The organism is Pedomonas sp. V897 (assembly GCF_051304405.1).
GTDB lineage: Bacteria > Pseudomonadota > Alphaproteobacteria > Sphingomonadales > Sphingomonadaceae > Pedomonas.
Map to the genome: position 1 here is coordinate 113,096 of NZ_JBPPGG010000002.1, position 56,453 is coordinate 169,548.

The following is a 56,453-nucleotide window of genomic DNA, read 5'->3' on the forward strand; positions in this document are numbered from 1 at the left end:
TGACCGAGCGGCGGGCAATGGAGGCGGAGCGGGACACGGTGGACCGCTACATCGCGGCCTACCTTTCGGAGCGCATCGGCGAGACCTTCCCCGGCCGGGTGACGGGCGTGGCCAAGTTCGGCCTGTTCGTCACCATCGAGGGGCTGGGCGGCGACGGGCTCATTCCCATCTCGACGCTGGGCGACGAGCGCTTCCACTTCGACGAGGCCAGCCGGCGGCTGGAGGGCGGCTGGACCGGCGCCAGCTTCTTCCTCGGCCAGAAGCTGACGATCCGGCTGGTGGAGGCCAATCCGGTGACGGGCGGCATGCGCTTCGAGCTGGTGGAAAAGCCGGAGGGCGAGGGCCCAACCGGCGCGAGGGCGCGGCCACGGCCCCGTCCGGCCGACCGCGGGCGGCGGCGCACAGGCGGCGGCCGCAACCGTCGGCCGGTATAAAAGTAACGTTTCGCCGATCGCCAGGATTGAGAACGATGCGGCCTCGTGCCAATGAAGGCGCCCCAAGGAGGCGTGTGTGAAACAGGACAAGCTGCTGACAGCGACGGAGGTTCCGGGCGGTGCGGTGGGTGCCGTGACCTACTCCGTGCTCATCCCCTGCTACAACGAACAGGGCGCGATCCGCAGCACCATCGAGACGGTGGTGGCGGCGTGCGAGGCCACCTTGCCCGCAGGCAGTTTCGAGGTGCTGGTCATTGACGACGGCTCGTCTGACGCCTCGGCGGCGGTCATCGAGGCGGTCAAGGAGACGGACCCGCGGGTGCATCTGATCCGCCACCGCAAGAACATCGGCTACGGCGCCGCGCTCAAGACCGGCCTGCGCGCCGCGCGGGGCGAATGGGTAGCCATCACGGACGCGGACGGCACCTATCCCAACCAGCGCATGGGCGAGCTGTTCTCTCTCCCGGACGCGGACATGGTGGTGGGCGCGCGCATTGGCGACGGCGTGGTCTATTCCAAGCTCCGCGCCATTCCGAAGATCTTCCTGCGCCGCTACGCCCAGTGGATCACGGGCACGCACATCCCCGACATCAATTCGGGGTTCCGCGCCTTCCGGGCGGACATCGCGCGGCGCTACATCCACCTCTATCCCGACGGCTTCAGCTTCACCACCACCATCACCATCGCCATGCTGATGGAAGGGCGGGAGGTGATCTACGAGCCGATTTCCTATACGCCGCGCATCGGCAAGTCGAAGATCAAGCCGATCCGTGACACCCTGCGATTCGTCGCCACCATTGCCCGCACCGGCATGTTCTTCGCGCCCCTCAAGGTGCTGAAGCCGTTCATGCTGTTCTTCTGGGCCGCCTTCTTCGTCAGCGCCGTCTACGACACCTTCTGGCTGAGCGACCTGACGGAGAAGACCACCTCAAGCCTGCTGCTGGCGCTGAATATCACCGTCCTCGGCCTGCTGGCGGATCTGATCGACCGGCGCACCCGGCCATGAGGGTTCCGTCCGCACTCGCGCCGCACCTGCGCCCGTTCGCCAAATACGCGGCAACGGGGATGTTCTCGGGCGGCCTCGGCATCGTGCTCACCTTCCTCTTCACGGAAGTGGCCGGGTTCGATCCGCGCATCAGCTACGGCTGCACCCTGGCCGTGCTGGTGCTGGTGAACTTCCTCATCGGGCGGCACATCATCTTCGATGCCGCCGGGCACCGGGCCGGCGGCCAGTTCCTGCGCTTCATCGCCACCTCCGGCACCGCCCGGCTGCTGGAGTGGAGCCTGTTCAACCTGCTCGTCAGCCAGACCGGCGTGCATTACCTGCTTGCGGTCGTTGGCGTTCTGGGCACATCGTTTTGCGTGAAATACTTTGTCTACCGGCGGCTCGTCTTTGGAAAAACCGCATCCTGATCTCACCGACACCCTGAGCGCACGGCACTGGGGCTGGCTGCCGCTGGCCGCCGCCGTCGTGATCGGCCTCGTGTGGCTGATCCTGGCGTTCGGCCAGGCCGATGCGGTGCAGGACGACGTGCGTCAGCACGTGGCCTGGCTGGAGGCGATGCGCGACCCGGAGCTGTTCCGGGGGGACTTCATCGCCAGCTTCTTCGTCTCCAGCAACACGCCATTGTTCAAGAGCTTCTACTGGCTGCCCGCGCAGGCGGGCATCTCGCCGCTGGTCATGGCCAAGCTCTATCCCGTGGCCCTGACCCTGCTCACCGCCTGGCTGGCCTGGCGCTTCTTCCTGACGACGGGCATCGGCGGGCTGGCGGCGGCGCTGGGCGCGGTGCTGTTCGTGCAGGGCATCTGGGCGAGCGACGACATCGCCAGCGCGACGGCGCGGGCCTTCTCCTGGCCCATGCTCCTGGCGGTGCTGGTGTGCTGGCGGGAGCGGCGCTTCCTTCCCGGGGCGGGACTGGGCGTCGTGCTGGCGCTCACCTATCCCTCGGCGGCGGTGTTCGCGGGGGCGATGATCGGCCTGGCCCACCTGCCGGACCTGCGGGGACGCCCCGCGTGGCCCGAGCTGCGGCAGCGCTGGGCGGGCCCGGCCCTCATCATCGCCGGCATGGCGGCGGGCGCGGTGTTCCTGCTGGCCACGGGCACGGCCAAGGGCATGGTGAGCCTGGCCGAGGCCCGGGCCATGGTGGAGTTCGGCCCCAAGGGGCGCACCAGCTTCTTCGGCAAGGGCCCGCTTTCCTACTGGCTGTTCTCCAAACGCTCCGGCGCGATGCCGGAGACGGCGCTGCGCCATGCGGTCCTCGTGGTCGCGGCGGTGGCGGCCCTGGTGACCTGGCGGCGGCTGCCGGGGACGCTGAAACACATGGTGCTGGCGGCGGCGCTCGCCGGGTTCCTGCTGTGGGCGGCGGCGCACCTGCTGCTGTTCCGGCTCTACCTGCCGGCACGCTTTCCGCTCATGGGCCTGCGCCTTGCCCTGGCCCTGCTGGCGGGGGCGGGGCTGGCGGCGTGGCTGCTGCACCTGGGCGAGCGGACGCGCCGGGCGGCGGTCGCGGCGCTGCTCGCGGTGCCGCTGCTGGCGCTGGCGGTGCCGCTCAAGGCGCTCAACCTCATCAACCTGCCGGATGCGCCCACCCTCATGCAGGCGCTGCGGAGCGCGCCGAAGGACGCGCTGGTGGCCGGGTTCAGCCCCGACCTCGACAACATCCCCTCCGACGTGCAGCGCCGGGTGCTGACGGCCCGCGAGTTCCATCTGCCCTACAACCGGGCCTATGTGCGGGAGATGCGGGCCCGGCTGGGCGACACGGCGCAGGCGGTATTCGCCGACGGGCCGGAGGGCGTGCGCGTGCTGGCGGCGCGCTACGGCGTCACCCACCTGCTCATCGACCGCGTGGAGGTGACGCCCGAGGGCGTCGCGCACAGCTGGTGGCGGCCCATCCTGGCGCAGGAAGGCCGCCTGCCGGCGTGCTCGGCCGAGGCGTGCCGGGTGTGGGCGCTGGAGCCGGAGCAGCGCCGGTGCGTGGTGGCGGAGGACAGGCAGCAGACGCTGCTCTCGGTCGCCTGCCTCGTCATCGACGATTCCCGGCCGCAGGGGGAGTGACGGCCGCCCCGGCGTTCCGGCGCCCCGGCGTTCGGGGGGCGCGCCTGAATGACAGGTTCCGGCCGCCCCTGTCGGGCCAGGGTGCCGTTTCGGTGAACAAAGGACGACTGGCAGCCTTGACTTGAGGTTCCGCATGGGGCATAGGCGGCCACCTGATTTGCAGGGCGGCGCATGGCGTGCGCGAGTGCCCCTGAGTCCTGAGGAACGAAGCCATGGCGAAGCCGACGACGATCAAGATCAAGCTGGTGAGCACCGCCGACACCGGTTATTTCTACGTGACCAAGAAGAATCCGCGCACGCAGACCGAGAAGCTTACCTTCCGTAAGTACGATCCGGTCGTGCGGAAGCACGTGGAATTCAAGGAAGCCAAGATCAAGTAGTCTTGCCTGTCCTGGTGGATTGCAAGCGCGGCGGGGCAACCTGCCGCGCTTTGCGTTTCGGGGCTGCCGGAACCGGTTGCGGGCGAAGCGGCGCGTGTCTATAGCGCCTCCACCGGGCCCGCGCCCGGCCTGACCCCGGGTTGAAGGATCTCCATTGGAACTCGCTCCGGATATCGTGGGCCTGCTGTGCCTTGCGGCGCTGGTGGCCGGGTTCATCGACGCCATTGCCGGGGGCGGCGGCCTCATCACCATTCCGGCGCTGATGGCGGCGGGGCTCGACCCCGTCACCGCCATTGCCACCAACAAGGCGCAGGCGTGCGTCGGCACCACCTCCGCCACCTGGAGCTACTGGCGCGCCGGCAGGATCGACTTCCGCAGCATCAGGCTGTCCCTGTTCACCACGCTGATCGGCTCGGTGCTGGGCGGCATTGCGGTCATGCACGCGGACACCCGCTGGCTGATGGTGGTGCTGCCGGTGCTGATGGTGGGCATCGCCTTCTACTTCCTGTTCGGCCCCAAGGCCTCGGACGAGGACTCGCAGGCCCGGCTCTCGCCCCCGGCCTATGCGCTGGTCGCGGGCGGGCTCGGCTTCTATGACGGCTTCTTCGGCCCCGGCACCGGCTCGTTCTTCGCGCTCAGCCTCGTCACCCTCGTCGGCATGGGGCTGATCCGCGCCACGGCCCACACCAAGGCGCTGAACCTCACCAGCAACATCGCCTCCGTCGTGGTGCTGGGGGCGAGCGGGCACATCCTCTGGGGGCTGGCGGCGTGCATGGCGGTCGGCCAGTTCTTCGGCGGCCGGCTCGGCGCGCGCTCGGCCATGCGCTTCGGCCCGCAACTGGTGCGCTGGCTGCTGGTGATCATCTCCCTCGCCATGGTGGCCAAGCTGCTCTCCGACCCTGCCAACCCGCTGCGGGAACTGGTGGCGGGCTGGCTCGGCTGACCGCCGGGACGTTGCAGGCGCAAGAGTATTTACTCCCGTAACGGGAAATCGACGCTATGGCGGTTTAAACCTCCGTACAGAGGTTTTTGGCCTATCCATGCGGTAAGGTAGCAGGCGCGTCCGTTTTCGCGCTGTATGGGCTTCTACGGGCGATTACGGGCCATGTCAGGGTGCAGTCTCGCCCCGCTTGGGAGTCTGGCGGAAACGGGGATGACGGGCGCGGCCTAAAAAAGAAGGGGAGCGCGAGGGTCCGCGACCCTCGCATCCTCCCCTTTTGATCCTGAAATGGTTTTGTGTTCAGCCCGCGCGCCTCAGCGGGCGGCACCGACCGCCGCGCCGCCGGTCATCCGCGGAGCGGCAACGGGCGGGTCCGTCCGCAGCTGGCTGTTCATGTAGACCAGCATGAGGGCGGCGCGGTAGGCCGTCTCCTTGAGGTTGGCGACGCCCGCGTGGCCGCCGTCCATGTTCTCGTAGTAGAAGTAGGGGTAGCCCAGTTCTTCCAGCTTCGCCGCCATCTTGCGGGCGTGGCCGGGGTGCACCCGGTCGTCCTTGGTGGAGGTGTAGTAGAAGATCTGCGGGTACTTCTGCCCCGGCTTCAGGTTCTGGTAGGGCGAGTACTTGCTGATGAACGCCCACTGCGCCGGATCGTCCGGGTTGCCGTATTCGGCCATCCACGAGGCGCCCGCCAGCAGCAGGTGGTAGCGCTTCATGTCGGCGAGCGGCACGCCGGAGATGATGGCGCCGAACAGCTCGGGGCGCTGGGTGAGCGCCACGCTGGTGAGCAGGCCGCCGTTGGAGCGGCCATAGAGGCCGAACTGGCGCGGGGTGGTGATGCCGCGCTTCACCAGATCCTCGGAGACGGCGAACAGGTCCTCGTAGGCGCGCTGGCGGTTCTCCAGAAGGGCGGCCTGGTGCCAGGTGGGGCCGTATTCGCCGCCGCCGCGCAGGTTGGCGACCACGTAGGCGCCGCCTTCCTCCAGCCAGAACTGGTATTCGGGCGCCACATAGGAGGGCACCAGCGGCACCTCGAACCCGCCGTAGGCGAACATCCAGGTGGGCAGCGGGCCCTTGGCGTCCCTGGGCTTCACCACGGTGTAGGGCACGCGGGTGCCGTCCTTCGAGGTGGCGAAGAGCTGCTCGACGGTGAAGCGGCTGGCGTCGAAGCGGGCGGGGAGGGAATAGGCCACCCGCATCGGGCCGTCGCCTGCCGCGACCAGTTCGGACGGGGTGGTGTAGCCCTCGCGCTTGAACAGGATCAGGTCGGATTTCGAGCCGGCGCTGACCAGCTCCAGCGCCATGTCCTTGCCGGCGTTGAGGTCGGTTGCCTGCCACGAGCCGTTGCTGCCGGGCTTCAGGGCCAGCAGGCGGCCGCGCACGTTGTCGAGGATGTTCAGGTAGAGCGTGTCCTTCGCCCCGGCGATCTCGCTGATCGCCTGGCCTTCGCCCGGCGCGAACACCTGTTCGATGACGGCGGGCTGGCCCGCCAGCACCGGGTCGATGGCGTAGGCGACGAGCGAGCCCTGCCGGTAGGTGACGCCGTTGTAGGCCCAGTCCGTGCGCAGGAGGGCGATGGCCTTGCCGGCGAACACGGTCTTGAAGTCGGCGTCGATCGGCAGCGGCGAGGGCACCAGCGTGCCGTCCGGCCGCATGTGGTGCAGCTCGGCGGTGAAGAAGGTGACGCCCCGCATGATGACCGGGTAGGTGCCGGTCTCGCTGATGTAGACATCCGGCGCGGCCCACACGTCCTCCACCGTGCCCTCGAAGATGGTGCGGGCCTCGGCCAGCGGCGTGCCGCGCTTCCACAGCTTGAGGATGCGCGGGTAGCCCGAGTTGGTGAGGGTGCCGGGGCCGTAGTCCGTGCCGACGATGAGGGTGTCCTTGTCCAGCCAGTCGAGGCGCACCTTGGCCTCGGGCAGGCGGAAGCCGTCCTCGACGAACCGGCCGGTCGCGGTGTCGAACTCGCGGATCTCGACCGCGTCCTTGCCGCCGTTGGAGATGGCGACGAGGCAGCGTGCGTAGTCCGGCTTGAGGCAGGTCGCGCCCTTCCACACCCAGTTCCTGCCTTCGGATTTGGCGAGCTGGTCCATGTCGAGGAGGATCTGCCACTCCGGCTGGCCGGAGAGGTAGGATGCGAGCGTCGCCTTGCGCCAGATGCCGCGCACGTGGGTGTCGTCCTGCCAGAAGTTGACCACGTGGTCGCCCTGGATGGCGGGCGTCGGGATGCGGCGCTTGTCGCTGAGGATGGCCTCGGCGCGGGCGCGGTAGTCGGCGAACCGGGGCTGGCTCTCCAGCACCCGGAGCGACACGTCATTGCGCGCCTTCACCCAGTCCAGCGGCTTCCGGCCTTCGACTTCCTCCAGCCAGAGGTAGGGGTCGTCCGCCGCCTGCGGCGCGGCGGCGGGCGCGGCAGGAGCCGCCGGTGCGGCGGGCGCCTGCGCCTGAGCCGAGAGAGGCGCGGCCAGCAGCATCATCGCAATCGTGCTGAGGTGCATTTTCATGCCTTGTCCTTCGCAATCAGGGCGCCTGCCGGGATTCACTCCCCCTCCGGCCGGGCGCCGTCGTGGGCTTCATCAAAGGGTGCTGAACTTGTTGTTCTTGCGGTGTCAGCGTTCTGCCAGGCGTGGCAGGAGTTCCACAAAGTTGCAGGGTTTGTGGCGGCTGTCCAACTGATCCTTGAGGATGCGGTCCCAGCCGTCCTTCACCGCGCCGGTGGAGCCGGGCAGGGCAAACAGATAGGTGCCCCGCGCCACCCCGGCCGTCGCGCGCGACTGGATGGTGGAGGTGCCGATGCTCTGGAAGCTGATCCAGCGGAACAGCTCGCCAAAGCCGGGGATCTCCTTCTCCCACACGCGGGCGAAGGCCTCGGGGGTCACGTCCCGCCCCGTCACGCCCGTGCCGCCGGTGGAGATGACCACGTCCACCTCCGGGTCGTTGATCCACGCCTCCAGCTGGGCGGCGATGGCGTCCGCGTCGTCGCGCACGATCTTGCGGTCGGCGAGCCTGTGTCCCGCCGCCTCGATGCGCTCGGCCAGCGTCTGGCCCGAGCGGTCGTCCGCCAGGGTGCGGGTGTCGGAGACGGTGAGAACGGCGATGTTGACGGGCCGGAAGGGCAGGGATTCATCGATCGGCATGGCAATCTCCCTCAGTGAGGCGAGGCGGGATCAGACGGCGCGGAGAGAGCTGCCATTTCCGGCGCGGCGGGCGCCGCCTCGGCGGCGGCCACCACCGGCGCGGCGGCCTCCTCGTCCGCCCCGGCCGGCGGCGGGACCAGCGAGCGGGGGAAGCGGGGCCAGCGGCCCTGGGCCAGGTCGTCCAGGCTGTCGGTCGGCATGTTGAAGCGCAGCTGGTAGAGCCAGTAGTACTGGAGCACCCGCTCCACATAGCCCCGCGTCTGGGCGTAGGGGATGGACTCGATGTAGAGCAGCGGGTCGATCGCGTAGCGGGCGTGGGACTTCCACCGGCTCACCGCCGTGGGGCCCGCGTTGTAGCTGGCGAGAATCCGGGGCAGCAGCCCCTCGTTCGCGGGCCAGTCGCGCAGGTGCTCGAGGTAGGTCTGGCCCGCCTCCAGATTGAACACCGGATCGTTCAGCGAGCCGTGCACCCCGTTCAGCATGCCCTGGCGGCGCATCGCCTGCACGGTGCCGGGCATCAGCTGCATCACGCCGCGCGCCCCGGCGCGGGAGACGGCGTCGGTCTGGAACCGGGATTCCTGAAGGGCGAGGGCAAAGACCAGCGCCTTGTCCACGCGCCAGCCGCCGTGGGGCTCCCAGTCCGGCGCGGGGAAGCGGATCGCCATGGGCGGGGTCTGGCCCTCGGGCGGCCGCAGGCTCAGCCATTTCTGGGTGGAGGGCAGGCCCAGCGCCGAGGCGAGGCGCACCAGCGCGTCGTAGTTGCCGGGGTCGGTCTGGCCCCACAGGTGCTTCAGCTCCCGGTCGGCCCGGCCCAGCTCGCCGATGCGCACCAGCGCCACCGCGCGCTGCACGGCGGGAATGTCGCGAATCTGGTTCCAGTCCGCCTGAATGAAGCCGGGCGGCCCCCAGTTGAACGGCAGGTCCACCCCGAGGAGCCGCAGGGCAAGGAGGCCATAGAAGCTCTCCGGCACCTGCGCCGCCTGCCGCAGCAGCGGGCTGACCCGCTCCGGCCGCTGGCAGGCCAGGTGGGCCCGCGCCTCCCAGAAGCGGGCGGCGGCCATTTCCTCCGCCGACAGGCCGGGCTTTGCGCCCATGGCCGCGAAATGCTGCCCGGCGCGGTCGAATTCGCCCTGCCGCCAGGCGGCCAGCCCCGCCGCCCACAGGGCGCGGCCGGCCTCGGGCGTGTCGGGCGCGCCGGCGGCCTCGCCCACGCGCAGCGCCCCGGCGTCATCGCCCTCGATGTAGTACCGCCAGGCGATCTGATGGCCCCAGCGGGCGTGGGTGTGGGGCGCAAGGCTGCCGCGCGCGCGCTCGGCGTCCAGCATCCGCTCCGCCTCGGCAAGGCGCATGGCGTTGACCAGCGGCTGCAACCGCCGCGCCAGACGGTTGGCGGCAAGGGTTTGCAGCGGCGTGAGGCCCGGCCCGTCCCAGGCGCGGGTGACCGGCTCGGCCGGTTCGGCCACCGACTGGGCGGGCAGGGCCGGAAGGCGGGCATCGGCGGGCTTGACCGCCTCGATGCGCTCGAGGATGCGCGCGGCCAGCGGATGGCTGAGGTTCTCCTCCAGCCACTGGCGCATCTCCTCGAAGGAGGGGTTGCGCTCGGCCAGCATGGCCTCGGCGAGGATGTGGCTGCGCAGGAGCGGCGAGCGGGCTTCCCTCGCCAGCGCGCGGGCCCGGCTCACCTGCCCGGCGTCGATGGCGTCGAACGCCTGCCGGTAGAGCTGGCGGTCCCGGCTGCTCAGGATCTGGGGGATGCTGTCGGGAATGCGGGGGGTGGCCCGGGGCGCCGGGGTGCGGGTCGCGGCCCGGGCCGTGCTCTTGGCAGTCCGGGCTGTGCTCTGGGCCGCCTGTGCGGGCGCGGGGGCGCCGGCCGCGGCCGCCAGCGCGGCGGTGGCGGCCAGGAGGCAGACAGCCGTCCGCAGCTTCGCCCGCCGGGCGGCGGCGCGATGTCCGGGGCGCCGCATCACTGCGCGGACCCGATACGGTCCTTGAACGCCAGCAGATCCTCCCAGGAGAGGCGCTTCTGGGCCGGCTGGCGCAGGAGATAGGCCGGGTGGAAGGAGGCGAGGGTGGGGACGGTCAGGCTGCCGTAGACCACGTCCTTCCACTGGCCGCGCAGGCGGGTGATGCCGGTTTCCGTGTCGAACAGCGACTTGGCCGAGGTGCCGCCCAGCGCCAGCACCACCCGCGGCTTCACCAGCTCCACGTGGCGCTGCACGAACGGCCGGCACAGGGCGATTTCCTGCGGCGTCGGCGTGCGGTTGCCGGGCGGCCGCCAGAAGAACATGTTGGTGATGTAGATGCTGTCCCGGTCGAGGCCGATGGCGGCCAGCATCCGGTCGAGCAGCTGTCCCGCCGCGCCGACGAAGGGCTTGCCCTGCCGGTCCTCCTCCGCGCCGGGTGCCTCGCCGATGATCATCAGCCGCGAGTCGGGGTTGCCGTCGAAAATGACCGTGCGGTTGGCCGTGGCCTTGACCGGCACGCCCTCGAATCCCTCGATGGCGGCGTAGAGCGCCTCCAGCGTGTCGGCCTCTGCCGCCAGGCGCGCGGCCTCGGCGGCCGCTTCGGAGACGCTGACAGATGCCGGGGCCATGGACGTGCGCGCCTCCGCCCACCGGGAAGGGACGGGCTGCCCGGGGAGAGTCGGCGTCTGCCACTCCTCCCGGGGGGGATTTTCGAACCGATTCGCCTGGTGGAGGTCTTGATTCTCCCGGACAGGAGGCTGTCTTGCGAAGGAATCGCGCGCAGACGAAAACCCGGCCGGGTCCGCCAGGACTCCTGCCGTTACGCGCGGCGCATCTGTCGGTTCCGACAGTTGCGGGCGAACCAGCCACGAGGCAGGCATGTCGTCGACCAGCGACGTGCAACCCGCATCCAGGAGCCAGCTCAGGGCTGCGGCGGCCAGCCGCCCCTCCTCCTTCGCACCTTCCATCATGGCGACATGTGAGAGAGCATTCGTCCTCTGGTCAACCGCTTTTGTGCCTCGTATGTGTGCGTATTGAGTAGGCTGATAACGAATCGAAACCCGACAGGAGGGGAGAGGACAGGAAATGACTGAACGCGAAGCCATGCCTTATGATGTGGTAATCGTCGGCGGGGGGCCGGCGGGGCTGGCGGCAGCGATTCGTCTGAAGCAGCTCTCGCAGGAGCAGGGTCACGACGTTTCGGTTTGCGTGCTGGAGAAGGGGTCCGAGATCGGCGCACATATCCTCTCGGGGGCTGTCGTCGACCCGATCGCGCTCAATGAGCTGATCCCCGACTGGAAGGAGCGGGGCGCCCCGCTCAACACGCCGGTGACCGACAACCGGCACTGGGTGCTCACCAAGAACGGCAAGATCGACATTCCCCACTTCCTGCTGCCGCCCCTCATGTCCAACGAGGGCTGCTACACGCTGAGCCTGGGCAACCTGTGCCGCTGGCTGGCCTCGCAGGCCGAGGAGCTGGGCGTCGAGATCTTCCCCGGCTTCGCGGGCGCGGAGATCCTCTACAACGAGGACGGCTCGGTGAAGGGCGTGGCCACCGGCGACATGGGCGTTGCCCGCGACGGCAGCCACAAGGACATGTACCAGCCGGGCCTGGAGCTGCACGCCAAGTACACCTTCTTCGCCGAGGGCGTGCGCGGCCACCTCTCCAAGCAGCTGATGGACCGCTTCGCCCTGCGCGAGGGCGTGGAGCCGCAGACCTACGCCATCGGCATCAAGGAGCTGTGGGACGTGGACCCGGAGAAGCACAAGCCGGGCACGGTCATCCACACCCAGGGCTGGCCGCTCGATGACGTGGCGGGCGGCGGCTTCATCTACCACCAGGAGAACAACCAGGTCGCCATCGGCTTCGTCGTGGCGCTGGACTACAAGAACCCCTACCTCTCGCCGTTCGACGAGATGCAGCGCTTCAAGACCCACCCGGCCATCCGCCCGCTGCTGGAAGGCGGCCGCCGCGTGGCCTATGGCGCCCGCGCCATCAACGAGGGCGGCTGGCAGTCCATCCCGAAGCTGGTGTTCCCGGGCGGCGCGCTCATCGGCTGCTCGGCCGGTTTCGTCAACGTGCCGCGCATCAAGGGCAGCCACAACGCGATGAAGTCCGGCATGCTGGCGGCCGAGGCGGCGTTCGAGCGGCTGAAGGCCGGCTCGGAGGGCCATGACGAGCTGACCGCCTACCCGGAGGCGCTGAACAACTCCTGGGTGCGCGAGGATCTCTACAAGGTCCGCAACGCCCGCCCGGCGCTGGCCAAGTTCGGCGTGACGCTCGGCACGATCTACACCGGGATCGACCTGTGGCTCCACGATCTGGGCCTCGGCAAGCTGATCCCGTGGACCTTCGGCCACCACCCGGATCACACCCAGCTGCGCCGCAAGGAGCACTGCTACCCGATCGCCTACCCGAAGCCGGACGGCAAGATCACCTTCGACAAGCTGTCGTCGGTGTTCCTGTCCAACACCAACCACGAAGAAGACCAGCCCGTCCATCTGACCTTGAAGGACAAGGACGTTCCGGTCAAAATCAACCTTGAACTCTATGACGCGCCGGAGCAGCGTTACTGCCCGGCAGGCGTCTACGAGATCGTCGGGTTGGACACGGGCGAGCCGCGGTTGCAGATCAACGCGCAGAACTGCGTGCACTGCAAGACCTGCGACATCAAGGATCCAACCCAGAACATCAACTGGGTTGCACCCGAAGGCGGGGGCGGGCCGAACTACCCCAACATGTGAGGCTGTGTGAGAAGAAAGAACCAAGCCGTCGTCGCCGCCCTCATCACGGGACTTCTTGCCTCGGGAAGCCTCGGGGCGACGGCGCCGGCCGCAGCCACCCTCTCCCCCGGAGAGGAGATGGAAGGCTATCGGGACTATGTCCTGGGGCGGTACGCCTGGTCCAATGACGAGCTGGGGGCGGCCGCCCACTACTTCTCCCGCGCCTTGCAGCATCAGGACAGCGACCCGGTGCTGCGCCAGCGCACCTTCGAGCTGGCGCTCGCCTCCGGCGACCGGCGCCTCGCGCTGGAGACCGCCCGGGAGGTGCTGGCGGCCGACCCGGAGAACTCGACGGCGGCGCTGGTGCTGATTGCCGAGGCCTTCCGCAAGGGCGAGTTCAAGAAAACCGAAGCGCTCATCTCCAAGCTGGCCGTGGGCGGCATCGAGGCGGTGATCGCCCCGGTCCTGAACGCCTGGGCCCAGCAGGGGCAGGGCGACAGGAAGGGGGCGCTGGCCACCATCCAGCCGCCCGAGACCGAGGGGGTGCAGCGGCTCTACCAGCTGGAGCATGCCGGCCACATCGCCCTCGCACAGGGCAAGGCGGAGGAGGCGCTCGCCTGCTACCGGCAGGCCCTGCAGATGGACGGCAACGGCCTGTGGCGTCTGCGCCTCTCGGCCGCGGCCGCCGCGCAGCGGGTGGGGAACACGGCGCAGGCCTCGGCCCTGCTGGAGATGGAGACCGACCCGGACCGCCGCGCCTACTTCGAGGACGCGCGCCGCCGCCTGGCGGAGGGCAAGAAGATCGAGGCGCCGGTCGCGACCCCCGCGCAGGGGCTGGCGGAGCTGATGCTGCACGCCGCCGCCGACCTGATGCAGGGCGAGCCGATCCCGCTCGCGCTGGTCTTCTCCCGGGTGGCGGAAATCGCCCGGCCGGACATGGTGGAGGCCCGGCTGCTCTCCGCCCGCATCCTCCGGCTCAACAAGGAAGCCCGCGGCGCGCTGGCGACCATCGAGACGCTCGGGATCGACGGGCCGTTCGGCGTCGACGTGATGCTGGAGAAGGCGCGCATCCTTCAGGACATGGACAAGGCCGACGAGGCGCTGGCGCTCCTGGAATCGGCGAGCGTGCGTTTCCCCTCCAGCCGCCGCGCCCGCGTGGAGCTGGGCGAGGCGCTGCGCCAGGCGGAGCGCTACACGGAAGCCGTCGCCGCCTATTCCGCCGCCATCGACCTGCTGCCGGCGACGCGCAAGCAGGACTGGTATCTCTATTTCCTGCGCGGGGTCGGCTACGAGCGCATGGGCCGCTGGTCCGAGGCGGAGGCCGATCTGCGCAAGGCGCTGGAGCTCAACCCGGACGAGCCGAACGCCCTCAATTACCTCGGCTATTCGTACCTGGAGCAGGGGCGCAACATCGAGGAGGCCAAGCGGCTGATTGCCCGGGCCGTCGAGCTGCGGCCCGGCGACGGCTTCATCATCGATTCCCTCGGCTGGGCCTACTTCATGGCCGGCGAGTACGATCAGGCGGTGAAGCATCTGGAAGAGGCGGTCGCCGCCGAGCCGGGTGATCCCACCATCAACGAACATCTGGGCGATGCCTACTGGCGGGTGGGGCGCACCATCGAGGCCCGCTTCCGCTGGCGCGCCGCCATGGACAGCGAACCGGCGGACGACCAGTCGCGCCGTCTGCTCGCCAAGCTGGAACTCGGCCTCGACGGGGCCGCCGCATCGACCCTCCAGGCGACACGCACGCGCTGACCGCCCATGCAGCTTCAAACGATTACCGAGCCCGCTCCGGCCAAGCTCAACCTGTTCCTGCACGTCGTCGGACGGCGGGAGGACGGCTACCATCTGCTGGAGACCGTGTTTGCCTTCACCGAGGCGGGCGACACGCTGGAGGCGAGCCCGGCCGGGACGCTTTCGCTTGCGATCGAGGGGCCATACGCCGGGGCGCTGGCGGCCGAGAGCGACAATCTGGTGCTGCGGGCGGCAAGGGCGCTGGCCGGGGCCGCCGGGCTGGGCGCGGCGGGGGCGCGGCTCGTGCTGCGCAAGGCCCTGCCGGTGGCGGCGGGGCTGGGCGGCGGCTCGGCGGATGCGGCGGCAACGCTGCGGGCGCTGAACCGCCTGTGGGATCTGAACTGGCCGCTGGACCGCCTCGCCGCCATCGGCGGGGCGCTTGGCGCGGACATTCCCGCCTGCGTCTACAGCCGCCCCATGCTGGGGCAGGGCATCGGCACCGACCTCAGCCCCCTGCCGCTGAGCGAGTCGTTGCCGGTCGTGCTGGTCAATCCGGGCGTGCCGCTGGTGACGGCCCATGTGTTCCGCGCCTTTGCCGAGCGGAGGCAGGGGTTCTCGCCAAGGCTCGCGGCAGGCAGCCTGCCCGCCCACGCCTCGCTCGACTGGGTGTCCGGCCTCGCCAATGATCTGGAAGCGGCGGCCCGCGCCTGCTGCCCGCTGCTCGACGCGGTGGAGAGCGCCCTGCGCCGGCAGGAGGGGGTGCGGCTGGTGCGCATGGCGGGCTCGGGCCCGACCTGGTTCGCTGTCTTCGGCGACGGGGCGCAGACGCAGAAGGCCGCCGACAGGTTGCAGGAGGAGCATCCGGCATGGTGGGTGGCGCGATCGACAGTCCTGTGCGGTTAAAGCGAAACGGGCCGCCGAGCTTTGCTTGACGGTTTGCGGGTCCGTCTCTATCAGCCGTTTCGCTGGCAGTTAGTCTATCAGGGGGAATATCCATGCATGTGAGGGTCTGCGGTGGTCGCGCATCGAACGATCGGCAGCGCGACGGTGCCGCGTCAGGACTCTCTGGCCATGCCATCAAGCGCATGTGTGCAGGGATTGCAGTGATCAGCGCCATGCTGGGGTTTGGCCTGCCCGCCCAGGCGCAGATGTTCGACCCCAACATGCTGAAGCAGCTCCAGGGGCAGCTCTCCGGCCGCACCGGGCAGTCCATGATGACGACATCGCCCGTGGACGAGTCCCGGAATGCCAGCGATACGTCCGGGTTCCCTGGTCTGAGCGACCCGCTCTCCGGCATGACGGAGAGCGAGCGCCTGCTGCGCGAGTTGCAGGCCCAGGAGATTCTGACCCAGAATTACAAGCCCTCCGCGCTCGAGGAATCGTATCGCGAGCGCACCGGCAACGAAGAGCTGCGCCAGTTCGGCTACGAACTGTTCGAGAAGTTCCTTGACCGGCAGGCACAGCAGAGCGCGTTCACCGGCCGGGTCAGCGGCAACTATATCGTCGGCGTCGGCGACGAGTTCGTCGTCCTGTTCCAGGGGCCGGAGCCGCGCAACATCACCACCCGCGTTGACCGGGAAGGGCGGATCATCATCGACCAGCTGCCGCCGATCGCGGCGGCCGGCCGCCGCTTCGACGCGGTGGTGCAGGACATTCAGGCGGCCACCCGCCAGACCCTGCTCGGCACCGAAGCCCATGTGTCGCTCGGCGCCGTGCGCTCGATTTCCGTCGTCGTCGGCGGTGAGGTGGAGCGTCCCGGCCAGTACACGCTCACCTCCCTCAGCGACATCACCCAGGCGCTGGCGCAGGCGCGGGGCATCCGCCGCACGGGCTCGCTGCGCCAGGTGCGGGTCGAGCGCGCCGGCCGCAGCTTTGTCGTTGATCTCTATGGCTTGCTGGGCATCGGCTCGCCGCCGGTCATCCACCTGCAGGATGGCGACCGGATCATCGTGCCGACCGTCGGGCGCACCATCGCCGTCACCGGCTCGGTTGTGCGTCCGGGCATCTTCGAGCTGGCGCCGGGCAGCAGCACGCTGACGCTGGCTCAGGCGGTGGCCATGGCGGGCGGCGCCCTGCGCCCGAGCGGCAATGACTTCTCGGTCCTGCGGATTCAGCCCAACGGGCAGGAAGAAGTGGTCTCGCTCACCGCCGAGAGCGAAAAGCTGCAAGCCGGCGACGTGGTGCAGGTGGTGAGCCGGGAGCGGAGCACCACCGGCAAGGTGCTGCTGACCGGGTTCGTCAACAGCCCGGGCGTGCGCTCGCTGTCGATGGCGCCCACGGTGAAGTCGCTGCTGGGCTCGGCCGAGAACCTGCGCATGGGCAGCTACCTGCCCTTCGCCGTGCTGCTGCGCCGCGACCCGATCACCAGCTCGGTGTCCTACTCGGGCGTCAATCTCTATGAAGTCTTCTACGAAAACCAGGATGTGAGCCTGCGCAGCGAAGACCAGCTCATCATTCTGGGCAACAAGGATATCGCCTTCCTCCAGAGCACCCCGGTGCGCAGCATCGTGCTCGGCCTGCCCAATCCGCTGCCGGATTGCCGTTCGCTGACCTATCTGGAAGTGCTCGTCGGCGACAGCCAGTCGGACCGCTTCGCCGCCGTGACCCGCGGCTCCTACATCGTCGACCAGGGCGAGACCCTCAAGATCGGGTCCGCAGGCGGCGTGCAGAGCAACCTGGGCGTGGTGAACAACGACCAGGCATTCGGTGACGACCCGAACGCCTCCATGGGCATGGCGGGCGGCTCGCGCATGCTGGCGGGCCGGGACGTCCGGGATCAGAACGCCCAGACGCAGGACCCGAAGGCCAAGGACGCCCTGGGCCGGGACATCCTGACCAAGGAGGACAAGGCCAAGAAGGAGGAAGTGTGCCCCGCGGTCTTTGAGGAGAACCCGTCGGTTCTGCCCTTCCTTCTCGAGAACGTGGTGGTGCTGAGCGGCAACCTGCGCCGCCCGGGCATCTACCCGGTGTGGGGCGCGCTGCCGGTCTCGGTGCTGGCGTCGATCGCGGAAGGGATCTCGTCCCGCGCGGAGACGTTCTCGATCGACCTGTCGCGGGCCGATCCGTACCGCGGTACGGCGACCAGCTTCGCCATGGATGGCACGATGGAGATGTTCGCCGCGATCAAGGTCGCGGCAGGCGATGACGTGCGCTTCAACACGGTCCAGCCCAAGTACGAGGCGGGCGCGGTGCTGCTGACGGGCGAGTTCCTCCGCCCGGGCCTCTACACCATCCGCAAGGGCGAGAAGCTCTCCGAGCTGATCGCGCGGGCGGGCGGCCTGACGGAGCACGCCTATCCCTATGGCGCCGTCTTTACCCGCCGCAGCGTCAAGAAGGCGCAGCAGGAAGGGTTCCGCCGGACGGCGCGTGAAATGAACACGGCGCTGCTGTCCATGTCCGCCCGCAAGGGTGTCAGTGCCGATGCCATGTCCTCGGCGATGATGCTCTCGCGGGACCTGGCGACGGTGGACGCGCCCGGCCGCATGGTGGTGGAGGCCGACCCGGCCGTGCTGGAGGCCTATCCCGAGGCGGATACGGTGCTCGAGGCGGGCGACGCCATCTACATGCCCAAGCGGCCCAACTTCGTGCTGGCCATGGGCGACGTGCTCAATCCGGGCGCATTGCAGTTCGCCAAGGGCAAGACCGCGCAGGACTACATCAAGGAGGCGGGCGGCATTCAGCGCTCGGCCGACGATGACCGCATCTTCATCGTCTACCCGAACGGCGTGGCCCAGCCGCTGAAGACCTCGGGCTGGTTCCGCTCGGGGGCTCCGGTTGTGCCGCCGGGCAGCACGATCGTTGTGCCGAAGAACATCGATCCGCTTTATACCCTTGATATTGTGAAGGACGTTGCGACCATTATTGGTCAGTTCGCAACGGCTCTGGCATCGATTGCTGTGATCTCGAGGTAAGACAGAGGTGCGTTGCGTTCTTGATCGGATCGTCCGCCGAAGTATCTGACGGGCAGGCAAAACTGGGGGGAGCTCTATGACCGCACTGCTGGGGCCAAAAACACGTGTGGCCGTCATCGGCCTTGGATATGTTGGATTGCCCTTGGCGGTTGTGTTGGCTCGCCACTTCGACACGATCGGTTTCGACATCAACGAAACCCGCATCGAGGAGTTGAAGCGGGGACACGACCGGACGGGAGAAGTGGATGAGCCGGCCCTCCGGGCCTCGACGCTGCACCTGACCTCCAATCTGGAGGAGTGCCGGGGGGCGGAGATCTTCATCGTCACCGTGCCGACGCCGGTCGACGAGACCAACAAGCCGGACCTGCGGCCGGTCATGTCCGCCACCCGGAGCGTCGCCAGCGTGCTGACGCCCGGCGCCGGCGCGATCGTGGTCTACGAAAGCACGGTCTACCCGGGCGTGACGGAAGACATCTGCGGCCCCGAGCTGGAGCGGGTCTCGGGCCTCAAGCGGGGCGTGGACTTCTTCCTCGGCTACTCGCCGGAGCGGATCAACCCGGGCGACCGCGAGCATACGGTTGACCGCATCACCAAGGTGATCTCCGGCGAGACGCCCGAAGTCGTCGAGAAGCTGGCGGCCCTCTACGGGGCGGTCACCAGCGGCGGCGTGTTCCGGGCCAAGAGCATCAAGGCGGCCGAGGCTGCCAAGGTGATCGAGAACGCCCAGCGCGACATCAACATCGCCTTCATCAATGAAGTGGCGATGATCTTCCAGAAGATCGGCCTGTCCGCCTACGACGTGCTGGAAGCGGCGGGGACCAAGTGGAACTTCCTCAAGTTCTCGCCCGGTCTGGTGGGCGGCCACTGCATCGGCGTCGATCCCTATTACCTGTCGTTCCGGGCCCAGGAACTGGGCCATGACCCCGAGGTCATTTTGGCCGGGCGGCGGATCAATGACGGCATGGGCCGCTATATCGCCGACTGCGTCCATGAGCGGCTCGCCCCGAACTCGCGGATTCTGGTGCTCGGCCTGACCTTCAAGGAAAACGTGCCCGATCTGCGGAACTCCAAGGTCATCGATGTGATCCGGGGCCTCGAAAGCCATGGCCATACGGTGCGGGTCCACGACCCGCTCGCCGATGGCGAGGAGGCTCACGAGGAATACGGTGTCCGGCTGCTGCGCCGCATGGCCGACATCCGCATGGATGATCCGCGCCGGTCGGCCGAGATGGAGCCGTTCGACGCGGTGGTGGCCGCCGTGCCGCACACCGTCTATGCCCAGATGAGCGCGGACCACATCGCCCGCATCGTCAAGCCGGGCGGTCTGGTCGCGGACATCAAGGGTATGTGGCGGAATCTGGCCCTGCCGGAGACGATCCGGCGCTGGCAGCTCTGATCCACAGGGTCAGGAGTAAGGCTTCTTATGTGGCGCCCTTCCGGTCTCACCTGACCGGGAGGGCGCTCTCTTATGAGGGCCAGACGCGGAGGGTCCGCCCGGTCAGGCGATAGTAGATGAGGCCCGCCCACTCGTGCAGCGCCAGATCGGCAAGGGCGAGATTGCTGAGGGGATCGAGCCGGAACCCGGTGCCGCCGCTGTCGATCGGCCAGGTCTGATAGTCCACCGGGACGGGCGTCACCTCCATGTTGATGGCCTCGAAGCACAGCATGGCGCGCGGCAGATGGTAGGCCGAGGTGACGAGGAGCGACTGGCGGAGGGCTTCCCGGCCGAGCAGCGCCGCTGCGCCCCGCGCATTCTCGCAGGTGTTGAGCGTGCCGTTGACGATCCTGAGGCGCGCCTCCGGGAACCCCAGATCGAGCGCCGTCCGCCGGAGCATGTCCGTATCGGTGACGCCATTGGCCAGGGCCATGCCCCCGACCAGATACAGCTCCGCCTCCGGGAATCGCCGCGCCAGGGTGATGCCGGTCAGCATGCGGTCGGCGGCGTCCTTGTACTCCGGGGCGCCGCGGATGGTGCTGGCATAGAGGTTCTCGCCGCCCGCAAGGACAATGATCGCGCGCGGGCGCATCGCGAAGAGGTCCGGCGCCTCGTAGCGGTTTTCCAGCATGCGCATCAGCCAGAATCCCGTGGGCAGTATGGCGAGAACGAACAGCAGAAACGCGCCGGCGCCGGCCAGGCGCAAGCCAACCCGGGGGCGCCACAGCGCCAGGATCAGCCCGGCAAGGCAGAGCCAGAGGGGCAGGGACCCGGGCCCAAATGCCGCCCACAGGGAATAGTTCAACGTCATCGGGCTGAACTATCCCTGACCGGGCACGGCATCAATTCTAATTTATCTTGTGGTAGTGCTTGAACCATTCGACGAAGCGCGGCACGCCCACATCGATCGGCGTTGTGGGCTGGAAGCCCAGATCGTTCTGAATGGCCGAGATGTCCGCGTAGGTCTCCCGCACGTCGCCGGGCTGCATGGGCAGAAGCTCCTTCCGGGCTTCCCGCCCGAGGGCCTTCTCCAGAATCTCGATCATCCGCAGCAGGGGCTCGGACCGGTTGTTGCCGATGTTGTAGACCCGGTGCGGCGAGACCGACCCGCCCGCCTTGGGCTGGCCGTCATCCGGCGGCGGATTGTCGAGGCAGGCGACAACGCCGGTGACGATGTCGTCGATGTAGGTGAAGTCCCGCCGCATATCGCCGTGGTTGAACACCTTGATGGGTTCGCCCTTGAGGATGGCGTCGGTGAACAGCCACATCGCCATGTCGGGGCGGCCCCACGGACCATAGACCGTGAAGAAGCGCAGGCCGGTCTGGGGCAGGCGATAGAGATGGGCGTAGACCTCGCTCATCAGTTCGTCCGCCTTCTTGGTGGCGGCGTACAGGGAAATGGGCAGGTCGACCCGGTCCTCCACCGCGAAGGGCAGCTTCTTGTTGCTGCCATAAACCGAGGAGGAGGACGCATAGACCAGATGCTTCATGCCCTCGGTGTGGCGGCAGTACTCGAGGATGTTGAGATGGCCGACCAGGTTGGCGGTCACATAGGCGTGGGGGTGCGTGATGGAGTAGCGCACGCCCGCCTGCGCGCCCAGATGAACCACCCGGTCGATAGCATAGGGCTTCAGGGCTTCAAGCAGCGCGGCGTTGTCCGCAAAATCCACCTGCAAGAAACTAAAGCTGTTATGGGTGCGTTCAAGTTCCGCGAGACGAGCCCGTTTAAGATCAACGCTGTAATAATCATTCAGGTTATCGAGCCCAATAACCTGTTCGCCGCGGTCGAGGAGTCTTTTGGCGACATGATGGCCGATGAACCCTGCTGCGCCGGTAACAAGTATTGGCATGGTTTGTCTCGATTTGTGATTTAACGGCTTGAGGTGGTGCAATAATGGCGCTAGTCACCCCGGTAACGAAGTCTTAGCCGACGTAGGCTAGTGCTGCAATCCCGCGTGGCGTTGTGTGGCGTTGCGAAGCGGAGGGCACAAGCCGGTCGTTTCGTAAAGCATGCGTGCTTTTCCTGACACCTGTTCTTTCCGAAGGTTGCAGCTTTATGACTGAGGAGATTCTCTGCGCCGCACTGGGGTCGGGCCTGTTCGCGACTCTTGTCGGGTTGAACGCGCAATATCTCGGTCGGCTGCTTGGCTTGCTGGATTTCCCGGATCCCGTGGGCGGGCGCAAGCGCCATTCCCATGTGACGCCGCTGATGGGCGGCACGGCCGTGCTGATTCCGATCGTCCTGATGCTGTTCGCCATGTTCTTCGGCTTTGCCGATGCGCCGGCGGCGGCCCGGGGCGAGCTTGGCATCATCGGCTGCCTGGTGGCGGTGTTCTATGTGGTCGGCGCGTCGGATGACCGGTGGGAGCTCTCGCCGCGCTTCCGTCTCGTCGTGGCCGTGGCGGCGTTCAGCCTGGGCATGATTCTGGTGCCGGCGCTGGATATCCAGTCGCTGCGCTTCGAGCTGGTCGGCAGCCGGCCCGGCGAGGTGCAGACGATTGCGCTGGGAAGCCTCAGCGGCATCTTCACCCTGTTCTGCATGGTGGGCCTGCTCAACGCCGTGAACATGGCAGACGGCAAGAATGGCCTGGTCATCGGCCTGTCCCTGATGTGGACGGGCTTCCTGTCGCTCTATGCGCCGGAGCATGTCGAGGGCGTGCTTCTGGTCGTGGCGGCGGCGCTGGCGGTGGCGCTCTATTTCAACCTGCGCGGCCGGTTCTTCCTCGGGGACGGGGGGAGCTACGGCCTGTCGGCGCTGTTCGGCGCGCTGGCCATCTATGTCTACAACCAGCCCGAGAGCGCCCTCAGCGCAGGGCCGGTGGCTGTCTGGTTCATCATCCCCGTGCTGGACTGCCTGCGCCTGCTCACGACCCGTCTGCTGAAGGGGCGCTCCCCGTTCAGCGGCGACCGGGACCACCTGCATCACCACCTCGGCTACCTGATCGGCTGGCCGAACGGGCTTCTGGTCTACTGGTCCATGGTCGGTATCCCGTCCATCGCCAGCTATGTCCTGCCGGAGTTCAACCTCCAGATTCTCGTGGCCGTGGCGCTGGTTTACACCATGGTCATCACCATCGCCTACCGCCGCCAGACGGTGAACGCCAGCTAGGGCGCGCGCGCAAGCAAACGCGCGAAAGAAAATATGTGGACAGCGCGCATTTGCCTCTTTTCTCCCGGAGAGACGACGGTATAGTGCGCGCCGCCTGCTGGGGCGTAGCCAAGCGGTAAGGCAGCGGTTTTTGGTACCGCCATTCCCAGGTTCGAATCCTGGCGCCCCAGCCAAGCCTGCCCAGGCTCAAGTGCAACTGTTTCCCTGAACGATTTTCTCAAAAATTCCCGAGGCTTGCGGGCCGGATTTCGCATGGCGCCGCAGCAGCGCCCGCGCGGGTGCCGGGGCCTCCGGCCGCGCGCAAGCGCCAGTGCTGGCGATCCCTGTGCTGGCGATCCCGGTGCGGGCGATCGCGGGGAAGGTGTCTGCCTAGCCGTTGATCCAGGAGGCAGGCGTGCGCCGGGCGACGGCGCGGCTCTCCGCCCCGTCATCGGTGCCGGACTTCGCCTTGGGGGCGGAATCAGGCAGAACCGGGTTGCCCAGCTCGTTGCGGGGAACGAAGCCAGGCGCGTAGGATCCCTTCTTGGAGACCATGAACGGGGAGCTTGCGCACCCTGAAAGCCCGAGAGCCAGTGCGATGATGAGGCCGGTTTTCAGCTGCATCCTGTCTACAGTTCAATCTAGGTTCAACGGCGTGTCAGTTGTTCCCTGCACTAAATGAGACCGAAGACGATGTCCATGTATCATCCCTTGCTGACCGCAGATCAGATGCGCCGGCTGGAGCGCGGCCGGTTCGCGGCTGGCCAGTCCAGTCTCGACGCCATGGAGGCGGCGGGTCAGGCGGTCGCCGCGGAAGTGCTGCGCCGCTGGCCGGACGCCAGACAGGCGGTGGTTCTGGCGGGGCCCGGGAACAACGGGGGAGACGGCTATGTGGTGGCGCGTCATCTCCTCGCGGCGGGATGGACGGTGACGGTTGGCGCGTGGGGCGATCCCGACGCCCTTCGGGGCGACGCCCAGATGATGCGCCAGCGCTGGTCGGGGGCGGTCGCGCCGCTCGCCGAGGCGCTTGCCGCGATCGACGGGGCGACAATCGTGGTGGATGCCCTGTTCGGAATCGGGTTCTCGCGTCCGGTGGAGGGGGCGCTGGCGGGGCGCATCCGGGAGGCCTGCGACCGGGCCGGGGGCGTGATCGCCGTCGATGTGCCGAGCGGTGTGGACGCGGATACGGGAAGCGTCGTCTCGGACATGATCCAGGCGGACGCGACGGTGACGTTCGGCGCGCGCAAGCCCTGCCACCTGCTGGAGCCCGGGCGCACCCGCTGCGGGGCGGTGGTGCTGGTGCCCATCGACCTGGCGCCGGAGGCGGCGGAACTGGCACAGCTTGGCGTTGCCACCTGGGCGGTCGGCACGCCGCGCCTGCCGCGCCCCGGCCCCGACGACCACAAGTACAGCCGCGGCCATGTCTGGGTGGCCTCGGGCGGCCCGTCGGCAACCGGGGCGGCGCGGCTGGCGGCGCGGGCGGCGCTGCGCGTCGGGGCCGGGCTGGTCAGCATCGCCAGCCCGCCGAGCGCGGTCGCGATCAACGCCGCGCACCTGACCGCGATCATGGTCCGCCGGGCGGCGACGCCGGAGGCGTTCGCCGCCTGCCTCGCCGACCCCCGCGCCAGCGGCATGGTGATCGGGCCGGGCTTCGGCATCGGCGAACGCTGCCGGGAGACGGTGCTGGCACTGCTGGCGACGGGCAAGCCGCTGGTGCTGGACGCGGACGCCCTGACCAGTTTCGAGGACGACCCCGCCGTCCTGTTCCGGGCCATCCGGGGCGCGGTGGTGATGACGCCGCACGAGGGCGAGTTCCGCCACCTGTTCCCCGGCATCGACGCCAGTGCGCCCAGGCTGGAGCGGGCGCGGGAGGCGGCGCGGATCTCGGGCGCGGTGGTGCTGCTGAAGGGGCCGGACACGGTGGTCGCGACGCCCGAGGGCGAGGCGTTCATCAACGGCCACGCGTCGCCCGAGCTGGCGACGGCAGGGGCAGGGGACGTTCTGGCGGGCACCATCCTCGGGCTCATTGCCCAGGAACGGCAGCTCGGCCTGTCGGTTGCCCAGGCGGCGGCTGTTGCGGCCTGGATACACGGAGAGGCGGGGCTGCGGCTCGGCCCGGGACTGATCGCAGAGGATCTTCCCGAGGCCTATCCGGGTATTCTAAAAGCCATAGCGGTTCCCGCTCTCCGGGGCGGGAGACAATAAGGGATTGTTGCGTCCATCTACCCCTGTGCTATAGACGCCGCTTCGAATTCAGGCCTTGGCGGATGTGGCGGAATTGGTAGACGCGCTGGATTTAGGTTCCAGTGTCGAAAGACGTGGGGGTTCGAGTCCCTTCATCCGCACCAAGGATTCACGGCCGCCCGGCGGCACATGACGAGTTGAGAGAACGCCATGCAGATCAGCGAGACGTTGAACGAAGGTTTGAAGCGGGCCTACACCGTGGTGGTGCCGGCCGCCGACCTGTCCCGGAAACTGGACGAGCAGATTGGCAATGTTGCCAAGACCATTCGCATGCCGGGCTTCCGCCCGGGCAAGGTTCCGGCCTCGCTGGTGCGCAAGGTTCACGGCGCGGCCCTGACCGGCCAGGTGCTGGAAGAAGCGGTGCAGGAAGGCACCCAGAAGGTGCTGGAGGAGAACAAGCTCCGCCCGGCCATGCAGCCGCAGATCGAGGTGACCAAGTACGAGCCGGATTCGGACCTCGAGTTCACCATGAACCTGGAGATCCTGCCGGACGTGGCGGTTCCCGATCTCTCCGGCCTGAAGCTGGAAAAGTGGGTCATTCCGGTGGAGGACAAGGAGGTCGACGAGGCCGTCGAGCGCCTGGCCTCCCAGCAGAAGGCCTTCGAGGACGCGCCGGAAGGCCATGCGGCCCAGAATGGCGATGCGGTCATCATCGACTTCGTCGGCAAGCTGGACGGCGAGCCGTTCGAGGGCGGCAAGGGCGAGGACACCCAGCTGGAGCTGGGCTCGGGCATGTTCATCCCCGGCTTCGAGGAGCAGCTGGTCGGCGTGAAGGCCGGTGAGCAGAAGACCATCACCGTGACCTTCCCGGAACAGTATCCGGCCGCCAACCTGGCGGGCAAGGAGACCACCTTCGACATCACCGTCAAGAAGGTGCAGACCGCCAAGCCGGTCGAGATCAACGACGAGATGGCCAAGAACTTCGGCCTCGAGAGCCTCGACTCGCTGAAGGAAATCCTGAAGTCGCAGATCGAGCGCGAGCACAACAGCCTGACCCGCACCTACCTGAAGCGCAAGCTGCTGGACGCCCTGGCGGCCAGCCACGACTTCCCGGTGCCGGAGGGCATGGTGGACGCCGAGTTCCAGCAGATCTGGGCGCAGCTGGAGCGTGAGGCCGGCGACGACGAGGAAGAGAAGGCCAAGCTGGAAGCCGAGAAGGAAGAGTACCGCAACATCGCCGTGCGCCGCGTGCGCCTCGGCCTGCTGCTCTCCGAGATCGGCCAGGCCAACAACATCCAGATCACCCAGGCCGAGATGAACCGCCTGATCGCCCAGGAAGCCCAGCGCTACCCGGGCCAGCAGGAGCAGGTGGTGAAGTTCTTCCAGCAGAACCAGATGGCGGCCGCCCAGCTGCGCGCGCCGCTGTATGAGGAAAAGGTGGTGGACTTCATCCTCGGCCAGATCGAGGTGACCGAGAAGACCGTCACCCGCGAGGAGCTGACCCGCGCGCTGGAGGCGGACGACGACGCCGAGGCGAAGCCCGCCGAGGAAGCGCCGAAGAAGAAGGCCACCAAGGCCAAGGCCAAGAAGGACGAGGCCGGCGAGGCCGAGGCCGCGGCCGAGGAAGCGCCCGCCAAGCCGAAGGCGAAGGCCAAGGCCAAGGCGGACGCCGAAACGGAGGCCGAGGGCGAGGCCGCCCCGAAGCCGAAGAAGAAGACGACGTCGAAAGCCTCTTCCAAAAAGGCTGAATAAACCCAATCTTGGCAATCGGGGGCGGTGAGCCCCCGATTGCCTAAGTGAAGTGAAAGGCGACGCCCATGATCGACCCGATCAGCCATTACCAGAACAGCCTCGTGCCCATGGTCATTGAGCAGTCCACCCGGGGTGAAAGGGCGTTTGACATCTACTCCCGCCTGCTGCGGGAGCGCATCATCTTCGTCACCGGCGGCATCGAGGACCACATGGCGTCCCTCATCGTCGCCCAGCTGCTCTTTCTTGAGGCCGACAACCCCAAGAAGGACATCTTCATGTACATCAACTCGCCGGGCGGCGTGGTGACGGCGGGTCTCGCCATCTACGACACCATGCAGTACATCCGCCCCAACGTGGCGACGGTGTGCATCGGCCAGGCCGCGTCCATGGGCGCCTTCCTGCTGGCCGCCGGCGCGCCGGGCATGCGCTGGTCCCTGCCCAACGCCCGCATAATGATTCACCAGCCCTCGGGCGGCGCCCAAGGCCAGGCGACGGACATCGAGATCCAGGCGCGGGAAATCCTGCGCATCCGCCAGCGCCTGAACGAAATCCTGCAAAAAAACACCGGTCGTTCCCTGGAAGAGGTTGAAAAAGCCGTCGAGCGCGACACATTTATGACGGCTGACGAGGCCAAGGCCTGGGGACTGATCGACACTGTCTACGAACGGCGACCCGAGACGCCGGAAGAGAGTGAAAAGCGGTAATCAGCTGCATTGACGCGCCGGAATCCAGCCTCGTCTGCGATTTGTTAAGCCTCTTTTGAGGCACGGCGCGTTATAGTCCCTGCGTCTGAAAGGAGGGGTTGACCCTCTATTTCGGGATTGTGAAGCCCTAGAGGCTCGGTCTAGGATGCCAGCGTCGGCTGCGTATTGGGCCGAACGAGGAAAGGACGCGCATGACCAAGCTCAGCGGCAGCGACTCGAAGAACACTCTTTACTGCTCTTTCTGCGGTAAGAGCCAGCACGAGGTTCGCAAGCTGATCGCCGGCCCGACCGTTTTCATCTGCGATGAATGCGTCGAGCTGTGCAACGATATCATTCGGGAAGAAACCAAGTCGGCTCTGGTGAAGAGCCGGGACGGCGTTCCGACGCCGCGGGAAATCTGCAAGGTTCTGGACGACTACGTGATCGGCCAGAGCCATGCCAAGCGCGTGCTCTCGGTTGCCGTTCACAACCACTACAAGCGCCTGAATCACGGCCAGAAGAACAGCGACGTTGAACTGGCGAAGTCCAACATCCTGCTGGTGGGCCCGACGGGCTGCGGCAAGACGCTGCTCGCCCAGACGCTGGCCCGCATCCTGGATGTGCCCTTCACCATGGCCGACGCCACCACGCTGACCGAAGCCGGCTACGTGGGCGAGGATGTGGAGAACATCATCCTCAAGCTGCTCCAGGCGGCCGACTACAACGTGGAGCGGGCCCAGCGCGGCATCGTCTACATCGACGAGATCGACAAGATCAGCCGCAAGTCCGACAATCCGTCCATCACCCGCGACGTGTCGGGCGAGGGCGTGCAGCAGGCGCTGCTCAAGATCATGGAAGGCACCACCGCTTCCGTGCCGCCCCAGGGCGGCCGCAAGCACCCGCAGCAGGAGTTCCTCCAGGTCGATACGACCAACATCCTGTTCATCTGCGGCGGCGCCTTCGCCGGCCTCGACCGGATCATCGCGGACCGCCTCCAGGGCAAGTCGATCGGTTTCGGTGCCAATGTGGTGGCCCCGGACGAGCGGCGCACGGGCGAGATCCTGAAGCAGTGCGAGCCGGAGGATCTGCTGAAGTTCGGCCTGATCCCCGAGTTCATCGGCCGTCTGCCGGTGATCGCGACGCTGGAGGATCTGGACGAGGAGGCGCTGGTCAAGATCCTGTCCGAGCCGAAGAACGCGCTCGCCAAGCAGTATCAGCGCCTGTTCGACATGGAAGGCGTGAAGCTGACCTTCAACCCCGACGCACTGCAGGCCATCTCGCGCAAGGCAATCGAGCGCAAAACCGGTGCACGCGGCCTGCGTTCCATCATGGAAGCCATCCTGCTGGACACCATGTTCGAGCTGCCTGGCATGGATGGGGTCGATGAGGTCGTGATCAACAAGGACGTGGTCGAAGGCCGGAAGGACCCGATCCGTATTTTCTCGCAGACGCGGGAAGACGTGGGATCGCTGGCCTAGTCAGCCCCCCCCCCCGACCACCGCTCCAGATGACCAAGCCGACCTATGGGGAGGGCAGCATGGCTTGATGCAAGCCGCTGTTCTCCCCATATGCGTAAGGAAGAGCGCGACATCGCGCGTTGTGCCGGTGTGTGCGCCAAGTGTGTGAGGCTTCAATGCAACAGCTGTACCCTGTTCTGCCCCTTCGCGACATCGTGGTCTTCCCACAGATGATCGTGCCGCTGTTCGTTGGCCGTGAGAAATCGGTTCGGGCGCTGGAGGAGGTCATGCGCGGCGACAAGCGCATCTTCCTGCTGTCGCAGAAGAATCCGGCGGACGATGATCCGGGGCAGAAGGAACTCTATGATGTCGGCACGCTGGCCAACGTGCTCCAGCTGCTCAAGCTGCCCGACGGCACCGTCAAGGTGCTGGTCGAGGGCAAGGAGCGGGCGCGCGTGCAGGCGTTCTCCGACCAGGCCGACTATCTGGAAGCGTCGGTCGCGCCCCTCACCGAAGAGAATACGGACAGCGACGAAGTGCGCGGGCTGATGCGCTCGGTCATCAGCCAGTTCGAGCAGTATGTGCGCCTGAACAAGAAGATCGCGCCGGAGGTGCTGGTCGGGCTCAACCAGATCACGGAGCCGTCCAAGCTGGCCGATACGGTGGCGAGCCACCTCGGGCTGAAGATCTCCGACAAGCAGCAGCTGCTGGCGACCACGGACGTGGCCAAGCGGCTGGAGATGGTCTTCGGCTTCATGGAAGGCGAGATTGGCGTCCTCCAGGTGGAGAAGAAGATCCGCTCGCGCGTGAAGCGCCAGATGGAGAAGACCCAGCGCGAGTACTACCTGAACGAGCAGCTGAAGGCGATTCAGCGCGAGCTTGGGGAATCGGACGAGGGCCGGGACGAAGCCGCCGAGCTGGAAGAGCGCATCAAGAAGACCAAGCTCTCCAAGGAGGCCCGCGACAAGGCCATGAGCGAGCTGAAGAAGCTGCGCTCCATGAGCCCGATGTCGGCCGAGGCCACGGTGGTGCGCAACTACCTCGACTGGATCCTGGGCCTGCCGTGGGGCAAGAAGTCCAAGGTCAAGAAGGACATCAAGGTCGCCGAGCAGGTGCTCGACGCGGATCACTACGGCCTTGAAAAGGTGAAGGAGCGCATCGTCGAGTACCTCGCCGTGCAGTCCCGCACCAACAAGCTGAAGGGGCCGATTCTGTGCCTCGTCGGCCCGCCGGGCGTCGGCAAGACCTCGCTTGGCCGCTCCATCGCCAAGGCGACGGGCCGCGAGTTCATCCGCTTCTCGCTGGGCGGCGTGCGGGATGAGGCCGAGATTCGCGGCCACCGCCGCACCTACATCGGCTCCATGCCGGGCAAGATCATCCAGTCGCTCAAGAAGTCGGGCACCAGCAACCCGCTGTTCCTGCTCGACGAGATCGACAAGATGGGCCAGGACTTCCGGGGCGACCCGGCCTCGGCGCTGCTGGAGGTGCTCGACCCCGAGCAGAACGCCAAGTTCAACGACCACTACCTGGAGGTGGACTACGACCTCTCGGACGTGATGTTCGTGACCACGGCCAACACGCTGCGGATGCCCCAGCCGCTCCTCGACCGCATGGAGATCATCCAGCTCTCCGGCTACACCGAGGACGAGAAGATCGAGATCTGCAAGCGGCACCTGATCGCCAAGCAGATCGAGAATCACGGCCTGAAGAAGGGCGAGTGGTCCATCTCCGACGAGGCGCTGCGCGACCTGGTGCGCTACTACACCCGCGAGGCGGGCGTGCGGAACCTGGAGCGCGAGCTGGCCAAGCTGGCCCGCAAGTCGCTGAAGCGCATCCTCGAGGGCAAGGCGGACAAGGTGCACATCACGCCGGAGAACCTGGAGGAATTCGCGGGTGTGCGGAAGTTCCGCTTCGGCGAATCCGAGCAGGAGGATCAGGTGGGCGCCACCACCGGCCTCGCCTGGACCGAGGTGGGCGGCGAGCTGCTGACCATCGAGGCGGTGACCGTGCCGGGCAAGGGCGCCATCAAGACCACCGGCAAGCTGGGCGACGTGATGCAGGAGTCGATCCAGGCGGCCTTCTCCTTCGTGAAGTCGCGCTCGGCCCTGTTCGGCATCAAGCCGACCCTGTTCCAGCACCGGGACATCCACGTGCACGTGCCGGAAGGCGCGACGCCCAAGGACGGCCCGTCCGCCGGTATCGCCATGGTGACGTCCATCGTGTCGGTGCTGACGGGTATCCCGGTGCGCAAGGACATCGCCATGACCGGCGAGGTTACCCTGCGCGGCCGCGTGCTGCCCATCGGTGGCCTCAAGGAGAAGCTGCTGGCCGCGCTGCGCGGCGGCATCAAGACCGTGCTGATCCCGGCCGACAACGAGAAGGATCTGGTCGAGCTTCCCGATAACGTGAAGCAGGGGCTGGAGATCATTCCGGTCAAGGTGGCCGATCAGGTGCTCGATCTGGCCCTGACTCAGCCGCTCCAGCCGATCGACTGGAAGGAGGCCGAGGAGATCGCGGCGGCCGCTCCGCAACCGGAGCGTGCAGCCGATCACGAACCTCCCATGGCGCATTAGGTTAGATAATTACTAACCATAACCGAAAAAACCTTTGGAAAACCGCCCTTGTGGGCGGTTTTCCTTTTGACAAGCTAATAAACTGATTCTTAGATGACCGCCGGCTCAAGGAGCCGGCTTACTTTTTACATCCTGGGGGTCCAGACCGATGAACAAGCAGGAACTGATCAGCGCCGTTGCAGACAACGCCGGCCTCTCCAAGACGCAGGCGGGTGTGGCTGTGGACGCGCTGTTCGACGCCATTACCTCGGCACTCAAGTCGGGCGACGAAGTGCGCCTGGTCGGCTTTGGCACGTTCAGCGTCGCCACGCGCAAGGCTTCGACCGGCCGCAATCCGCGCACCGGTGAGGAGATCACCATTGCCGCCAGCAAGACGCCGAAGTTCCGCGCCGGCAAGGCGCTGAAGGACGCCGTCAACTAAGAGGCTGTGACTGAACGCCGGTGAGCGGGCGCTAGGTCCGCTCCGGCGTTCACCGGTAAAGAAAAAACGGCAAGGGAATGAGAAAGAGGCTGGACAAGCCAGACCTAAACCGCTAATTCCCACGCCGCAGCCGGTGGTGAGGGCGCGTAGCTCAGTGGTAGAGCACTGTGTTCACACCGCAGGGGTCGCAAGTTCAATCCTTGCCGCGCCCACCATCCGCTGAAAGTCTTCTGTCAAAAAGCTACCGGCAGAAACAGATCCATTTCCCGAATACTGACCGCTTCGGCGGTCAACTATAGGCCCCCCCGGGCCTTTTTTTCGTTTTGGCGCCGGACTTTCGCTCCGGCCCTTGTTTCTTCGCGCGGCGGGCGCGGACAGAATCGGGCGACCGTCAAATCCTCTCCGGCCGGGCCGGGGCGGTGGCCGCACCCTGAAACCGGACTAGTTCGATCCTCAAAAAAACCGAGAGCTTTCAGCGCCTTGCGGCGTTTTGTCCGGCGTTTGGTTACCGTTCAGTAAGATTGTTTGTCCATGACTTGTCGCAGGCGGAAGGCAAAACTGCCCGTCAGGCGATAACCAGGGGGGATGTCAGGCGTGTTTGCGTATTTCAAGATGGCGCTCGATGCAGTCCGAACGAACATCATGATCGCCGATGCGGACTTCAAGATCATCTACATGAATCCGGCGGTGATGGCGCTGATGAAGGAGGCCGAGGCAGAACTGCGCCAGCAGCTGCCCCATTTCACGGCCTCGAAGCTCATCGGACAGGACATGGGGGTCTTTCACCGCAACCCGCACTACCAGACCCAGCTTCTGCGGCAGCTGACCGAGCCGCATAATGCCATGATCACGATCGGGCCCCGGGTGTTCGACCTGCGGGTCATGCCGCTTGTGGAGGACGGCGAGCGCAAGGGTTTCGTGGTGGAGTGGGCCGATGCCCGGGAGCGGTTGCTCAACCTGGACTATGCCGCCCAGATCGCGGCGATCGGCCGGTCGCAGGCCGTCGCGGAATTCTCCGTCGATGGCGTGATTCTCAAGGCCAACGACAACTTCCTGAACGCGCTCGGCTACACCTGGGAGGAGCTGGAGGGGCGGCACCTGCGCTCCCTGTGGAGCGAGGGGAACGAGTCCGGCGTCATGGAGGCGTTCTGGCAGGAGCTTCTGGCCGGGCGCTACCAGATGGGCCAGTATCGCCTGACCGGCAAGGACGGCCGCAGTGTGTGGTTCGAGGCCAATTACAACCCGATTCCCGACCACAAGGGGAAGGTGGCGAAGATTGTCGTCTTCGCGACGAACGTGACGGCGCAGATCGCGCTGCTCACCGACCTGAAGCGCCTGATCGACAAGAACTTCGGTGACATCGACGGCGCGATCGACCTGTCGGCGAGCAATGCGTCCACGGCTGCCGCGGCGGCGGAGGAGACCGCCCGCAACGTGGAGGAGATCGCCACCAGCGCCGAGCAGTTCGCCCTGTCGATTCAGGAAATCTCCCGCAGCATGGCCTTCTCCCTGACGGCGACGGAAGGCGCGGTGGCGCAGACCGGCGCGGTGGAGCAGAGCACCATGGCCCTCTCCACCGCGGCGCAGGCGATGAACGGCATTGTCGGCATGATCCGCAAGGTGGCCAACCAGATCAATCTCCTGGCGCTGAACGCGGCCATCGAGGCGGCGCACGCGGGCGAGGCGGGCAAGGGCTTCGCCGTGGTCGCGCAGGAGGTGAAGGCGCTGGCCAACCAGGCCTCGCAGGCGACGGAGCAGATCACGGCCGAGATCGGGCGGATTCAGGCCATCTCGGGCGACGTGGTGCAGGCGCTGAACGCCATCACCCAGGCGGTCGGCACGGTGCGGGAGAACGTGGCCATCACCTCCTCCGCGCTGGAGGAACAGAACGCCATGTCCCAGAACATGTCCGCCAACATGCAGAACGCGGCCGAGGCGGTGGCGACGGTCTCCGCCAACATCGGCAAGATTTCCTCGGCCATCCGTCTCGCCCGCGAGGCGGCGGAGGGCACCCGCGAGGCGGCGGTGGTGCTGGTGCGCTGACCGGAAGGGCCAAAAAAAGGGGCGGTCTCGAACGACCGCCCCGATTGGCCCGTGCGGGCAACCTGGCTCAGGCTCAGGATCAGGCGGCCTCGCGGCGGCGCAGGAGGCCAAGGCCGGCCAGACCAAGCCCGAGCAGGGCCATGCCGGCCGGTTCCGGGACTTGGGCCGGATCTCGATAGATCACCTGCGCGGACGGAAAGTCACCCGACGCCGAAGCGAAGGTGTACCCGCGCGGCAGCACCACGCTGAGGAAGGCCGTGTTGCCGAATTCGGCCAGAATGGAAGTGTTGAGCGTCGCGGAATCGAGCGCAACCTGGGCGCGCAGGAGCGCTTCCCATTCGAAAACCGTGTCCGCGACGTCGCTCAGGTCAATCTCGAGGACCAGAGAGGCGGTGATATCGCCCGTCTCGGCGACCGCATAGGTCCAGCCCTCGGTTAGCGCCCAGGACGCCACGATGTCTTCGTTGGAATGCTGGGCCACGCCCGCCTGTCCCAGCCTCATCGCCGTGCGCTGGGCGTCGAGCGCCAGGAAGGCCTCCAGATAACTGTCGTAACCGCCCCAGGTGGCGCTGTCGGAGGGGTCGAGAGACCCGATCTGCTCCACGATGTCGAACGAGCCGGCGCTCCATGCCTGGAGGCTGGCGGTGAAGCCAAAGGCGTTATAGGCGGCGGGAATGAACCCGAACTGGAGGAAGGTTGAGTCCAGATCCACATCCCCGGATGTCTGGAACGTGCCCGAGACATTCAGTTTCAGCAGCGCCTTCGCGCCCGGGGCAGCAGCACCGGCATCCGCCAGGCTGATGATGAACGTATCGCCAAACCGGGCCTCGGCTGTTTGCTCATGGGATCGTTCGCCGGGGGCCAGAACCGGGCCTGACAAAGGCTCCCGGTTTGCGACGAAGGCGGACGCCCGCAGTGCGCCCTCGGCGAGATTGGCGGTGGCAGAGCCGACGAAATCGGCGTCCTGCAACGTGTCTGTGCCACCCCACGTAAACGTGCCGGACGAAACAGCGGTTGCACTGGCGACACTCTCATTGGGGCCGCCATACGTGAGGTTCGCGCGGGAACCATAGGTCTGCGCCTGCGCCAGATGGGTGACCGGTGTGGCAAGAGCCGGAGCGGTGAGGGCGGCGCAAAAGGCAACGGCGGCCGCGAGTGCGGACCCCCGGAGGTTCCTTCCACGTGGCGTTCGTACGAATGGAAGTCTTTCGATCGAGGGCCTTTTTGAGGGCATGGCATCTCTCCCCGGTTGTCGGAAAAGGCGTGACGCGCTTTCGAGGCAAGACCCATGCCAGTTGGAATTATAATAGTAGTAGCAATTAGTTATAATATTTTAATATATCCTAACGAAATTATTTGTAAAAATTTCCAACAACCTATCCAGGTAGGAAAAAAAAGTTGCGCGATGTGCCTCGGTGCCCCCGCGCGGGACGCGCGTCGGGGCAGGGCGGCGGATGCGGGATGCTTTGGAGACCCGTCCGCCAAAGGGCCGATGCGCATGCCCCTCTGCTCCGCATTCGGGAAATAGCGCTTGACCGCCAAGCCGCGCAGAAACTAAGGGAGGCGACGCGCAGGGGCGGTTAGCTCAGTTGGTAGAGCATCTCGCTTACACCGAGAGGGTCGGCGGTTCGAGCCCGTCACCGCCCACCAGCGCGGCCGGCGCAGCCGGCGTGGCAACGCAGCCGGCGAGGCCGGTCTTTCCGCCCGGCGACGTTCGCTCTCCCGTATTCCGGTTCTTCCCGTTTCCGGCCCTCCCGATTCCAGAGCCATCGCGTCCGCAACCGGGCCTCCCGGTGGAACCGGCTGATTCCCCACGGGTTCATCGGCAGGAGGGGCACGCTGCCGCGCCTCGCCCGAGGGGGCGGCCGTCTGCCCCCTCGCATCCAACGGGAGGGGAGGCCAGGTGCCGGATCTTGAGGGCGATACGCGGTTCCTCCGGCGCCTGCTCATCACCATCGCCGTGCTTCTTCTCGTGCTGGCGCTCTGGCAACTCCTTCATCTCGTCATGCTGGTCGTGGGCGCAGTGCTGCTGGCGGTGCTGCTGATGGCGCTGGCGCGCCCGCTCGGCCGCTGGCTCAGGCTGCGCGAAGGCGGGGCGCTGGCCCTGTCGGGGCTCATCGTCATCACCCTCATCGGCGGCGGCTTCTGGCTGTTCGGCGCGGAGGTTTCGGCGCAGGTCTCGGCCCTGCTGGACACCCTGCCGCAATCCTGGGACGTGCTGGAGACGCGGCTGAGCCAGTCCCCCCTCGGGCGGCAGATGATGGCGCGGCTCGGGGGCGAGCTGCTGTCGCTGACGGGCGTCATCGGCGATGTCAGCCGCTTCGTGCTGTCCCTGAGCAGTGCGCTCACGGACGTGTTCATCATCGTGGTCGGGGGCATCTACTTCGCCGCCCAGCCGGACCTCTACCGGCGGGGCGTGCTGGCGCTGCTGCCCCGGGGGCGACGCGCCCTTGCGGAGGAAACCCTGACGGAGATGGGCACGGCCCTCCAGCGCTGGCTGGTGGCCAAGCTGATCGCCATGATCATCATCGGGGTGCTGACGGTCATGGGGCTGTCGGTCATCGGCGTGCCGTCGGCGCTGGCGCTCGGCCTGTTCGCCGGGCTCGCCGAGTTCGTGCCGCTGGTGGGGCCCATCATCGCCGCCATTCCCGCCCTGATCGTGGCGCTGGGCCAGAGCTACCAGCTGGCGCTGTGGACGTTGGCGCTGTACCTCGCCGTCCAGCAGCTGGAGAGCAACATCATCACGCCGCTGGTCCAGCAACACGCCATCTCCCTGCCGCCGGCGGTAACCCTGTTCGCCGTGATCGCGGCGGGCCTGCTGTTCGGGCCGATCGGCGTGCTGTTCTCGGGGCCGCTCACCGTGCTCGCCTTCGTCGCCTGCCGGATCCTCTATGTGCGCGAGACGCTGGGTCCGCGCGACCAGACGCCGGGCGCGCCCTGACCCGGGAGCGGGCGGGAGAGGGGGCGGGCTCGCTTTGCCCTCTGGCGGGGCGGCCGGCTTCATGTCTATGTTTGATTCGGGTTTGCATCGGGTTTTGCAGGGAGAGCCGCGTCCGTGTCCCCGTTCGATTTCGTTGCCCTGGTTGTTCTGATCCTTGCCTGGCTGTTCTACGAGCGGATGCTCCCCACCCTGGTGGGGAAGCGCGGGGCACTCAACGCCCATATGGTCAAGATCAGGCGGCTGTGGATGTTGCAGGTGGCCAATCGGCCCGTCCGCATCGCCGACGGCCAGTTCATCGGCCACACGCTCAACTCGGCAACCTTCTTCGGCTCGGCGAACCTCATCGTCATGGCGGCGGTGATCGGCGTCATCTTCGGGGGAGACTCGGCCTACCGCAGCGTGGCGGGGCTCCGGTTCATGCAGGCGGGCAGCCACTGGCTGTTCGAGGTCAAGCTGATGCTGGTGGTGGTCATCCTGTCGCGGGGCCTGCTGGACTTCGTCTGGTCGATTCGCCAGCTCAACTACTGCCTCGCCACGATCGGCGCCATGCCGGACCACCAGTCCGACGAGCGGCGCCGCGCCTGGGGCGAGGCGATCGGCGACCTCATCAACCCGGCCATGAGCACCTTCAGCCGGGGCGTGCGCGGCTACTACTTCGCGCTCGCGGCGGCGGCGTGGATGATGGGGCCGACCGCGCTGCTGCTGGCGACCCTCGGCTCGGTGAGCCTCCTTGCCTGGCGGCAGTCGCACTCGGGCGCGGCGGCGGGCGTGCGCAAGGTGTGGGCGCTGGTGGAGGAGTCCATGGCCGACGAAGCGCAGGCGGCCACCAGGGCGGCTGAAGACAGCCCCCCGACACACTGAAGCCGGGGCAATTGCCAGGGGCGGCCCCGAACGGCTAGGCTTCCGGGACCGCAGAGGGCCCGGCAGGGCGGGCCGAAAGGGAGGAACACATGGCGATTGACGGCCGCTGGACCGTGACGGTCAGCTCCCCCATGGGGCCGCTGGAAACCGAACTGGAGGTGACGAGCAACGGTGGCACGCTCACCGGCACCCAGAAGGCGTCGGGAGACGAGCGCCAGATCTACAACGGCACCGCGAACGGCAACGAGGTCTCCTGGTCGGTGGACATCAGCCAGCCGATCCCCGCGACCCTGACCTTTACCGGCTCGGTCGAGGGCGACACGCTTCAGGGCAGCGTGCAGGCCGGCATGTTCGGCGCGTTCCCCTTCAGCGGCAGCCGGATCGGCTGAGACCGGCCAGACTGCGCTTTCACAGCAAGGCAGAACAGACAGGGCGGCGGCCCCCAAGGGGCTGTCGCCCTTTTTGCAGAACTCGTCGACGTCAGGCCCCAAACCCGCAGAAAACCGGAACTTGCCACGAACGGTGGCGTTCCAGAAGCACCCTTGAGACACCATATCCGGCGCGTCCGGCAAGGGTCGGCTGTTCGTGCCGGCGGGCGAATCGATCGCCCCCGCGGCACGTCGCCCGCGTTCATGTTCCGAACCTTCAGCACAGGGTGACTTCTATGATCCGCAAATCTTTCTGTATGGCCGCTGTTGCACTTCTTTGCGGGACCAGCGCCATTGCCCAGACCACCGGCGGAACCGGAAGCGGTACCGGCAGCAGCATGGGCGGTCAAAGCGGTTCTTCCTCCTCCCAGCAGCCGGGCGGCTCGCCCGGCTCGATGGGCACCATGCCGGAACAACAGGGCACCATGGGCGGCGAGCCGGGCCAGAGCGGCACCATGGGCGGTGAGGCGGGCCAGAGCGGCACCATGGGCGGTGAGGCGGGCCAGAGCGGCACCATGGGGCAGGAAGGCCAGAGCGGCACCATGGGCGGCCAGGAGAGCGAGAGCGGCACCATGGGCAGCCAGCAGGATCGGAGCGCCATGCAGGGCCAGATGTCGGAGAATTTCGCCGCCTTCGATCAGGACAAGGACGGCGCTCTCGACCGGACGGAATTTGCCCGCGCGCTTCAGGTCCAGAGCGCATCGCCCGCCGCTGGCGGCGAGAGCCGTGCGGCGACCGGACAGTTGCCGAAGGGCGACCGGGCCATTTCGCCGCTGAACAGGTCCAGCATGGAGTTCCAGCGCGCCGACACCAACGGCGACGGCAAGGTCTCCCCGGAGGAGTTCTCCAACTTCTCGCCCGAGCAGCAATAGACCAGAGCCCCGGCGCCCGCGCCGGAGGCGAACGGCCCGTCCGGAGGGCGGGCGCGGCGCATGTGCGGAAGGACGGTTCGGGGCCGCCCGCACGTCGGCGGGCGGTCGCCCGGGCTCTTGCCCGGCACGCGCGGGACGGCGCCCGGCGCGCACCGCGTCGTGGGGCAAGACGCGCTGCGGGGTGAGACCGGTCAGGGCCGGCGTTCGGTCAGTTCGGTCAGGAAATGTTCGGGAAGGTTGGTGAGCCCAGATGGATTCGAACCATCGACCTACTGATTAAAAGTCAGTTGCTCTACCGACTGAGCTATGGGCTCCCTCGCGGAGTGCGCGGAACATAGGGAGAGGCTGCGCCCGGGTCAACCGTCGGATTGAGCAAAATATCCCTTGCGCATCGGGCGGCCGTGCGTCCGCCAGCGTGCCGTTGCACGGGGCGCGTCAGGACAGATGCAGGCAGCCGGACATTTCGCGCTGGATGAAGGGGATCCAGCGCTGCACCGAGCGCGCCTTGCGCGCGACCCCGTGCGGCAGCTTGTGGGGTGACCACCGCAGCGGCGCGGGCAGGATGGACGCCATGGCGGCGGCCTGCGCCCGGCTGAGCCGGGCGGCGCTGTGGCCGTAATAGTACTGCGACGCCGCCTCGGCGCCGTAGACGCCGATGCCCCACTCCGCGATGTTGAGATAGACCTCCAGAACTCGCTGCTTGGGCCAGGTCAGCTCGATGAGCACGGTGAAGTAGGCCTCAAGCGCCTTGCGCACCCACGACCGGCCGGACCAGAGGAAGGCGTTCTTCGCCACCTGCTGGGAAATGGTCGAGCCGCCGCGCAGGCGGTGGCCGCTCCGGTTGGATTCGATGGCCTTGGAGATGGCCTCGAAGTCGAAGCCGGTGTGACGGCAGAAGTTCTGGTCCTCCGCCGCGATGGCCGCGTAGGCGAGGTTGGGCGAGAGGGCGTCGAGGGAGCGCCACTCGCGGCGCACGGTCTGGCCCGCCACCCAGTCGCGGATCATGAGCGAGGTGACGGGCGGATTGATCCAGCGATAGGCCAGCACCCACAGGAAGGTGAAGGCGAGCCACAGGATCACGATACGAATGGCCCAGGTGGAAATTCGCGCAAGGATGGATCGACGCACGCCAGGACTCGTCTGTTCTGCCTCGCCGTCCGGGCGCAGCGCACCGGAAGCGTGGATGACAGTGCCTTCACGCCGGGCAGGATGCAATGGTGTGAGTGAGGGGCGTCAAGTCAGGGCGTTGAGCGATGGAGAGGTGCAGCCGGGCGGGCAGGCCGGGCAGGCGGGCTGGCGCCCGGCTACTCGATGGCGAGTTGCCGGGCCTCCACCACCTTGCGCATGGCCTTCTGCACCTTCTCGAAGGCGCGCACCTCGATCTGGCGGATGCGCTCGCGGCTGACGTTGTATTCCTTGGACAGGTCGTCCAGCGTCGCGGGCTCTTCCTTCAGGCGGCGCTCCGTGAAGATGTGCCGCTCGCGCTCGTTCAGCTCTTCCATGGCTGCCATCAGCAGCTCATGGCGCATGTCCGCTTCCTCGCGCTCGGCGACGATCTCGTCCTGGCGGGGCGTGTCGTCCGCCAGCCAGTCCATCCACTCGCCGCTGTCGCTGTCCTGCCGCAGCGGCACGTTGAGCGACGTGTCGCCGCCCATGGCCATGCGGCGGTTCATGGAGATCACATCATCCTCGCTCACCTGGAGGGTGGTGGCGATCTTCTTCACGTCGTCCGGGTGCAGATCGCCATCCTCCACCGCCTGGAGCTTGCCCTTGAGGCGGCGCAGGTTGAAGAACAGCTTCTTCTGCGAAGCGGTGGTGCCGATCTTCACCAGCGACCACGACCGCAGGATGAACTCCTGGATCGAGGCCTTGATCCACCACATGGCGTAGGTGGCAAGGCGGAAGCCCTTGTCCGGGTCGAACTTCTTCACGCCCTGCATCAGGCCGATGTTGCCCTCCGCGATCAGTTCCGACAGCGGCAGGCCGTATCCCCGGTATCCCATCGCGATCTTGGCGACGAGCCGCAGATGGCTGGTCACCAGCTTGTGGGCGGCCTCGGCATCCTCATGCTCGACCCAGCGCTTGGCGAGCATGTATTCCTCCTCCGCCGAAAGCAGGGGAAACTGCCGAATCTGCTGAAGATAACGGGAGAGCGATGCTTCACCCGTCAATGCCGGAACGGTCGCTGTCGTAATATTGGCGGACATGGCGTCTTCACCCTCTTGTCTAGTCATAGCTTACGACCGTTCTGTTCCCTGGAACAAGCAACGAACCGGCAAAAGACTGTTTCCAACTAACCACCTAACCATCGGATCCCAGTGCCGCGATGAGTTGCCGCATATCCTCCGGCAGCGGGCTCTCGAAGTGCAGGGCCTCCCCCGTGATCGGATGGACAAACCCGAGCACGCCCGCATGAAGCGCCTGACGGCGGAATTCGAGCCGGTCGAGCACGGATTTGACCCGCGATTTGCGCCCGGCCCGGCCGTAGGTGGGATCGCCAAGCAGGGCGTGGCCGATGGAGGCCATGTGCACGCGCACCTGATGGGTGCGTCCGGTCTCCAGCCGGCATTCCACCTGCGCCGCGTCCGGCCCGAGGGGGCGGACCACCCGGTAATGGGTGACGGCGTGGCGGCCGCGCCCGTCGCTGACAATGGCCATTTTCTTGCGGTCGTGGACCGAGCGGGCCAGCGCCCCCTCGATCCGCCCGGCAGGTGGGACGGGGATGCCGCCGACGACGGCCGTATAGACCCGCTCCACCGTATGGGCGGCGAACTGGCGGGAGAGATGCTCGTGGGCGGGGTCGGTCTTGGCGACCACCAGCAGCCCCGAGGTGTCCTTGTCGATTCGGTGGACGATGCCCGGCCGCGCCACCCCGCCGATGCCGGAGAGGCGGCCCCGGCAGTGGTGCAGCAGGGCATTGACCAGCGTGCCGTCCAGATTGCCCGCCGCCGGGTGGACAACCAGCCCCGCCGGCTTGTCCACCACCAGAAGGTGGTCATCCTCGTAGACAATGCGCAGGGGGATGTCCTGCGCCTCCGCCTCGGCCGGACGGGGGGCGGGCACGGCGATGGCGTAGCTCTCGCCCGCCTTCACCTTGGTGGCCGGGTCGCGCACGGCAACGCCGCCGCGCGTGACCTCGCCCGTGCTGATGAGCGACTTGATGCGTTCCCTGCTCAAGGTGGTCAGGCGCAGCGCAAGCGCCCGGTCCAGCCGGTGTCCCGCGTGCTCTGGCGCGATATCGACGTAATGAATTTGCCCCGTGGTCATGGACCCCTAGTTAGGGAGCCAACGGCCAAGATGTAAGAGGCCTTGTCAAATGCCTGTGGGACATCCACTTTTTGCTGGAATGCAGCGTGCGGGAGACTCGATATGAACATGCGTCGGCTGGTTTTGGTGACAAGCGCGGCCCTGCTGCTGGCGGGCTGCGGCATCAACGATGTCCCGACCAAGGGCGAGGCGGCGGCCGCCGCCTGGGCGGAGGTGCAGAACCAGTATCAGCGCCGCGCCGACCTGGTGCCGAACCTGGTGGAGACCGTGCGCGGCTACGCCAAGCACGAGGAAGCCACGCTCAGCGCCGTGATGGAAGCCCGCGCCAAGGCGACGAGCGTCACCATCACCGCCGACGATGCCACCGACCCGGAGAAGGTGGCCGCGTTCGAGCAGGCGCAGGCCGAGCTGTCGCGCGGCCTTGGCCGCCTGCTGGCGGTGGCCGAGAACTACCCGGACCTGAAGGCGAACCAGAACTTCCTGGCGCTGCAATCGCAGCTGGAAGGCACGGAGAACCGCATCGCCGTTGCCCGGCGGGACTACATCCAGGCGGTGCAGACCTATAACCTCGAATTCAGGAACATCCCCGACAAGTGGGTGACGGCCATCTTCCACGGCGATGCGGAACCCATGACGCCGTTCGCGGCGTCGCCAGAGGCCCAGACCGCCCCGAAGGTGAGCTTTCAGTGACAGGTGATGCGCGCCGCCGGGCCGGGCTGACGCTCGCCGCTGCTCTGCTCGCGGGCCTCGCCCTGCCTGCGGCGGCGCAGCAGGTGGCCGCGCCGAAGGAAGCCGCCCCCGCAGCCGTGATCTCCGGCGCTTCGGGCGGGGAGGTGACCGTGCCCGAGGCGGCAGCGGGCGCGGCGGCGATCCAGAACAGCGGGGCGGGCAAGGCGCTGGAGCCCATCACCAAGCCGCTGACGGCCCCGCTTCAGGGCCAGCCGCAACAGCCGCAACAGCCGCAACAGGCCCCGCAATCGCAGGCGGCCCCGGCGGCCGCCATGCCGAAGGCGGAATCGGGCGCGGCGGTGCGCGGCGGCAAGCTGACGTTTCCGGCGCTGACCGGGCGGGTGGTGGATGAGGCGGGCATCCTCGACCCCGAGACCGAGGCCGCCCTCACCCAGCTCTCGGCCGCGCTTGAACAGCAGACCAGCGACCAGCTCGTGGTGGTGACGCTCGCCAGCCTCCGGGGCCGGGAGATCGAGGAATACGGCTATCAGCTGGGCCGTCACTGGGGCATCGGCCAGAGCGGCAAGGCGGCCGCGGGACGGGCCAAGGACAATGGCGTGCTGCTCATCGTCGCGCCGAACGAGCGCCGGGTGCGCATCGAGGTGGGCTATGGCGCGGAAGGACGGCTGACCGACGCGATTTCGAGCGTCATCATCAACCAGTCGATCCTGCCCCGGTTCCGGGCCGGGGACTTTGCCGGCGGCATCCTGCGCGGCGCGCAGGACATCACCCAGGTGCTGGGCGGGGACATCGAGCCGTTCCAGCAGATGGCGGCGCGCCGGCCGGTCGAGGGCCATGACAGCATCGGCATCGGCGGGGCCATTCTGTTCTTCATCATCTGGTTCTTCATCGCCCGCCTCGTGAGCCGGGGCGGCGGGCGCGGCGGGCGCGGCTCCTCCGCCGCCGCGGCCCTGCCGTTCCTGCTGATGAGCGGCGGACACCGGGGCGGATTTGGCGGCGGCGGGTTCGGCGGCGGCGGCTTCCGGGGCGGCGGCGGCTCCTTCGGGGGCGGCGGCGCGTCGGGCAGCTGGTGAGGGCACGGATGATCAAGGAGGCCAGCGGTGCCAAACCTGTCTGAAGCGGATCTGGCGCGGATCGAGGCGGCGGTCGAGGAAGCCGAGCGGACCACGACGGCGGACATCGTCTGCATGATCGCCCGGCAATCGGAGGACTTCCGGCTGCTGGGCGTCGCCTGGGCGGCGCTGATCGCGCTGGTGGTGCCGTGGGTGCTGCTGTGGCTCACCCACTGGCCGGTGATGGCGCTGCTGGTGGCCCAGATGGCCTTTTTCCTCATTCTGGCGGCGGTGCTCAGCCTGACCCCGGCGCTGCTGTGGGTGGTGCCCAGAAGCTGGGCCCGGCGCGAGGCGGCGCAGGCGGCGCGGGAGCAGTTCCTGCTGCATGATATCCACCGCTCCCCCGGCCGGCAGGGGATTCTGCTCTACGTTTCGCTGGCCGAGCACTACGCGGAAATCCTCGCGGACGTGGGGCTCAAGGACAAGGTGGACGAGAGCGTCTGGAAGGACGCCATCGACACCCTGGTCGCGACCGCGAAAACAGGCAGCATCACCGACGGTATTGTCGCAGCCATCGAACGCTGCGCCCCGGCGCTGGCGATTGCCGCGCCGGTCGGCGAGGACGGGGGAGAGGGCAATGGGCTCTCCAATCGCCCGATCATCATCTGACATGCCCCCGGGTGCGGCGTCGTCGGGCGAGCGGCTGCGCGAAGTGGTACTGGGCGAGGCCGACCGGCAGGCCATTCTCGCGGAAGCAGAGGCGGCGGGCCGCCGCGAGTGCTGCGGCCTCTTGGTGGGCCGCTGTGCAGGCGGGCAGGCGCTGGTGCGCGGCGTCGTCCCGGCGCGCAACGTGGCGGGCGAGCCCGAGCGGTTTTTCGAGATCGACCCCCGGGTGCTGCTCGCAACCCACCGGCAGGCGCGGGAGGCGGGGGAGGCCATACTCGGCTGGTACCACTCCCACCCGGGCGGGGACAGCCGGCCCTCGGCCTGTGATGCGGAACGCGCCGTCGAGGCGAGCAAGGTGTGGCTGGTGGTGGCGGGCGGCGTCATCGGCGCGTATGTCGCGGAGGAGGACGGAGCCATCGCAGGGCGTTTCCGGCCGTTGCCGCTTCGGGTTATAAGCGGGCGAGACGAGAAGGAGGCCGGATATGGCAACCGGTGAGGTGAAGTGGTTCAACCGCAAGAAGGGCTTCGGCTTCATCCGCCCCGACTACGGCGTGAAGGATGTGTTCGTGCACGTCTCCGCCCTCCAGCGGTCCGGGATGCGGGTGCTGGATGAGGGGCAGCGGGTGGAATTCGAGCTGACCCAGCTTCAGGACGGGCGGACGGCAGCGCTCGGCGTGCGCCTGATCGAGGCCTAGCTCCCGCCTCGTCCGCAGCCAGCGGCGAGCGGTCAAAAACAAAGCCCCGGTCTCCATGCGGCCGGGGCTTTTGCTGTGTCGCCGCCGCGCCCCCTGCGGCAGGGCCGGGAGGCGCGGGTGCCAGAGGCGGGGATCAGAACGGCAGGTAGCGCCGCTCCTTGGTGAAGTTGATGTAGCCCATGTTCGCGCCGAGCCGCCAGCCCGCGCCCAAGCGCACCGGCACCACGACCACGTTGTCCCGCTGGTGATAGCTCACCGTGAAGCCGCCGATGAGGTACACCTTGCCTTCGATCGCCGGGTAGCGCTTGTAGATGTCGTTGGTGTCGTAGAGGTGGTAGATGAGGGTGAAGGTCTTGCTCACGTCGCCGCCGATGTCCGGCCCGAGGGAGGGGCCGGTCCAGTGGATCGGCATCTCGCCTTCCACCTTGTGGTAGAGCGTGCCGTTGCCGTAGCGCAGGCCGACGATGAACGCGCCGCCGCCTTCCTGGCCCACGATGTAGGCATTGGGGCGGCCATGGTCGGCGAAGATCTTCTCGATGACCTTGCCGATGCCCTCGGCGCCCTTGCCGAACGCGCCGGACGCGGCGGCGAGCACGGATTCCTGATCGTAGGTGTTCTCGGCGGTCTGCTGCGGGTCGGTCGCGCCCGGCGCGGCCGTTGCGCTCTGCGCGGTCTGGCCGTCAGCCGCTGCGGGCGCGGCCTGACCTTCCGCCGTGGCGGGCGCGGCCTGACCCTCCTGCGCGGGGGCAGGCTGGGCCGGGGCGGTTTGCGCCGTGGCGGCCTGTGCGGGCACCAGCGGCGTCGGGGCATTGGCGGCAGGCGGCTGATCGGGGAGCGGTGTTTCGACGACCGCATCCTGGCTCTGGGCCTTCACGGCCGGGGCAGGGGTCGCCAACCCCAGCCCGAGGGCAAGCGCCGGCGCGGTGATGCCAAGGACAGACAGAGCGAAGCGGCGAGACTGCATGCTGGACCCCGTTGTGTTTGGTTCATTGCGTCATGTTTGTTTGCCAGCACAGTGATAGGACTGGGCGACGAAATCAACAACGGGGCGGGTTGGAGGCGTTCAAAACACGAAAGGCCGTGATCCGGTTGCGGTGGCCGGTGGTCAGGCGTCGACCAGCGCGTGGAGCCGCTCCATCAGCCGGCAGGAGGCGATCGCCTCCATCAGCGGTGCGATGACGGCGGGGAACCGGGCGACCAGCCGGTCGCGCTGGTCGGCCTGCTCGGCGGCATAGGCGTCCAAGAGGGGGCGCGCGGGCGACGACGGGGCAATGTAGAGGCGGCGGATGCGGGCCAGCACCCCGCACTGCACCGCAAGATCCTGAATGTGGCCGAACCAGTCCTGCAGGCGGTGCAACTCCGCATGGAGGGCGGCGAAACACACCGCCGTCTCCCGCGCGGGCAGCAGCTCCAGCGTATAGCGCAGGTTGCGCAGCAGCTTGCGCAGCTCGTGCAGCGGCTCGTGGCCGAACAGGTTCTCCGGCTCCGCCATGGCGAGCTGGAGCCGCACCACCAGCTGGCGCGCCCGGCGGGCGGCGGCCCGCTCCAGATCGCCGGGGTCGACCGCCCGGCTTTGCTGGATGGCATCGGCCAGCCGGTCTTCCAGAATGTCCATGCGGCCGGAGGCCAGCCCCGCGCGCACGTGGGCGAGCGCCTCGGCCCGCTCGGCCGCAACGCACGGCCCGACCGCTTCCCACAGCGCGGGCGGGCAGCGGGCGGCCATGTGTTCGGCGGCCATGTCGAGGTCGCGCACATGGCCCAGCAGCCGGGCGAGCCAGCGCATGTCCTCCACCAGCGCGCGGGTGAGGGTGGGATCAAGCTGGGGACCGCCCGCGCGCAGGGCCGCGCGGGCCCGCCGGATGGCCAGCCGCTCCTCATGGGCGTAGTTGTCGCTCACGCCCGCCGCCAGGGTCGCCGTGCCGCCCGCAAGCGCATCCCGCACGCGCAGGAGCGCGCCCGTGAGGTCCATATGGGGGGCAACAGCCTGTCCGGTCATGATGCTCCTGTTCCGTTGAAGGAGATTGCAGCGCTGTCGGGGGCGTCCGGCCGCCGTTCCGCCCCCTGACCGGCGGAGGAGTATACACAGAATCAGTAGTCGCGCGACCACTTCAGGCTGACGTTGGTGCTGCCGAGCGTTGCCACCTGCGACAGCAGGCTGAGGGTGCGGGTGAGGTCGATCTCGACCAGGGTGGCGGTATAGCCGCGCCCGTCCGTCGCCACCTCCAGGTAGATCTTGTTGGTGATGTATTTCCCGCCGGAGAAGACCGTGCCGATGCCCTTGTCCTGATCGCCCGGCATGACGCGCAGGCGGTCGATGCCCACGGCCTTGCCGACCCGCCCGATGATGTTGAGATCGGCGTTGCCCTCGCGCAGCGCCGCCAGCGCCGCGCCCAGCTGCACGGCCTCGGTTGCGGACAGGTTGGGCACGCTGGCCCCGAACAGCAGGCGGGAGAGCACTTCCTCCTGCGGCAGGCGGGGCGTGGAGGTGAAGCTGACTTCCGGCTTGCGCGCCGTGCCGCGGATTTCGATCATCACCGTGACGTTGTCCAGCGCGTGGGTGGCGACGATGTCGAGGATGGGATCGGGCGGGGTCTCACCGCGCAGGATGATCTGGCCCCGGTCGAGATCGAAGTCGCGCCCCGAGAACTCGTAGGTGCCGCGCACCAGATCGAGACGCCCGGCGAGCAGCGGCGTTGCGGTGGTGCCGGTGATGTTGAGCTGCCCTCGCCATTCCGAGTGGAGCCCCATGCCTTCGAGCATCACCTCTTCGGGCGCGGTGATGTCGAGCGCCATCCGGAAGGGCTGCAAGACCGGCGCGCGCGTCGCCAGCGGCTGGCTGAAGGCAAGCGCGCCCACCTCCTCGTAGGCGATGCGCGGCACCGGGTTGGCCGCCGCCTCGCCGCCCATGCGGATGCGGGTCTGGGTGACGCGAAGCCGGCCCTCGATCAGTCCGCCCTCGGGGCCGTGGGTGAGGCGGGCCTTGCCGGTGGCCGAGGCCTGAATGTCGTCCCGCCGCATGATCGCCGCGCGGTCGAAGGTGAGCTGGACATCCGCCGGGAAGCCGCGCGCCGAGGACAGCTCCAGCCAGCCGGTGGCGGAGACGCGCCCGTTGCGCCCGGCCGTGCCGCCAAGGCGCACGATGTCGAGCCGGGGGCCGCGAAACACCGCTTCCAGATCCACATTGGTGACGCGCAGGCCGGTTGCGAGGTTTTCATAGGACGCGCCGGTCGAGCGGATGTTGCCCGCGATGTCCGGGTCGCCCAGCGTGCCGCCAAGGCGTGCCCGGATGATGGCGGGGCCGGAGACTTCGTGGGTTTCGATGCCGGTGAGCGCCCACAGGGCGTCGGCCCGGCCATTCCAGCTGATGTTGCCCGACAGTGGCACGTTGCGCCAGTTGACGGGGACCGGAGAGCCGCCCTGGTATTCCAGCGGCGCAAGCGCGAGGCGCACCGTGCCCGAGGTCTGGCCGTTCTCGGTCGCGGTGAGGGTTGCCTCGGCGCGGGGGCCGTCAAGCTGTGCCCGGACCCTCATGCCGACCGGCGCGGAGCGGCCGATGAGGCTGGCGCGGTGCAGATCCTGAATGGTGAGATCGGCGGTGGCGGTGGGCAGGCGGCCCTCCTCCCAGGCGTAGGCAGCGCTGCCGCTGAGGCGGCCGTCGATGCCGGTGCCGGGGCGCACAAGTTCGAGCGCAAGGGCGCTGATCTGCCGGGCGGTGGCATTGACGCGGCGGCGGTGCGGCGTCCACACCGCCTCCACCCCCAGCGTTCCCTGACCGAACGCCAGTTCGGTGGGCGACAGGAGCCAGCCGCCGCCGGGGGCGATGGCGAAGTCGGCCGGGCGGGAGAGGCGCACCGGCGCGCCCGCGATCTGCCCCGCGCCGGTGACGCGCACGGCCCCGGGCGTGAGATCGGCGGTGCCGTCGAAGTCGAAGGGCGCGCCCCGTTCGCCCTTCAGGGTGAGGCGCAGGCGCGAGCCGTCGCCCTGACGCAGACTGGTGAGCGCCAGTTGCTCCAGCCGCAAGGTGGCGGTGGCCACCTGACTGGCGCGGAAGCTGCCGGTGAAGCCGGGATCGTCGGGCGCGAGGCGCAGCTGGCCCCGGGCGGCGAGGCGATCGACGAACAGGCGGGTGGCCGGCTCGCCCAGCCGCACGGAGCGGCCGGTGATGTCGATGTCCGCCAGGGTCACTCCCGGTCCACCGGGCAGGGTGACCCGGCCCGACAGGCCGCCGCCCGCGAGCGCCAGCCGCCCGCTCCAGGCCTGCCCGGGCGCCTGATGCAGCACGCCCGACAGACCGATGTTGCCAAGCTGGAAGTTGACGTTGTCGAGGGTGACGCCGCCGCGCACCGTCATGTCGGTGGCGCCGGAGAGCGGCCCCAGCGCCGAGGCGCCGGACAGGGCGAAGTGGAACCGCTCCAGCCGCTCGGACCGGCCGGCGAGGCGCAGGCCGGTCAGTTGCCCCGGCCCGAGCGCGGCCTCGGCCAGCCGGGCGTCGAGGTCGATGCGGTAATCGGGCAGGGTGCCGGAGGCGGTGAGCACAAGCTGGGCCGGATCTCGCGCGGTGAGAACCTGGGAGGCGCCCGCAAGGGCGTAGAGGGGGCCGCTCATGCGCCCCGACACGCCGCCGCCGGGGGCGATGTTGAAAAAGCCCTGAAGCTGGAGGGTCTTGCCCGCAAGGCGCAGATCCTCCAGCCGGAACACGCCGTCCTGGCCGCGCGCAATGCGGCTGGAGAGGCGGGTGTCCGCGCCGATGAGGGCGCGCACCGGGCGGCTCAGCGGCTCCAGCGGGCGGGTCTCGGCCACGCCGGCAAGGGTGGTGCGGCTGGCGAAGTCCCGGCCCGCGACGACCAGTTTCAGGGTGAGCGTGCCGCGCGTGATGGTGGGGAATTCGATGCGCTCCAGCGCGCCGTCCAGGGCAAGGCGGTACTCCTGCGAGCGGAAGTCGACAAACCCCTCCAGCGCCGAGCGGGCATTGGGGCCGCGCAGCACGCCCTGTTCCAGCGTGAGGCGCGGGCCGGGCAGAGCAGCGGTGATGCGCCCGGTGACGGTGGCGCCGGACAGGCGCTGGCCCAGTATGTCGCCAACGCCGGTCACGCGGGTGACCCGGGCCTCGACGGGCATGGCGGCGAGCGAGCCGCCCTCCGGCCGCAGGGTCAGGGAGAGGCCGGACAGGGAGATGCGGCGGCCAAGGTGCAGGGCGTCGCTGCGGCCCACGATCTCCAGCTTCGGGTGCTGGACCAGACCTTCCGCCGTCAGCCGGGCGGTGATGGGGGCCGAGCGGATGCCCGGCACCAGGTCGGCGATGTCGCCAAGGCGGGCGGTGGCATGGGCGTCGTGCAGCCGCCCGCTGCGGATCTCGACCCGGCCCGCGCCCTCGACCGCGATCACATCGGAGCGCAGGGACAGGCGGGTGTCGACCGTGCCCTTGCGGGCAGTGGCGTCGAGGTCGACGGCACCTCCCGTCGCCAGCAGGCGGCGCAGGAGCAGGGGCAGGTCGGGCGCGGGGCGCACATCCCCGTTCAGGCGGAAATGGCCGTCGTCGGCGGCAAGGGCGAGGGCAAGGAGGGGCGCATCGCTATAGCTGGCATCCACCGCGCCGCGCCAGCGGGCCCAGGTGCCGTCGCCGCGCAGGCTGAAGGTGAAGCCGTGGCGGGTGCCGAGATACCCGGCCAGCGCGCCCCCGGTGGGCGCGTTGACGTGGGCGTTCAGGTCCAGCACGTCGTCCTCCGGCGCGATGGTGACGGCCAGCGCCAGCCGGTCGCCGCTTGCCGCCCCGCCCAGGTTGAGCAAGGCGGTGGCGGTGCGCCGGGTGAGGTGCAACCGCCCGTTGGCGGTCAGCACATAGCGCTCGCCCGCCGCCCCTTCCTCCAGGATCAGCTGGCCCACCCGCAGGCGGCGGATGGTGATGTCGATGTCGGGCAGGAGGGGGCGGTCCTCGCCGGTGGGGCGGAACTCCGGCCGGCGCTCGATGATGACCGTCGGCGCGCGCAGGGTGCCGATGTTGACCCGCCGCTGCATCAGGTCCCACGGCCACCAGCGCATGGAGACGGACGGGATGTGCGCCCAGCGGCCCTTCGGGTCGTAGAGCGAGACATCGACGGCGGTCAGGTGCCCGAACAGGGAGCCGCGAAAGCCGCCGACCCGCACGGCAAAGCCCGAGCGGGTGTCGAGCGTCTCCAGCTGGCGGGCCACCCAGTGCCGGCCGGGGTCGGTGTCCAGCCAGGCAACGGCGAGCGTGCCGGCAAGGCCGAGAAACAGCAGGAAAGCCGCCGTCCAGAGGACCAGCTGCCGGACCCGCCGCAGCCAGCGGCGCCGGGTGCGGACCGGCAGCGGCGGCGGCGCGTCAGGAGACGCCTCGACGATCGCTTCCGGAGTTTCGCTGCCCGCCATCAGAAACTCTGGCCTATGCTCACGTAGAGAAGGAACCGGCTTTCCCCCGACTGTCGGTCAAGCGGCGTGGCGAAGTCAACGCGGATGGGGGCAAAGTCGGTGTAGTAGCGCAGGCCGATCCCGGCGCCCCAGCGGTAGTTGTCGAAGGAGGGCGTGGCGTCGGCGTGCACCGTGCCGCCATCGATGAAGCTGACGATGCCGAAGCTGGAACTGAAGCGCCAGCGCAGCTCGATGTTGCTCTCGACGAGGGACTTGCCGCCCAGCGGCTGGCCCGCCGCGTCCTTGGGGCCCACCTCCTGGTAGCCGAAGCCGCGAATGGAGCCGCCGCCGCCCGCGAAGAAGCGGCGGGTGGCGGCGATGCGGTCGCGCGGCGCGCCCCGGATGGTGCCGACGTGGGCGCGGGCGGCGAGCACGAAATCCGCATCCGCGTTCAGCGGCCAGTAGTAGCTGGCCCCGGCGTCGGCGCGCAGGTAGCTGAAGACGCCGTTCTGCTCCGACAGCTCGGGCGAGACGGTGCCGAACACGCGCAGGCCGCGGGTGGGGTCGAACAGGTCGTCCGTGCCGTCGAAGTTGACCGAGACCGGCGCGGAGAGCAGCAGGTAGGTGCGATCGCCGAGGGCATCCTCGATGCGGGCAAGCTCCGCCTCCACATGGGCCGAATAGACCCAGCGCTTCTGCCACTTGGGGCCGGTCTCCCGTTCGAGGCCCGCGCTCACCTCGAAGCGGCGGGCCTCGTAGGCATCCGGGCTCTCGTGGGCCGCCAGCACATGGCCCACCAGCGAGAGGTCGCGGCGGCGGAAGTTGGAGCGCTGGATGTCGGCGCGGACCAGCTGCTCCTCGGTGCCGAGGCGGCCCAGGAGGGTCAGCCGCTCCTCCCGCCCGAACAGGTTGCGGTGCTGCCAGGACACCTCCCCGCGCGCGCCGGATTCGGTGCCGTAGCCGAGGCCGAAGCTGATGGTGCGGTTGCGGGCGGGCTCCAGCAGCACCCGGATCGGCGCTGTCACCTCCTCGGCTTCGGCCGGGGTGCCCTCGGGCAGGTAGGGCTCGACAGTCGCCTGGGAGAACAGGCCGGTCTCCAGAATGGCCTCGCGGAAATCCTCCAGCCGGCGCTGGTCGTAGGGATCGCCGGTGCGGAAGCGGGCGAGGCTCGCCACATGCCCGGGCACCAGCACCGGCGTGCCGCCCACCTCGATGGGGCCGAAGCGCGCCCGGGGGCCGGGCGACGCGGGAAGGGAATAGGAGACGGTGCGGCTGTCATGATCGACGATCACCCGGCGCTCGCCCAGCCGGGCGAAGGGGTAGCCGCGCCGGGGCAGCTCCTGCCGCAGCCGCGTCTCCGCTTCCAGAATGGCCGAGACGGCGGCGGGGGCCTCGGGCTCAAGGCCCGCGATCTCGTGCAGCAGTGGCTGGAGGGGCGGGGGCGCGTCGATCGTCACGGACGAGAAGCGGTAGCGCGGCCCGGGGTCGGCGGTGAGGGTGACGACGAGGCTTGAGGTCTCGTGCGCGCCGCTTTCGTCGCCCCGCGCGGTGGAGGCGGTGACCCGTCCCGCGAAATACCCCTCCGATTCAAGCAGTTGCTCGGCGAGCTGCGTGTCCGCCGCGATGCGGCGGCGGATCTGGGCCAGGCTGTCGGCGGCCTCGCCCCGGTTCGCCCACAGGGTGGAGAGCTCCTTCAGCCGCTTCTCCAGCCCGAGCGCCTCAAAGCCCTGAAAGACAACTCTGTAACGAAGGGAAGCGGCAGGTTCGGGCGCTGCCTCGGGGGTGCGTGGCTCGGGGGTGGTCTGGATGTGGTCTTGGGCGGTCATGGCCCGGGCGGGCGCCAGCGGCGACGCCAGCAGGAGGCCGGCAAGACCGGCGCAAGTCATTGTGAATGCAATCCCCCAACGCATCATCTGATTGGTCTACCCGATCCTGCCGCCGAGAACAGGGAGAATAATGCGTGGGGCGGCAGCCAGACTTGGCCGCGCGGTTAATGGAAGGGAATTTGCCCCGGCGGCTCCGGTCGGCGCGGCTCAGTGCAGCTCGCCGACGGGGTCCTCCAGCTGGAGAATCTGGATGGCGTGCTCGACGGCGCGCCAGTGGAGAAACAGCTGGTCGTTGCCGCAGGCCCGGTTGCGATCGGCCTGACCGGCGGCCTCAAGAATGGCGTCTTCCCCATGCCACTGGATCAGATCCTGGGCCACCTTGTAGGCCGATATGTCATAAATGGTTAACTGATGCATTCTCAGCTCCGATCGTGCGGATCTTCGCACCCCTTGGCGCTCCCCCTTGGCATCGCCTCGGGAATCGTCTACGGGCAGCCGCGCCCGCCGAGGTCGAGTGTTCACCTTTTTGGTTGGGAAAAGGTTTACGGACCCGACTCGGGAAAGTCGCCTGTAGCATATCGGATGCGCCTGGACTGTCCCGTTTCGCTTCCGCACGCTCGTCCTGGCTTGTTTTCTGGCAGCATTGGGGCCAGATGGACACGGGGGCGTCGATCGCAGGCGAAAGGTCGGCGCTTTTTTTGTGGGTGCGGTGTCGCGTTCTCCGGGGGGTATGGCGCAGCCTGTGCTGCCGGGACGTGCATGAAGGAGAGCTGCTATGAAGCCTGTCGCCGGTGGCGTCTGGATCTTTCTGGGAGTGGTGATCGGCATTGTCGCCGGCTGGGCCGTCGGCCAGGCGAGCCTCGGCCTCGTCGCCGGACTGGCGGTCGGCGTCGCCCTTGCCGCCATCGTGACGATCCGCGATCTGCGCCGCGAGCACCGCGACGGGCAGGAGTGACGAGGGGCAGGGCCTGAAGAAAAAGGGGCGCGTAAAGAAAAAGGGGCGCGTTGCCCGCGCCCCTGCTTGTTGCCGGATTGATGCCCGCTGTCCCGGAGCCGGCCTCAGAGCCGGCGGCCGACCCAGACCACCCGGCCCACGAGATCAAGCGATTCGGGCGGGCAGTCCTCCCACGAGGAATAATTCGGGTTGTCGCAGCTGGCCCGGACCCGCTTGGTGGTGGGATTGACCGAGAGGCGGCGAATGAGGATGGACTCGTCCGTCCGCACCACGAACACGCCATCGCGCAGACGCCGGTCGGCCGTATCCACCAGAATGTGATCCCCCTCCGCCAGGGTGGGGTACATGGAATCCCCGTCCACCCGCAGCACCGACAGGGCCTCGACCCCGCCCGAGGCGATGGAGCGTGCCCACTGCGCCTGGAAGGCGAGGGCGCTCTCCGGCCCGCTGGCCGGGGAGGCTTCGGTGGGCAGAACCTTGCCGTCCGGCGTCAGGTGCGGCACCAGCACATAGTCCCGCGAATCGCTCACCAGCTGCGGCTCGTTGTGCACCGCGCGCCCGATCGGACCCGGAGGGCCGCCCAGCTCCTGCTCCGACACGCCGAAGTGGGCCGCCAGCCGCCGCCGGTCATCCTCCGCCAGCTTGCGGGGAACGCCGCGCTTGATGAACTGCTGAATGTAGGTGGGATTGCGGCCCAGCATCCGCGACAGGGACGCGTAGTCGTCTCCCCGTTCCTGGATCAGGCGATCCAGCGTCTGTCGTACGGATTCACTCTCCATCGTCTCGACCCCTTGTTGCCATGCGCCAGGCGGCAGAGGGGCGCGGGCCTCGTGCAGCGGCGCTGCGCCGCCCGAGGCGCTTGCCCTTCCCTATGAATATAGGATTTGCCCTAGACAACAACAGGAATATTCCATAGTAGGAAAAAACCTATGATAACCATAAGAAGATAGGAAAACTCATGGCAACACCGATCCTGGCGGAAATCGAAAGCGTCCTGCGGGAGACGGGGATCGCGCCCTCGCGGTTCGGCCGCACGGTGATGGGCGACCCGCGGCTGGTGTTCGACCTGCGGCGGGGGCGCTGCCTGACTCCGGCCAATGTCCAGCGGGTGCGGATCGCCCTGCATCAGCTCGCCGCCGGGGCCTGAGCCGTGGCGGCGGCCGCGCTCGCGCTCATCGGGCTGGCTCTGGCCGGGCTGGCTCTCATCGGGCTGGCTCTGGCCGGGCTCGTGCTGGCGGGCCTCCGGGTGGCGCGGGGCAGGGACGATCTGTCGAATAATGGCAACAGAAGATTAGAATATATTAGAGTCAGGGATGAGAAATATTGCAGAAAAATTCAAATGGGTGACAATGGATGGTTGATCACAACTGTGACGGACTCGCGGCATAGTTGGGATTTTCGTGAATCACGTGTATTTAAATCCGCTTTATTGCGCCAAAAGCGGGCGTTCTATTTTGATCGGCATAATAATTGCGAATTAATCATTCGACGGTCATCCAGAGCTGCCCGGCGCCGGCCTGGTGCGGTGCGCCCGCAGGGGGTGGCTGTGGCTTCCAAGAAGGAGGACGCACATGAGGCTCACCTGGCAGGATGTCGCAGGCGATTTGCCGGAACCGGACATGCCCGTGCCGCAGCAGGGCTGGGCGACACGGTTGTTCTCGTCATCCCTGGTGCTGAAGGACATGGAGGAGCGCGGGCGGCTGGAGCGGGTCGCCCGGACGCTGCGCCAGAACGGCGTGTTCGTGGCCCTGCGCGGGCCCGGCGGCAGGCCGGTGGCGTGCCGGCTGGTCGGCCTCGAGGGGCAGCTGCGCGTGGTGCTGGATTTCGAGGTGGCGGAGGCCGGGGATGCGGCCTTCGGGGAGAGGGGCCTTGTGGCGGTGTGACAGGCCGGACCGGGACGGGTGGCGGACGTTTGGCGGGCG

48 protein-coding genes and 5 tRNA genes (1 of these 53 cut by a window edge) are annotated in these 56,453 nt (G+C 68.0%); 35 read left to right on the forward strand and 18 right to left on the reverse strand.

Annotated elements, in window-relative coordinates; genetic code table 11:
• From rnr to ACSJJU_RS06610, 6 genes are all read left to right on the forward strand, one after another.
• Nucleotides 1-434 carry the 3' end of a ribonuclease R gene (rnr, locus tag ACSJJU_RS06585; protein ID WP_435914512.1) on the forward strand. The gene continues 1,831 nt to the left of window position 1, outside the view, so only the last 434 of its 2,265 coding nucleotides appear in the window; the start codon falls outside the window, past its left edge; it ends in the stop codon at nt 432-434.
• A gap of 76 nt (nt 435-510) precedes the next feature.
• Nucleotides 511-1,440, forward strand: a complete 930-nt coding sequence (locus ACSJJU_RS06590) for a glycosyltransferase family 2 protein (protein ID WP_435914513.1) — start codon at nt 511-513, stop codon at nt 1,438-1,440.
• Nucleotides 1,437-1,847, forward strand: a complete 411-nt coding sequence (locus tag ACSJJU_RS06595; RefSeq protein WP_435914515.1) for a GtrA family protein — start codon at nt 1,437-1,439, stop codon at nt 1,845-1,847. Before ACSJJU_RS06590 ends, ACSJJU_RS06595 begins: the two co-directional genes overlap by 4 nt.
• On the forward strand, nt 1,828-3,489 hold the full coding sequence (locus ACSJJU_RS06600) for a hypothetical protein (protein ID WP_435914516.1): 1,662 nt from the start codon (nt 1,828-1,830) through the stop codon (nt 3,487-3,489). The genes ACSJJU_RS06595 and ACSJJU_RS06600 overlap by 20 nt, the downstream gene beginning before the upstream one ends.
• Before the next feature lie 212 nt (nt 3,490-3,701).
• Nucleotides 3,702-3,869 (forward strand): 50S ribosomal protein L33, encoded by a 168-nt coding sequence (gene rpmG / locus ACSJJU_RS06605; RefSeq protein WP_435914517.1) that lies wholly within the window; start codon nt 3,702-3,704, stop codon nt 3,867-3,869.
• Nucleotides 3,870-4,023: 154 nt separating this feature from the next.
• Nucleotides 4,024-4,812: a TSUP family transporter gene (locus tag ACSJJU_RS06610; protein ID WP_435914518.1), complete on the forward strand. Its 789-nt coding sequence runs from the start codon at nt 4,024-4,026 to the stop codon at nt 4,810-4,812.
• 311 nt (nt 4,813-5,123) lie between these two features.
• Here ACSJJU_RS06610 and ACSJJU_RS06615 read toward each other — a convergent pair whose 3' ends face one another.
• From ACSJJU_RS06615 to ACSJJU_RS06630, 4 genes are all read right to left on the reverse strand, one after another.
• Complete coding sequence (locus ACSJJU_RS06615; protein WP_435914520.1) at nt 5,124-7,310, reverse strand: prolyl oligopeptidase family serine peptidase; 2,187 nt, start codon at nt 7,308-7,310, stop codon at nt 5,124-5,126.
• A gap of 105 nt (nt 7,311-7,415) precedes the next feature.
• Entirely contained in the window at nt 7,416-7,943 is a 528-nt protein-coding gene (gene moaB, locus ACSJJU_RS06620; protein WP_435914521.1) for a molybdenum cofactor biosynthesis protein B, read from the reverse strand.
• A gap of 11 nt (nt 7,944-7,954) precedes the next feature.
• Entirely contained in the window at nt 7,955-9,907 is a 1,953-nt protein-coding gene (locus tag ACSJJU_RS06625; RefSeq protein ID WP_435914522.1) for a lytic transglycosylase domain-containing protein, read from the reverse strand.
• Nucleotides 9,907-10,536 carry a uracil-DNA glycosylase gene (locus ACSJJU_RS06630; RefSeq protein ID WP_435914523.1) on the reverse strand — a complete coding sequence of 210 codons (630 nt, stop codon included), beginning with the start codon at nt 10,534-10,536 and terminating at the stop codon, nt 9,907-9,909. The genes ACSJJU_RS06625 and ACSJJU_RS06630 overlap by 1 nt, the downstream gene beginning before the upstream one ends.
• A 457-nt stretch (nt 10,537-10,993) precedes the next feature.
• Here ACSJJU_RS06630 and ACSJJU_RS06635 point away from each other — a divergent pair, with 457 nt between their 5' ends.
• The 5 genes from ACSJJU_RS06635 to ACSJJU_RS06655 all read left to right on the forward strand — a co-directional run bounded on the left by ACSJJU_RS06635 (nt 10,994) and on the right by ACSJJU_RS06655 (nt 19,672).
• The gene (locus tag ACSJJU_RS06635; RefSeq protein WP_435914524.1) at nt 10,994-12,652 is read left to right on the forward strand and encodes an electron transfer flavoprotein-ubiquinone oxidoreductase; all 1,659 of its coding nucleotides are present in this window, start codon (nt 10,994-10,996) and stop codon (nt 12,650-12,652) included.
• A 6-nt stretch (nt 12,653-12,658) separates the two neighbouring features.
• Nucleotides 12,659-14,386, forward strand: coding sequence for a tetratricopeptide repeat protein (locus ACSJJU_RS06640; protein ID WP_435914525.1), 1,728 nt, complete (start codon nt 12,659-12,661; stop codon nt 14,384-14,386).
• Between the two features lie 6 nt (nt 14,387-14,392).
• Nucleotides 14,393-15,268 (forward strand): 4-(cytidine 5'-diphospho)-2-C-methyl-D-erythritol kinase, encoded by an 876-nt coding sequence (locus ACSJJU_RS06645; protein WP_435914526.1) that lies wholly within the window; start codon nt 14,393-14,395, stop codon nt 15,266-15,268.
• A 212-nt stretch (nt 15,269-15,480) separates the two neighbouring features.
• Entirely contained in the window at nt 15,481-18,276 is a 2,796-nt protein-coding gene (locus ACSJJU_RS06650) for an SLBB domain-containing protein (protein ID WP_435914528.1), read from the forward strand.
• A gap of 76 nt (nt 18,277-18,352) precedes the next feature.
• Nucleotides 18,353-19,672, forward strand: a complete 1,320-nt coding sequence (locus tag ACSJJU_RS06655) for a nucleotide sugar dehydrogenase (RefSeq protein WP_435914529.1) — start codon at nt 18,353-18,355, stop codon at nt 19,670-19,672.
• A gap of 70 nt (nt 19,673-19,742) precedes the next feature.
• On the opposite strand, the gene ACSJJU_RS06660 is transcribed toward ACSJJU_RS06655, so the two are convergent.
• Both ACSJJU_RS06660 and ACSJJU_RS06665 read right to left on the reverse strand, forming a co-directional pair.
• On the reverse strand, nt 19,743-20,522 hold the full coding sequence (locus ACSJJU_RS06660; protein WP_435914530.1) for a YdcF family protein: 780 nt from the start codon (nt 20,520-20,522) through the stop codon (nt 19,743-19,745).
• Between the two features lie 37 nt (nt 20,523-20,559).
• Entirely contained in the window at nt 20,560-21,561 is a 1,002-nt protein-coding gene (locus tag ACSJJU_RS06665; protein WP_435914531.1) for an NAD-dependent epimerase/dehydratase family protein, read from the reverse strand.
• A 206-nt stretch (nt 21,562-21,767) separates the two neighbouring features.
• Between ACSJJU_RS06665 and ACSJJU_RS06670 the strand changes: the two genes are divergently transcribed.
• Nucleotides 21,768-22,820: a glycosyltransferase family 4 protein gene (locus ACSJJU_RS06670; protein ID WP_435914532.1), complete on the forward strand. Its 1,053-nt coding sequence runs from the start codon at nt 21,768-21,770 to the stop codon at nt 22,818-22,820.
• A gap of 98 nt (nt 22,821-22,918) precedes the next feature.
• Nucleotides 22,919-22,993, forward strand: a tRNA-Gln gene (locus ACSJJU_RS06675).
• Between the two features lie 196 nt (nt 22,994-23,189).
• Here ACSJJU_RS06675 and ACSJJU_RS06680 read toward each other — a convergent pair.
• Nucleotides 23,190-23,423 carry a hypothetical protein gene (locus ACSJJU_RS06680; protein WP_435914534.1) on the reverse strand — a complete coding sequence of 78 codons (234 nt, stop codon included), beginning with the start codon at nt 23,421-23,423 and terminating at the stop codon, nt 23,190-23,192.
• Nucleotides 23,424-23,492: 69 nt separating this feature from the next.
• Between ACSJJU_RS06680 and ACSJJU_RS06685 the strand changes: the two genes are divergently transcribed.
• The 9 genes from ACSJJU_RS06685 (at nt 23,493) to ACSJJU_RS06725 (ending at nt 33,912) form a co-directional block, all read left to right on the forward strand.
• The gene (locus ACSJJU_RS06685; RefSeq protein ID WP_435914536.1) at nt 23,493-25,004 is read left to right on the forward strand and encodes an NAD(P)H-hydrate dehydratase; all 1,512 of its coding nucleotides are present in this window, start codon (nt 23,493-23,495) and stop codon (nt 25,002-25,004) included.
• Between the two features lie 58 nt (nt 25,005-25,062).
• Nucleotides 25,063-25,147 (forward strand) — tRNA-Leu (locus ACSJJU_RS06690).
• Between the two features lie 46 nt (nt 25,148-25,193).
• Nucleotides 25,194-26,735: a trigger factor gene (gene tig / locus ACSJJU_RS06695; RefSeq protein ID WP_435914537.1), complete on the forward strand. Its 1,542-nt coding sequence runs from the start codon at nt 25,194-25,196 to the stop codon at nt 26,733-26,735.
• Between the two features lie 65 nt (nt 26,736-26,800).
• Nucleotides 26,801-27,439, forward strand: coding sequence for an ATP-dependent Clp endopeptidase proteolytic subunit ClpP (clpP, locus tag ACSJJU_RS06700; RefSeq protein WP_435914538.1), 639 nt, complete (start codon nt 26,801-26,803; stop codon nt 27,437-27,439).
• 191 nt (nt 27,440-27,630) lie between these two features.
• The gene (gene clpX / locus ACSJJU_RS06705; RefSeq protein ID WP_435914539.1) at nt 27,631-28,896 is read left to right on the forward strand and encodes an ATP-dependent Clp protease ATP-binding subunit ClpX; all 1,266 of its coding nucleotides are present in this window, start codon (nt 27,631-27,633) and stop codon (nt 28,894-28,896) included.
• 155 nt (nt 28,897-29,051) lie between these two features.
• On the forward strand, nt 29,052-31,448 hold the full coding sequence (gene lon, locus ACSJJU_RS06710; protein WP_435914540.1) for an endopeptidase La: 2,397 nt from the start codon (nt 29,052-29,054) through the stop codon (nt 31,446-31,448).
• Between the two features lie 148 nt (nt 31,449-31,596).
• Nucleotides 31,597-31,869 (forward strand): HU family DNA-binding protein, encoded by a 273-nt coding sequence (locus ACSJJU_RS06715; RefSeq protein WP_435914541.1) that lies wholly within the window; start codon nt 31,597-31,599, stop codon nt 31,867-31,869.
• 140 nt (nt 31,870-32,009) lie between these two features.
• Nucleotides 32,010-32,084 (forward strand) — tRNA-Val (locus ACSJJU_RS06720).
• Nucleotides 32,085-32,463: 379 nt separating this feature from the next.
• Complete coding sequence (locus ACSJJU_RS06725) at nt 32,464-33,912, forward strand: methyl-accepting chemotaxis protein (RefSeq protein WP_435914543.1); 1,449 nt, start codon at nt 32,464-32,466, stop codon at nt 33,910-33,912.
• 79 nt (nt 33,913-33,991) lie between these two features.
• Here ACSJJU_RS06725 and ACSJJU_RS06730 read toward each other — a convergent pair whose 3' ends face one another.
• The gene (locus ACSJJU_RS06730) at nt 33,992-34,882 is read right to left on the reverse strand and encodes a PEP-CTERM sorting domain-containing protein (protein ID WP_435914544.1); all 891 of its coding nucleotides are present in this window, start codon (nt 34,880-34,882) and stop codon (nt 33,992-33,994) included.
• 604 nt (nt 34,883-35,486) lie between these two features.
• Between ACSJJU_RS06730 and ACSJJU_RS06735 the strand changes: the two genes are divergently transcribed.
• The 5 genes from ACSJJU_RS06735 (at nt 35,487) to ACSJJU_RS06755 (ending at nt 39,014) form a co-directional block, all read left to right on the forward strand.
• Nucleotides 35,487-35,562, forward strand: a tRNA-Val gene (locus tag ACSJJU_RS06735).
• A 253-nt stretch (nt 35,563-35,815) separates the two neighbouring features.
• Nucleotides 35,816-36,853, forward strand: a complete 1,038-nt coding sequence (locus tag ACSJJU_RS06740; protein WP_435914545.1) for an AI-2E family transporter — start codon at nt 35,816-35,818, stop codon at nt 36,851-36,853.
• A gap of 114 nt (nt 36,854-36,967) precedes the next feature.
• Nucleotides 36,968-37,714 (forward strand): DUF599 domain-containing protein, encoded by a 747-nt coding sequence (locus ACSJJU_RS06745; protein ID WP_435914546.1) that lies wholly within the window; start codon nt 36,968-36,970, stop codon nt 37,712-37,714.
• Between the two features lie 89 nt (nt 37,715-37,803).
• A complete protein-coding gene (locus ACSJJU_RS06750) occupies nt 37,804-38,103 on the forward strand; it encodes a hypothetical protein (RefSeq protein ID WP_435914547.1) in 300 nt (99 codons plus the stop codon).
• A gap of 377 nt (nt 38,104-38,480) precedes the next feature.
• Nucleotides 38,481-39,014 carry an EF-hand domain-containing protein gene (locus ACSJJU_RS06755; protein WP_435914548.1) on the forward strand — a complete coding sequence of 178 codons (534 nt, stop codon included), beginning with the start codon at nt 38,481-38,483 and terminating at the stop codon, nt 39,012-39,014.
• A 238-nt stretch (nt 39,015-39,252) separates the two neighbouring features.
• On the opposite strand, the gene ACSJJU_RS06760 is transcribed toward ACSJJU_RS06755, so the two are convergent.
• The 4 genes from ACSJJU_RS06760 to ACSJJU_RS06775 all read right to left on the reverse strand — a co-directional run bounded on the left by ACSJJU_RS06760 (nt 39,253) and on the right by ACSJJU_RS06775 (nt 42,281).
• Nucleotides 39,253-39,328: transfer RNA gene (locus ACSJJU_RS06760), tRNA-Lys, on the reverse strand.
• A gap of 121 nt (nt 39,329-39,449) precedes the next feature.
• The gene (gene mtgA / locus ACSJJU_RS06765) at nt 39,450-40,142 is read right to left on the reverse strand and encodes a monofunctional biosynthetic peptidoglycan transglycosylase (protein WP_435914549.1); all 693 of its coding nucleotides are present in this window, start codon (nt 40,140-40,142) and stop codon (nt 39,450-39,452) included.
• Nucleotides 40,143-40,318: 176 nt separating this feature from the next.
• Nucleotides 40,319-41,221: an RNA polymerase sigma factor RpoH gene (gene rpoH, locus ACSJJU_RS06770; protein WP_435914550.1), complete on the reverse strand. Its 903-nt coding sequence runs from the start codon at nt 41,219-41,221 to the stop codon at nt 40,319-40,321.
• Between the two features lie 94 nt (nt 41,222-41,315).
• Entirely contained in the window at nt 41,316-42,281 is a 966-nt protein-coding gene (locus tag ACSJJU_RS06775; RefSeq protein ID WP_435914551.1) for an RluA family pseudouridine synthase, read from the reverse strand.
• Between the two features lie 102 nt (nt 42,282-42,383).
• Here ACSJJU_RS06775 and ACSJJU_RS06780 point away from each other — a divergent pair, with 102 nt between their 5' ends.
• Genes ACSJJU_RS06780 through ACSJJU_RS06800 form a run of 5 tightly spaced genes read left to right on the forward strand, consistent with a single transcriptional unit; the run spans nt 42,384 to nt 45,384 of the window.
• Nucleotides 42,384-42,971 carry a LemA family protein gene (locus tag ACSJJU_RS06780; protein WP_435914552.1) on the forward strand — a complete coding sequence of 196 codons (588 nt, stop codon included), beginning with the start codon at nt 42,384-42,386 and terminating at the stop codon, nt 42,969-42,971.
• The gene (locus tag ACSJJU_RS06785) at nt 42,968-44,044 is read left to right on the forward strand and encodes a TPM domain-containing protein (RefSeq protein WP_435914553.1); all 1,077 of its coding nucleotides are present in this window, start codon (nt 42,968-42,970) and stop codon (nt 44,042-44,044) included. Before ACSJJU_RS06780 ends, ACSJJU_RS06785 begins: the two co-directional genes overlap by 4 nt.
• 27 nt (nt 44,045-44,071) lie before the next feature.
• On the forward strand, nt 44,072-44,692 hold the full coding sequence (locus ACSJJU_RS06790) for a TPM domain-containing protein (protein WP_435914554.1): 621 nt from the start codon (nt 44,072-44,074) through the stop codon (nt 44,690-44,692).
• A gap of 1 nt (nt 44,693) precedes the next feature.
• A complete protein-coding gene (locus ACSJJU_RS06795; protein WP_435914555.1) occupies nt 44,694-45,185 on the forward strand; it encodes a Mov34/MPN/PAD-1 family protein in 492 nt (163 codons plus the stop codon).
• The gene (locus ACSJJU_RS06800; RefSeq protein WP_435914556.1) at nt 45,172-45,384 is read left to right on the forward strand and encodes a cold-shock protein; all 213 of its coding nucleotides are present in this window, start codon (nt 45,172-45,174) and stop codon (nt 45,382-45,384) included. The genes ACSJJU_RS06795 and ACSJJU_RS06800 overlap by 14 nt, the downstream gene beginning before the upstream one ends.
• Before the next feature lie 133 nt (nt 45,385-45,517).
• Here the strand turns inward: ACSJJU_RS06800 and ACSJJU_RS06805 are convergent, their stop codons facing one another.
• From ACSJJU_RS06805 to ACSJJU_RS06825, 5 genes are all read right to left on the reverse strand, one after another.
• A complete protein-coding gene (locus ACSJJU_RS06805) occupies nt 45,518-46,348 on the reverse strand; it encodes a DUF1134 domain-containing protein (protein ID WP_435914557.1) in 831 nt (276 codons plus the stop codon).
• Nucleotides 46,349-46,489: 141 nt separating this feature from the next.
• On the reverse strand, nt 46,490-47,380 hold the full coding sequence (locus tag ACSJJU_RS06810) for a CHAD domain-containing protein (protein WP_435914558.1): 891 nt from the start codon (nt 47,378-47,380) through the stop codon (nt 46,490-46,492).
• Nucleotides 47,381-47,472: 92 nt separating this feature from the next.
• Complete coding sequence (locus ACSJJU_RS06815) at nt 47,473-51,771, reverse strand: translocation/assembly module TamB domain-containing protein (protein WP_435914559.1); 4,299 nt, start codon at nt 51,769-51,771, stop codon at nt 47,473-47,475.
• Complete coding sequence (locus ACSJJU_RS06820; RefSeq protein WP_435914560.1) at nt 51,771-53,636, reverse strand: autotransporter assembly complex protein TamA; 1,866 nt, start codon at nt 53,634-53,636, stop codon at nt 51,771-51,773. Before ACSJJU_RS06820 ends, ACSJJU_RS06815 begins: the two co-directional genes overlap by 1 nt.
• A 147-nt stretch (nt 53,637-53,783) precedes the next feature.
• Nucleotides 53,784-53,993 (reverse strand): hypothetical protein, encoded by a 210-nt coding sequence (locus tag ACSJJU_RS06825; protein WP_435914561.1) that lies wholly within the window; start codon nt 53,991-53,993, stop codon nt 53,784-53,786.
• Between the two features lie 358 nt (nt 53,994-54,351).
• Between ACSJJU_RS06825 and ACSJJU_RS06830 the strand changes: the two genes are divergently transcribed.
• Nucleotides 54,352-54,531: a hypothetical protein gene (locus ACSJJU_RS06830; protein WP_435914562.1), complete on the forward strand. Its 180-nt coding sequence runs from the start codon at nt 54,352-54,354 to the stop codon at nt 54,529-54,531.
• 104 nt (nt 54,532-54,635) lie between these two features.
• Here the strand turns inward: ACSJJU_RS06830 and ACSJJU_RS06835 are convergent, their stop codons facing one another.
• On the reverse strand, nt 54,636-55,310 hold the full coding sequence (locus ACSJJU_RS06835; protein ID WP_435914563.1) for a S24 family peptidase: 675 nt from the start codon (nt 55,308-55,310) through the stop codon (nt 54,636-54,638).
• A 179-nt stretch (nt 55,311-55,489) separates the two neighbouring features.
• Between ACSJJU_RS06835 and ACSJJU_RS06840 the strand changes: the two genes are divergently transcribed.
• Both ACSJJU_RS06840 and ACSJJU_RS06845 read left to right on the forward strand, forming a co-directional pair.
• On the forward strand, nt 55,490-55,678 hold the full coding sequence (locus tag ACSJJU_RS06840) for a hypothetical protein (protein ID WP_435914564.1): 189 nt from the start codon (nt 55,490-55,492) through the stop codon (nt 55,676-55,678).
• A 424-nt stretch (nt 55,679-56,102) separates the two neighbouring features.
• Nucleotides 56,103-56,414 carry a hypothetical protein gene (locus ACSJJU_RS06845; RefSeq protein ID WP_435914565.1) on the forward strand — a complete coding sequence of 104 codons (312 nt, stop codon included), beginning with the start codon at nt 56,103-56,105 and terminating at the stop codon, nt 56,412-56,414.
• The last annotated feature ends 39 nt before the right edge of the window (nt 56,415-56,453 follow it).

Coding starts and splice junctions, on each gene's coding strand:
- ACSJJU_RS06665 (WP_435914531.1), bottom strand. CDS start 21,561: ATGCCAATACTTGTTACCGGCGCAGCAGGGTTCATCGGCCATCATGTC.
- ACSJJU_RS06845 (WP_435914565.1), top strand. CDS start 56,103: ATGAGGCTCACCTGGCAGGATGTCGCAGGCGATTTGCCGGAACCGGAC.
- clpX (WP_435914539.1), top strand. CDS start 27,631: ATGACCAAGCTCAGCGGCAGCGACTCGAAGAACACTCTTTACTGCTCT.
- ACSJJU_RS06795 (WP_435914555.1), top strand. CDS start 44,694: ATGCCCCCGGGTGCGGCGTCGTCGGGCGAGCGGCTGCGCGAAGTGGTA.
- ACSJJU_RS06650 (WP_435914528.1), top strand. CDS start 15,481: ATGCTGGGGTTTGGCCTGCCCGCCCAGGCGCAGATGTTCGACCCCAAC.
- ACSJJU_RS06670 (WP_435914532.1), top strand. CDS start 21,768: ATGACTGAGGAGATTCTCTGCGCCGCACTGGGGTCGGGCCTGTTCGCG.
- tig (WP_435914537.1), top strand. CDS start 25,194: ATGCAGATCAGCGAGACGTTGAACGAAGGTTTGAAGCGGGCCTACACC.
- ACSJJU_RS06755 (WP_435914548.1), top strand. CDS start 38,481: ATGGGCGGTCAAAGCGGTTCTTCCTCCTCCCAGCAGCCGGGCGGCTCG.
- ACSJJU_RS06630 (WP_435914523.1), bottom strand. CDS start 10,536: ATGGCCCCGGCATCTGTCAGCGTCTCCGAAGCGGCCGCCGAGGCCGCG.
- ACSJJU_RS06635 (WP_435914524.1), top strand. CDS start 10,994: ATGACTGAACGCGAAGCCATGCCTTATGATGTGGTAATCGTCGGCGGG.
- moaB (WP_435914521.1), bottom strand. CDS start 7,943: ATGCCGATCGATGAATCCCTGCCCTTCCGGCCCGTCAACATCGCCGTT.
- ACSJJU_RS06825 (WP_435914561.1), bottom strand. CDS start 53,993: ATGCATCAGTTAACCATTTATGACATATCGGCCTACAAGGTGGCCCAG.
- ACSJJU_RS06800 (WP_435914556.1), top strand. CDS start 45,172: ATGGCAACCGGTGAGGTGAAGTGGTTCAACCGCAAGAAGGGCTTCGGC.
- ACSJJU_RS06660 (WP_435914530.1), bottom strand. CDS start 20,522: ATGACGTTGAACTATTCCCTGTGGGCGGCATTTGGGCCCGGGTCCCTG.
- ACSJJU_RS06830 (WP_435914562.1), top strand. CDS start 54,352: ATGAAGCCTGTCGCCGGTGGCGTCTGGATCTTTCTGGGAGTGGTGATC.
- ACSJJU_RS06810 (WP_435914558.1), bottom strand. CDS start 47,380: ATGACCGGACAGGCTGTTGCCCCCCATATGGACCTCACGGGCGCGCTC.
- clpP (WP_435914538.1), top strand. CDS start 26,801: ATGATCGACCCGATCAGCCATTACCAGAACAGCCTCGTGCCCATGGTC.
- ACSJJU_RS06775 (WP_435914551.1), bottom strand. CDS start 42,281: ATGACCACGGGGCAAATTCATTACGTCGATATCGCGCCAGAGCACGCG.
- ACSJJU_RS06715 (WP_435914541.1), top strand. CDS start 31,597: ATGAACAAGCAGGAACTGATCAGCGCCGTTGCAGACAACGCCGGCCTC.
- ACSJJU_RS06595 (WP_435914515.1), top strand. CDS start 1,437: ATGAGGGTTCCGTCCGCACTCGCGCCGCACCTGCGCCCGTTCGCCAAA.
- ACSJJU_RS06645 (WP_435914526.1), top strand. CDS start 14,393: ATGCAGCTTCAAACGATTACCGAGCCCGCTCCGGCCAAGCTCAACCTG.
- ACSJJU_RS06805 (WP_435914557.1), bottom strand. CDS start 46,348: ATGCAGTCTCGCCGCTTCGCTCTGTCTGTCCTTGGCATCACCGCGCCG.
- lon (WP_435914540.1), top strand. CDS start 29,052: ATGCAACAGCTGTACCCTGTTCTGCCCCTTCGCGACATCGTGGTCTTC.
- ACSJJU_RS06625 (WP_435914522.1), bottom strand. CDS start 9,907: ATGCGGCGCCCCGGACATCGCGCCGCCGCCCGGCGGGCGAAGCTGCGG.
- ACSJJU_RS06685 (WP_435914536.1), top strand. CDS start 23,493: ATGTCCATGTATCATCCCTTGCTGACCGCAGATCAGATGCGCCGGCTG.
- ACSJJU_RS06615 (WP_435914520.1), bottom strand. CDS start 7,310: ATGAAAATGCACCTCAGCACGATTGCGATGATGCTGCTGGCCGCGCCT.
- ACSJJU_RS06815 (WP_435914559.1), bottom strand. CDS start 51,771: ATGGCGGGCAGCGAAACTCCGGAAGCGATCGTCGAGGCGTCTCCTGAC.
- ACSJJU_RS06820 (WP_435914560.1), bottom strand. CDS start 53,636: ATGACTTGCGCCGGTCTTGCCGGCCTCCTGCTGGCGTCGCCGCTGGCG.
- ACSJJU_RS06750 (WP_435914547.1), top strand. CDS start 37,804: ATGGCGATTGACGGCCGCTGGACCGTGACGGTCAGCTCCCCCATGGGG.
- ACSJJU_RS06780 (WP_435914552.1), top strand. CDS start 42,384: ATGAACATGCGTCGGCTGGTTTTGGTGACAAGCGCGGCCCTGCTGCTG.
- ACSJJU_RS06680 (WP_435914534.1), bottom strand. CDS start 23,423: ATGCAGCTGAAAACCGGCCTCATCATCGCACTGGCTCTCGGGCTTTCA.
- rpmG (WP_435914517.1), top strand. CDS start 3,702: ATGGCGAAGCCGACGACGATCAAGATCAAGCTGGTGAGCACCGCCGAC.
- ACSJJU_RS06840 (WP_435914564.1), top strand. CDS start 55,490: ATGGCAACACCGATCCTGGCGGAAATCGAAAGCGTCCTGCGGGAGACG.
- ACSJJU_RS06655 (WP_435914529.1), top strand. CDS start 18,353: ATGACCGCACTGCTGGGGCCAAAAACACGTGTGGCCGTCATCGGCCTT.
- rpoH (WP_435914550.1), bottom strand. CDS start 41,221: ATGTCCGCCAATATTACGACAGCGACCGTTCCGGCATTGACGGGTGAA.
- ACSJJU_RS06835 (WP_435914563.1), bottom strand. CDS start 55,310: ATGGAGAGTGAATCCGTACGACAGACGCTGGATCGCCTGATCCAGGAA.